The 55,709-nt window shown below is 66.9% G+C and carries 59 protein-coding genes and 1 pseudogene (1 of these 60 only partly in view); 25 read left to right on the plus strand and 35 right to left on the minus strand.

What is annotated here, in order from left to right; translation table 11 throughout:
• Positions 1-41: 41 nt before the first annotated feature.
• Entirely contained in the window at positions 42-716 is a 675-nt protein-coding gene (locus ACTJI1_RS08085; RefSeq protein ID WP_310128073.1) for a helix-turn-helix domain-containing protein, read from the minus strand.
• A complete protein-coding gene (locus tag ACTJI1_RS08090) occupies positions 713-2,212 on the minus strand; it encodes an APC family permease (protein WP_440742217.1) in 1,500 nt (499 codons plus the stop codon). Before ACTJI1_RS08090 ends, ACTJI1_RS08085 begins: the two co-directional genes overlap by 4 nt.
• Positions 2,213-2,407: 195 nt before the next feature.
• On the opposite strand from ACTJI1_RS08090, the gene ACTJI1_RS08095 reads away from it, so the two are divergent.
• Genes ACTJI1_RS08095 through ACTJI1_RS08105 form a run of 3 tightly spaced genes read left to right on the plus strand, consistent with a single transcriptional unit; the run spans position 2,408 to position 6,460 of the window.
• Positions 2,408-3,910: an APC family permease gene (locus ACTJI1_RS08095; RefSeq protein WP_310128071.1), complete on the plus strand. Its 1,503-nt coding sequence runs from the start codon at positions 2,408-2,410 to the stop codon at positions 3,908-3,910.
• Between the two features lie 13 nt (positions 3,911-3,923).
• On the plus strand, positions 3,924-5,936 hold the full coding sequence (locus ACTJI1_RS08100; protein ID WP_440742218.1) for a primary-amine oxidase: 2,013 nt from the start codon (positions 3,924-3,926) through the stop codon (positions 5,934-5,936).
• Complete coding sequence (locus ACTJI1_RS08105) at positions 5,933-6,460, plus strand: hypothetical protein (RefSeq protein WP_440742219.1); 528 nt, start codon at positions 5,933-5,935, stop codon at positions 6,458-6,460. The genes ACTJI1_RS08100 and ACTJI1_RS08105 overlap by 4 nt, the downstream gene beginning before the upstream one ends.
• A 171-nt stretch (positions 6,461-6,631) precedes the next feature.
• On the opposite strand, the gene ACTJI1_RS08110 is transcribed toward ACTJI1_RS08105, so the two are convergent.
• The 4 genes from ACTJI1_RS08110 to ACTJI1_RS08125 form a co-directional block, all read right to left on the minus strand.
• Entirely contained in the window at positions 6,632-7,663 is a 1,032-nt protein-coding gene (locus tag ACTJI1_RS08110) for an LCP family protein (RefSeq protein ID WP_310128068.1), read from the minus strand.
• Positions 7,664-7,890: 227 nt separating this feature from the next.
• On the minus strand, positions 7,891-8,793 hold the full coding sequence (locus ACTJI1_RS08115) for an NADP-dependent oxidoreductase (protein WP_440742220.1): 903 nt from the start codon (positions 8,791-8,793) through the stop codon (positions 7,891-7,893).
• On the minus strand, positions 8,793-9,260 hold the full coding sequence (locus ACTJI1_RS08120; protein ID WP_310128066.1) for a heme-degrading domain-containing protein: 468 nt from the start codon (positions 9,258-9,260) through the stop codon (positions 8,793-8,795). The genes ACTJI1_RS08115 and ACTJI1_RS08120 overlap by 1 nt, the downstream gene beginning before the upstream one ends.
• A gap of 101 nt (positions 9,261-9,361) precedes the next feature.
• The gene (locus tag ACTJI1_RS08125) at positions 9,362-10,129 is read right to left on the minus strand and encodes a DUF4386 domain-containing protein (RefSeq protein WP_310128065.1); all 768 of its coding nucleotides are present in this window, start codon (positions 10,127-10,129) and stop codon (positions 9,362-9,364) included.
• A gap of 176 nt (positions 10,130-10,305) precedes the next feature.
• Here ACTJI1_RS08125 and ACTJI1_RS08130 point away from each other — a divergent pair, with 176 nt between their 5' ends.
• The 3 genes from ACTJI1_RS08130 (at position 10,306) to ACTJI1_RS08140 (ending at position 11,480) form a co-directional block, all read left to right on the plus strand.
• Entirely contained in the window at positions 10,306-10,644 is a 339-nt protein-coding gene (locus tag ACTJI1_RS08130) for a histone-like nucleoid-structuring protein Lsr2 (RefSeq protein ID WP_440742221.1), read from the plus strand.
• A gap of 135 nt (positions 10,645-10,779) precedes the next feature.
• Positions 10,780-11,073 carry a hypothetical protein gene (locus ACTJI1_RS08135; RefSeq protein ID WP_440742222.1) on the plus strand — a complete coding sequence of 98 codons (294 nt, stop codon included), beginning with the start codon at positions 10,780-10,782 and terminating at the stop codon, positions 11,071-11,073.
• 113 nt (positions 11,074-11,186) lie between these two features.
• Positions 11,187-11,480: a hypothetical protein gene (locus tag ACTJI1_RS08140; protein WP_440742223.1), complete on the plus strand. Its 294-nt coding sequence runs from the start codon at positions 11,187-11,189 to the stop codon at positions 11,478-11,480.
• Between the two features lie 81 nt (positions 11,481-11,561).
• Here the strand turns inward: ACTJI1_RS08140 and ACTJI1_RS08145 are convergent, their stop codons facing one another.
• The 8 genes from ACTJI1_RS08145 to ACTJI1_RS08180 all read right to left on the minus strand — a co-directional run bounded on the left by ACTJI1_RS08145 (position 11,562) and on the right by ACTJI1_RS08180 (position 19,554).
• Positions 11,562-12,341 carry an alpha/beta fold hydrolase gene (locus ACTJI1_RS08145; RefSeq protein ID WP_440742224.1) on the minus strand — a complete coding sequence of 260 codons (780 nt, stop codon included), beginning with the start codon at positions 12,339-12,341 and terminating at the stop codon, positions 11,562-11,564.
• 101 nt (positions 12,342-12,442) lie between these two features.
• Positions 12,443-12,652, minus strand: coding sequence for a hypothetical protein (locus tag ACTJI1_RS08150; protein ID WP_440742225.1), 210 nt, complete (start codon positions 12,650-12,652; stop codon positions 12,443-12,445).
• A gap of 139 nt (positions 12,653-12,791) precedes the next feature.
• Positions 12,792-14,453, minus strand: a complete 1,662-nt coding sequence (qcrB, locus tag ACTJI1_RS08155) for a cytochrome bc1 complex cytochrome b subunit (protein WP_440742226.1) — start codon at positions 14,451-14,453, stop codon at positions 12,792-12,794.
• Positions 14,453-15,817, minus strand: coding sequence for an NAD(P)/FAD-dependent oxidoreductase (locus ACTJI1_RS08160; protein ID WP_440742227.1), 1,365 nt, complete (start codon positions 15,815-15,817; stop codon positions 14,453-14,455). Before ACTJI1_RS08160 ends, qcrB begins: the two co-directional genes overlap by 1 nt.
• Positions 15,818-15,898: 81 nt before the next feature.
• Positions 15,899-16,792, minus strand: coding sequence for an RNA polymerase sigma-70 factor (locus ACTJI1_RS08165; protein ID WP_440742228.1), 894 nt, complete (start codon positions 16,790-16,792; stop codon positions 15,899-15,901).
• A 9-nt stretch (positions 16,793-16,801) separates the two neighbouring features.
• Positions 16,802-17,563, minus strand: a complete 762-nt coding sequence (locus ACTJI1_RS08170) for an SDR family oxidoreductase (protein WP_440742229.1) — start codon at positions 17,561-17,563, stop codon at positions 16,802-16,804.
• A gap of 43 nt (positions 17,564-17,606) precedes the next feature.
• A complete protein-coding gene (locus tag ACTJI1_RS08175; protein ID WP_440742230.1) occupies positions 17,607-19,037 on the minus strand; it encodes an MFS transporter in 1,431 nt (476 codons plus the stop codon).
• A gap of 100 nt (positions 19,038-19,137) precedes the next feature.
• On the minus strand, positions 19,138-19,554 hold the full coding sequence (locus ACTJI1_RS08180; protein WP_440742231.1) for a hypothetical protein: 417 nt from the start codon (positions 19,552-19,554) through the stop codon (positions 19,138-19,140).
• Between the two features lie 148 nt (positions 19,555-19,702).
• On the opposite strand from ACTJI1_RS08180, the gene ACTJI1_RS08185 reads away from it, so the two are divergent.
• Positions 19,703-20,470, plus strand: a complete 768-nt coding sequence (locus tag ACTJI1_RS08185; protein WP_440742232.1) for an SDR family oxidoreductase — start codon at positions 19,703-19,705, stop codon at positions 20,468-20,470.
• A 9-nt stretch (positions 20,471-20,479) separates the two neighbouring features.
• Here the strand turns inward: ACTJI1_RS08185 and ACTJI1_RS08190 are convergent, their stop codons facing one another.
• Entirely contained in the window at positions 20,480-20,905 is a 426-nt protein-coding gene (locus ACTJI1_RS08190) for a hypothetical protein (protein WP_440742233.1), read from the minus strand.
• 187 nt (positions 20,906-21,092) lie between these two features.
• On the opposite strand from ACTJI1_RS08190, the gene ACTJI1_RS08195 reads away from it, so the two are divergent.
• Positions 21,093-21,866 (plus strand): aquaporin, encoded by a 774-nt coding sequence (locus ACTJI1_RS08195; protein WP_440742234.1) that lies wholly within the window; start codon positions 21,093-21,095, stop codon positions 21,864-21,866.
• 42 nt (positions 21,867-21,908) lie between these two features.
• On the opposite strand, the gene ACTJI1_RS08200 is transcribed toward ACTJI1_RS08195, so the two are convergent.
• Positions 21,909-22,178, minus strand: a complete 270-nt coding sequence (locus ACTJI1_RS08200; RefSeq protein WP_440742235.1) for a hypothetical protein — start codon at positions 22,176-22,178, stop codon at positions 21,909-21,911.
• Between the two features lie 164 nt (positions 22,179-22,342).
• Here ACTJI1_RS08200 and ACTJI1_RS08205 point away from each other — a divergent pair, with 164 nt between their 5' ends.
• The 3 genes from ACTJI1_RS08205 (at position 22,343) to ACTJI1_RS08215 (ending at position 24,857) form a co-directional block, all read left to right on the plus strand.
• Positions 22,343-23,149: a helix-turn-helix domain-containing protein gene (locus ACTJI1_RS08205; RefSeq protein ID WP_440742236.1), complete on the plus strand. Its 807-nt coding sequence runs from the start codon at positions 22,343-22,345 to the stop codon at positions 23,147-23,149.
• A 115-nt stretch (positions 23,150-23,264) separates the two neighbouring features.
• Positions 23,265-24,245, plus strand: a complete 981-nt coding sequence (locus tag ACTJI1_RS08210; RefSeq protein ID WP_440742237.1) for a GlxA family transcriptional regulator — start codon at positions 23,265-23,267, stop codon at positions 24,243-24,245.
• Positions 24,246-24,308: 63 nt separating this feature from the next.
• A complete protein-coding gene (locus tag ACTJI1_RS08215) occupies positions 24,309-24,857 on the plus strand; it encodes an MmyB family transcriptional regulator (protein WP_440742238.1) in 549 nt (182 codons plus the stop codon).
• On the opposite strand, the gene ACTJI1_RS08220 is transcribed toward ACTJI1_RS08215, so the two are convergent.
• From ACTJI1_RS08220 to ACTJI1_RS08230, 3 genes are all read right to left on the minus strand, one after another.
• A complete protein-coding gene (locus ACTJI1_RS08220; RefSeq protein ID WP_440742239.1) occupies positions 24,752-25,717 on the minus strand; it encodes a helix-turn-helix transcriptional regulator in 966 nt (321 codons plus the stop codon). The two genes, ACTJI1_RS08215 and ACTJI1_RS08220, sit on opposite strands and share 106 nt — an antisense overlap.
• Positions 25,718-25,814: 97 nt before the next feature.
• Positions 25,815-27,068: an MFS transporter gene (locus ACTJI1_RS08225; RefSeq protein WP_440742240.1), complete on the minus strand. Its 1,254-nt coding sequence runs from the start codon at positions 27,066-27,068 to the stop codon at positions 25,815-25,817.
• Positions 27,069-27,273: 205 nt separating this feature from the next.
• Positions 27,274-28,275 (minus strand): helix-turn-helix domain-containing protein, encoded by a 1,002-nt coding sequence (locus ACTJI1_RS08230; RefSeq protein ID WP_440742241.1) that lies wholly within the window; start codon positions 28,273-28,275, stop codon positions 27,274-27,276.
• Positions 28,276-28,539: 264 nt separating this feature from the next.
• Between ACTJI1_RS08230 and ACTJI1_RS08235 the strand changes: the two genes are divergently transcribed.
• Positions 28,540-29,082 carry an MmyB family transcriptional regulator gene (locus tag ACTJI1_RS08235; RefSeq protein ID WP_440742242.1) on the plus strand — a complete coding sequence of 181 codons (543 nt, stop codon included), beginning with the start codon at positions 28,540-28,542 and terminating at the stop codon, positions 29,080-29,082.
• Here ACTJI1_RS08235 and ACTJI1_RS08240 read toward each other — a convergent pair.
• A complete protein-coding gene (locus tag ACTJI1_RS08240; RefSeq protein WP_440742243.1) occupies positions 29,079-30,716 on the minus strand; it encodes an MFS transporter in 1,638 nt (545 codons plus the stop codon). The two genes, ACTJI1_RS08235 and ACTJI1_RS08240, sit on opposite strands and share 4 nt — an antisense overlap.
• 119 nt (positions 30,717-30,835) lie before the next feature.
• The gene (locus tag ACTJI1_RS08245) at positions 30,836-31,438 is read right to left on the minus strand and encodes a TetR/AcrR family transcriptional regulator (protein ID WP_440742244.1); all 603 of its coding nucleotides are present in this window, start codon (positions 31,436-31,438) and stop codon (positions 30,836-30,838) included.
• Between the two features lie 138 nt (positions 31,439-31,576).
• Here ACTJI1_RS08245 and ACTJI1_RS08250 point away from each other — a divergent pair, with 138 nt between their 5' ends.
• Positions 31,577-31,861, plus strand: a complete 285-nt coding sequence (locus tag ACTJI1_RS08250) for a hypothetical protein (RefSeq protein WP_440742245.1) — start codon at positions 31,577-31,579, stop codon at positions 31,859-31,861.
• Between the two features lie 20 nt (positions 31,862-31,881).
• Here ACTJI1_RS08250 and ACTJI1_RS08255 read toward each other — a convergent pair whose 3' ends face one another.
• On the minus strand, positions 31,882-33,024 hold the full coding sequence (locus ACTJI1_RS08255) for an FAD binding domain-containing protein (protein ID WP_440742246.1): 1,143 nt from the start codon (positions 33,022-33,024) through the stop codon (positions 31,882-31,884).
• A gap of 97 nt (positions 33,025-33,121) precedes the next feature.
• On the opposite strand from ACTJI1_RS08255, the gene ACTJI1_RS08260 reads away from it, so the two are divergent.
• The 3 genes and pseudogenes from ACTJI1_RS08260 to ACTJI1_RS08270 all read left to right on the plus strand — a co-directional run bounded on the left by ACTJI1_RS08260 (position 33,122) and on the right by ACTJI1_RS08270 (position 36,238).
• Entirely contained in the window at positions 33,122-34,180 is a 1,059-nt protein-coding gene (locus tag ACTJI1_RS08260; RefSeq protein ID WP_440742247.1) for a Dyp-type peroxidase, read from the plus strand.
• A 73-nt stretch (positions 34,181-34,253) separates the two neighbouring features.
• Positions 34,254-35,002, plus strand: a pseudogene (locus ACTJI1_RS08265) (family 1 encapsulin nanocompartment shell protein).
• An 18-nt stretch (positions 35,003-35,020) separates the two neighbouring features.
• Entirely contained in the window at positions 35,021-36,238 is a 1,218-nt protein-coding gene (locus ACTJI1_RS08270; RefSeq protein ID WP_440742248.1) for a cupin domain-containing protein, read from the plus strand.
• A gap of 62 nt (positions 36,239-36,300) precedes the next feature.
• On the opposite strand, the gene ACTJI1_RS08275 is transcribed toward ACTJI1_RS08270, so the two are convergent.
• The 3 genes from ACTJI1_RS08275 to ACTJI1_RS08285 form a co-directional block, all read right to left on the minus strand.
• A complete protein-coding gene (locus tag ACTJI1_RS08275) occupies positions 36,301-37,617 on the minus strand; it encodes an MFS transporter (protein WP_440742249.1) in 1,317 nt (438 codons plus the stop codon).
• 30 nt (positions 37,618-37,647) lie between these two features.
• Positions 37,648-38,340 (minus strand): VOC family protein, encoded by a 693-nt coding sequence (locus ACTJI1_RS08280; RefSeq protein ID WP_440742250.1) that lies wholly within the window; start codon positions 38,338-38,340, stop codon positions 37,648-37,650.
• Positions 38,341-38,510: 170 nt separating this feature from the next.
• Entirely contained in the window at positions 38,511-39,029 is a 519-nt protein-coding gene (locus tag ACTJI1_RS08285; RefSeq protein WP_440742251.1) for a MarR family winged helix-turn-helix transcriptional regulator, read from the minus strand.
• A gap of 263 nt (positions 39,030-39,292) precedes the next feature.
• Between ACTJI1_RS08285 and ACTJI1_RS08290 the strand changes: the two genes are divergently transcribed.
• Positions 39,293-40,129: an alpha/beta fold hydrolase gene (locus tag ACTJI1_RS08290; protein WP_440742252.1), complete on the plus strand. Its 837-nt coding sequence runs from the start codon at positions 39,293-39,295 to the stop codon at positions 40,127-40,129.
• Between the two features lie 129 nt (positions 40,130-40,258).
• Here the strand turns inward: ACTJI1_RS08290 and ACTJI1_RS08295 are convergent, their stop codons facing one another.
• Positions 40,259-41,233 (minus strand): NADP-dependent oxidoreductase, encoded by a 975-nt coding sequence (locus ACTJI1_RS08295; RefSeq protein ID WP_440742253.1) that lies wholly within the window; start codon positions 41,231-41,233, stop codon positions 40,259-40,261.
• 206 nt (positions 41,234-41,439) lie between these two features.
• Between ACTJI1_RS08295 and ACTJI1_RS08300 the strand changes: the two genes are divergently transcribed.
• The 6 genes from ACTJI1_RS08300 to ACTJI1_RS08325 all read left to right on the plus strand — a co-directional run bounded on the left by ACTJI1_RS08300 (position 41,440) and on the right by ACTJI1_RS08325 (position 45,796).
• The gene (locus tag ACTJI1_RS08300) at positions 41,440-42,045 is read left to right on the plus strand and encodes a hypothetical protein (protein WP_310128048.1); all 606 of its coding nucleotides are present in this window, start codon (positions 41,440-41,442) and stop codon (positions 42,043-42,045) included.
• A gap of 30 nt (positions 42,046-42,075) precedes the next feature.
• Positions 42,076-42,297 carry a hypothetical protein gene (locus ACTJI1_RS08305; protein ID WP_440742254.1) on the plus strand — a complete coding sequence of 74 codons (222 nt, stop codon included), beginning with the start codon at positions 42,076-42,078 and terminating at the stop codon, positions 42,295-42,297.
• Positions 42,298-42,512: 215 nt separating this feature from the next.
• Positions 42,513-42,782 carry a hypothetical protein gene (locus ACTJI1_RS08310; protein WP_440742255.1) on the plus strand — a complete coding sequence of 90 codons (270 nt, stop codon included), beginning with the start codon at positions 42,513-42,515 and terminating at the stop codon, positions 42,780-42,782.
• Positions 42,775-42,993, plus strand: coding sequence for a hypothetical protein (locus ACTJI1_RS08315; protein ID WP_440742256.1), 219 nt, complete (start codon positions 42,775-42,777; stop codon positions 42,991-42,993). The genes ACTJI1_RS08310 and ACTJI1_RS08315 overlap by 8 nt, the downstream gene beginning before the upstream one ends.
• Before the next feature lie 894 nt (positions 42,994-43,887).
• A complete protein-coding gene (locus tag ACTJI1_RS08320) occupies positions 43,888-44,889 on the plus strand; it encodes a hypothetical protein (RefSeq protein ID WP_440742257.1) in 1,002 nt (333 codons plus the stop codon).
• A gap of 724 nt (positions 44,890-45,613) precedes the next feature.
• On the plus strand, positions 45,614-45,796 hold the full coding sequence (locus tag ACTJI1_RS08325; RefSeq protein WP_440742258.1) for a tyrosine-type recombinase/integrase: 183 nt from the start codon (positions 45,614-45,616) through the stop codon (positions 45,794-45,796).
• A gap of 449 nt (positions 45,797-46,245) precedes the next feature.
• On the opposite strand, the gene ACTJI1_RS08330 is transcribed toward ACTJI1_RS08325, so the two are convergent.
• On the minus strand, positions 46,246-46,464 hold the full coding sequence (locus ACTJI1_RS08330; protein ID WP_440742259.1) for a helix-turn-helix domain-containing protein: 219 nt from the start codon (positions 46,462-46,464) through the stop codon (positions 46,246-46,248).
• Between the two features lie 245 nt (positions 46,465-46,709).
• On the opposite strand from ACTJI1_RS08330, the gene ACTJI1_RS08335 reads away from it, so the two are divergent.
• The gene (locus tag ACTJI1_RS08335; RefSeq protein ID WP_440742260.1) at positions 46,710-47,096 is read left to right on the plus strand and encodes a DUF2510 domain-containing protein; all 387 of its coding nucleotides are present in this window, start codon (positions 46,710-46,712) and stop codon (positions 47,094-47,096) included.
• A gap of 12 nt (positions 47,097-47,108) precedes the next feature.
• Here the strand turns inward: ACTJI1_RS08335 and ACTJI1_RS08340 are convergent, their stop codons facing one another.
• A complete protein-coding gene (locus tag ACTJI1_RS08340; protein ID WP_440742261.1) occupies positions 47,109-47,573 on the minus strand; it encodes a hypothetical protein in 465 nt (154 codons plus the stop codon).
• A gap of 90 nt (positions 47,574-47,663) precedes the next feature.
• Here ACTJI1_RS08340 and ACTJI1_RS08345 point away from each other — a divergent pair, with 90 nt between their 5' ends.
• Entirely contained in the window at positions 47,664-47,933 is a 270-nt protein-coding gene (locus ACTJI1_RS08345) for a hypothetical protein (RefSeq protein ID WP_440742262.1), read from the plus strand.
• 3 nt (positions 47,934-47,936) lie between these two features.
• On the opposite strand, the gene ACTJI1_RS08350 is transcribed toward ACTJI1_RS08345, so the two are convergent.
• The 7 genes from ACTJI1_RS08350 to ACTJI1_RS08380 form a co-directional block, all read right to left on the minus strand.
• On the minus strand, positions 47,937-48,185 hold the full coding sequence (locus ACTJI1_RS08350) for a hypothetical protein (RefSeq protein WP_440742263.1): 249 nt from the start codon (positions 48,183-48,185) through the stop codon (positions 47,937-47,939).
• Positions 48,186-48,853: 668 nt separating this feature from the next.
• Positions 48,854-49,933, minus strand: a complete 1,080-nt coding sequence (locus ACTJI1_RS08355; RefSeq protein WP_440742264.1) for a hypothetical protein — start codon at positions 49,931-49,933, stop codon at positions 48,854-48,856.
• 66 nt (positions 49,934-49,999) lie between these two features.
• Positions 50,000-51,076, minus strand: a complete 1,077-nt coding sequence (locus ACTJI1_RS08360; protein ID WP_440742265.1) for a right-handed parallel beta-helix repeat-containing protein — start codon at positions 51,074-51,076, stop codon at positions 50,000-50,002.
• Positions 51,073-52,029 (minus strand): hypothetical protein, encoded by a 957-nt coding sequence (locus ACTJI1_RS08365; protein WP_440742266.1) that lies wholly within the window; start codon positions 52,027-52,029, stop codon positions 51,073-51,075. The genes ACTJI1_RS08360 and ACTJI1_RS08365 overlap by 4 nt, the downstream gene beginning before the upstream one ends.
• A 47-nt stretch (positions 52,030-52,076) precedes the next feature.
• Complete coding sequence (locus ACTJI1_RS08370) at positions 52,077-54,674, minus strand: hypothetical protein (RefSeq protein WP_440742267.1); 2,598 nt, start codon at positions 54,672-54,674, stop codon at positions 52,077-52,079.
• Between the two features lie 298 nt (positions 54,675-54,972).
• Complete coding sequence (locus ACTJI1_RS08375; RefSeq protein WP_440742268.1) at positions 54,973-55,380, minus strand: DUF7426 family protein; 408 nt, start codon at positions 55,378-55,380, stop codon at positions 54,973-54,975.
• Positions 55,381-55,449: 69 nt separating this feature from the next.
• Positions 55,450-55,709, minus strand: partial view of a hypothetical protein gene (locus ACTJI1_RS08380; RefSeq protein WP_440742269.1) — the 3' portion only. It continues 67 nt past the right edge of the window; the window shows 260 of its 327 coding nt (coding positions 68-327); its start codon lies beyond the right edge, outside the window; the stop codon is at positions 55,450-55,452.

Here is a 55,709-nt window from a genome sequence, read left to right on the forward strand (position 1 = left end):
CGCCGGGGCCGCTCCCCTGCGCGCGGCCAGCGCCGCCTCGGTCAGGCGTGCTGCAGCAGCGGACCGAGCCGCACCGCGGTGTCCGCCACCAGCGAGACCAGTCCGTCCCGATCGGCGAGCCGCGCCGCGGGCAGTGCCAGGGCGAGACCCGCGATGAGGCGCTGATCGCCGCCGCGTACCGGGACGGCGAGGCACCCGAAGCCGGGCGTCAGTTCGCCCTCCTGGGTCGTGAACCGCGTCGGCGACGGCACCGTCCGGGCGGCCTCCTCCGCCAGCAGCAGCCGGCCGAGGGCGGAGACGCTGAGGTCGGAGGCGATCCGCCGCGGGTCGGAGAGCGGGAAGTCCGGGTCCACATCCACCGGAACGACGCGCCCGCCCCGGTACACCGCGAGGTGCACGCCGCCGCGGATGCGCGCGCGCAGGTCTGCGACCGCCTCGCGCGCCGTCGCGGCGGCATCCTGGGCCTGGGCGACGTCCGCGAGCTCGGCGACTTTGCGGCCGAGGGCGAACCCGCGCAGGTCGGGCATCCGCACCAGGTACTCGTCCTGCACCAGCAGATTCAGCAGCCGGTAGGCGGTCGCACGCGGGAGGCCCAGTCGCGCCGACAGCTGCTGGGCGGTCACCCCGGGGCCGGCCCGCGCGACCTCCTCCAGCACGGCGAGCGCACTGTGCACCGCGCCGGGCTGGCGGCCGCTCAGTTCGGGGATCGCGCTCATGGCGCCCCGCCGAGAACGTCCCCCGTCGTCGGCTCGTCGTAGAGCCCGATGCGGCGCAACGCCTCCGGGCGGTGGCGACGGCACACTCCCCAGAGCAGCCACGCGGTGGCGGCGACGACGGCCAGCAGCAGCACCGCGACCGCCCGGTCGCCGGACCCTTCGAGCCAGAGGTCGAGCCCGAGCGCGGTGAGGAGCCCCGCGGCCGCGATGGCCGCGGCCACGGCGGGGCCGATCGTCAGCTCCCCGATCCGGCGCAGGAAGAACGGCGCCGCGATGCAGACGAGCGCGTAGGCGGTCATGTAGCCCGCCGCCGCGCACACCACGATCACCCCCATCGCCTGCCAGGCGCCCATCCCCGCCGACACCAGCGCTGCCGGAAGCGCCACCTCGGCGGCGACGCCCACGGCGAGCGCCACGTACGGCGTGCGGAACCGCGGGTGGGTGCGCCCGAGGGCGCGGGGCGCGATGCCCTCCCGGCCGAGCGAGAACAGCACCCGCGCCAGAGCGGTGGTGGATGCCAGGGCACAGGCCAGGAACGAGCTGGCGAGCGCCGCATCCAGCAGCAGCCCGATCCACTCGACGCCCGCGCGCGCCGCGAGGTCGTTGACCGGGCTGTCGCTGCGCGCGAGGTCGCCGCCGAGCGCGTCGAACCCGGCGAGCTGCGTGTACGCGGAGAGCAGGTAGAGCACCCCGGCGGCGATCACGGTCCACCGGATGGTGCGTGGGATGGTCGCGAACGGCCGCCGGGACTCGACGCCGAGCGTCGCGGCGCTCTCGAACCCGACGAACGCCGTCACCGCCACCGTCGTCCCGGCTGCGAGCTGTGGGATGCCTACACCGCGCGGGAGGGCGACGTCCCAGAACGACGGCGCCGGCACCCGCACCAGCAGCACGACGATCAGCACCAGGATGCCCGCGATCGACAGCAGCTCGATGACCAGCGTGACACGGGTCGAGAGCCGGATGCCGCGCCACAGCACCAGCAGGCACAGCGCTCCGAACCCGGCCAGGAGGGCGAGCACGACCGCGCGCGAACCGGCCACCGCCGGCATGACGTGCGCCAGCAGCGTCTGCCCGTAGTAGGCGGCGCCCAGGAGGGCGAACATCGCCACGAATCCGTAGCCCACGATCATCGCGGCGCTCGTCGCGAACCCCGCTCGGACGCCGAGGCCCCGCGCCGCGAACGTGTACAGGGAGCCGGTCGCGGCCATCCGCCGCGTGAACTGGTTGACCGCATAGGCCACGAGGGCCATCAGGACGCCCGCCAGCAGGAAGGCCAGCAGCGTCCCCGACCCCACGCGTGCGGCCACGAGCACCGGGCAGGTCGCCGCCGCCGCGGAGGGGGCGACCGCGCCGACCGACTGCGCCAGCACATCCACGAACGACAGACTTCGGCGGTCGAGCCCCGCCATCGGCGAGCGCGCGGGGAGTCCGTCCACCGGCGTGGGATCGGCGATGGCGCGGCTCAGAGCCGTCACGGGGGGCTGTGCTGTCACGGTGTGCTCCTCGCTCGCGAGGCTACGTCGCACGTGTTGCGGCCGGGTTTCGTCGGCGTCACGACCGGATGACCGCCGAATGCGACAGCGCGTGTCCCATTCGGGCGGCGGTGACTCTTCACGGGGGCGGAACGGACGCGCAACACCGCGTCGTGAGACTGGCCGCACCCACTCCCTCTCCCCCTTGGAGGAACCATGACGGCTGCACAGGAGCCTCAGACCCTGCTCGGCGATCCGGTCGCGCTGCGCGGGCCGGGCGCCGCCCGCCAGCTCTCCGGACGGCTCGGCGTCGGATCGATCGTGTTCATGGTGGTCGCCGCGGCGGCCCCGCTCACGGTCATCGGCGGCGGCTTCCCCGTCGCCGTGCTGCTCGGCAACGGCGCCGGCGTGCCGAGCATGTTCGCGATCGGTGCGATCATCCTGCTGTTCTTCGCGGTCGGGCTCAGCGCGATGAGCCGCTTCATCCCGCGACCCGGCGCGTTCTTCACGTACGTCGGCTACGGGATGGGCCGCCCGCTCGGTCTGGCGGCCGCCTATCTCGCGCTCCTGACATACACGACCGTGCAGGTCGCGGTGTACGGCTACCTCGGCGCCACGCTCGAGTCGTCCGTGGTGGCGCTGCACGGCCCCGACATTCCCTGGTACGTCTACTCGCTGGCGATGATCGCCCTCGTCGGCGTGCTCGGCTACCGGCACATCGAGCTGAGCTCGCGCGTGCTGGGCGTGCTGCTGATCGCGGAGGTCGGCATCGTCATCGTGCTGAGCGTCGTGATCATCGGCACCGGCGGAGCGGAGGGACTGTCCCTCGCGCCGTTCGAGCCGAGCACGGTGCTCTCGGGCTCCCCCGGCATCGGGCTCATGTTCGCGCTGGCCGGGTTCATCGGCTTCGAGTCCACCGCGATCTTCCGCGACGAGGCCAAGGAGCCCGAGAAGACCATCCCCCGCGCCACCTACATCGCCGTGATCGCGATCGGCCTGTTCTACACGTTCGCCTCCTGGGCTCTGGTGATGGGATGGGGCCCCGCGAAGATCGTGGACGTGGTCGCCTCCGACACCGGCGGCTTCATCGTCAACACCGCGGTGCACTACCTCGGCACCGTCGGCGGAGTGATCGTCAACGTGCTGCTGATCACGAGCCTGTTCGCCTGCGTCCTCTCGTTCCACAACGTGGTGACCCGCTACCAGCACTCCATGTCGAACGCGTCGGTGTTCCCGGCCATGATCGGCCGCGTGCACGGGAAGCACTCGTCGCCCTACGTGTCGTCGCTGGTTCAGACCGTCACGGCCGCCGTGCTGATCGCCGCCTTCGCGCTGTTCCGGCTCGACCCGGTGCTGCAGGTGTTCACCTGGTTCAGCGGCATCGCCACGCTGGCGATCGTGGTGCTGATGGCGCTCACGTGCCTCGCCGTCATCATCTACTTCGCCCGGAAGAAGACCGGAGCAGGGCTCTGGCGCACCGTCATCGCCCCCGTGATCGGGCTGCTCGGCCTGGTGGGCGTGACGCTCATCATCGTCGACAACTTTCCGCTGCTGATCGGCGACGTGGATGCGAAGGGCACCCCCGTGCTCGGCCCCCTCTCGATCGCCTTCTTCGCGGCGATGCTCGCCTTCCCCGTGATCGGCGTCGTGCAGGCCCTCATCCTGCGTCGCACCCGGCGCGACGCCTACCAGAACATCATCGACACCATCAGCGCCTAGGAGATCTCGCACCATGACCACCGAACTGCCCATCACCCTGCCCCACGACGACACGGCCGCCCCCGGCCCGCTCTCCAGCCTCACCGCCGCGGAGATCGAGGCGGCGGCCCGCATCCTCCGCGACGCCGGCGCGGCCACCGACACGTCCCGCTTCGTGTACGTCGGCCTGCTCGAGCCGGACAAGGCGGATGTGCTGGCTGCGCTCGCCGGCGACGCACTCGTTCCGGACCGCGAGGCGCGCATCCTGCTGCTGGATGTCGCGACCGGCGCCAGCACCGACGCCGCCGTCTCCCTCACCCGCGGAGAGGTCATCGCGCTCGTCCCGATCGACGGGTCGCGCGGCCAGGTGCCCATCCTGGAGGAGGAGTTCGAGGCGATCGGCGGAATCCTCGCCGCCGAAGCCGACTGGCTGGCCGCGCTGGCCAAGCGCGGGCTGACCAGCGAGCAGGTCGTCTACGCGCCGCTCTCCCCCGGCTCGTACGACATCCCCGGCGAGGAGGGCCGCCGGATCATCCGCGTCTTCGCGTTCCGGATGGACCACGCCGACGACCACCCGTGGGCGCACCCCGTCGACGGACTGTGCGCCTACGTCGACATGATCGCCCGTCAGGCGACCCAGGTCGTGGATGCGTTCGAGCTGCCGGTCCCCGAGGAGCCGGGCAACTTCCACCTCGAGGCGGAGCGGCCCGCGCCGCTCGACACGCTCAAGCCGATCTCGATCACCCAGCCGGAGGGTCCCAGCTTCCAGGTGGACGGCGACCGGGTCACCTGGGCGAACTGGTCGCTCTCGCTCGGCTTCGACGCCCGCGAGGGCCTCATCCTGCGCACCCTGGGCTTCGCCGACCCCGACCAGGGCGGCGAGGTGCGCCCGGTGGTGTACCGCGCATCCATCGCCGAGATGGTGGTGCCGTACGCGGACCCGTCGCCGACGCGCTACTGGCAGAACTACTTCGACACCGGCGAGTACCTGTTCGGCCGCTTCGCCAACTCGCTGACGCTCGGCTGCGACTGCCTGGGCGAGATCCGCTACCTCGACGCCGTGGTGTCCGACGAGTTCGGCCGGCCGAAGACCATCGAGAACGCGATCTGCATCCACGAGGAGGACTACGGGACGCTGTGGAAGCACACCGACCTGTTCACCTCGGCCAACGAGGTGCGCCGCTCTCGGCGGCTGGTGATCTCGTTCTTCACCACCGTCGGCAACTACGACTACGGCTTCTACTGGTACCTGTACCTCGACGGCACGATCGAGTGCGAGGCGAAGCTGACCGGCATCCTGTTCACCTCCTCCTACGTGGAGGGGTCGGCGACGGCCAGCGAGGTCGCGCCGGGGCTCGGCGCCCCGTACCACCAGCACCTGTTCTCGGCGCGCCTCGACATGATGGTGGACGGCCTGGCGAACGCGGTCGACGAGGTGGATGCGGTGCGCCTGCCCGTGAGCGAGACGAACCCGTACGGCAACGCCTTCACGAAGCGGGCGACCCGCATCCTGAGCGAAGCGGAGGGCGCACGCTCGGCCGACGCCTCGGTCGGGCGCACCTGGCACATCGTCAACACCGAGAAGACGAACCGGCTCGGGAGGCCGACCGGCTACGTGCTGCACGCCGAGCAGAACCCGACGCTGATGGCGGACCCGTCGGCGTCGGTGACCGCCCGTGCGGCGTTCACGACCAAGCAGCTGTGGGTGACGCAGTACGCGAGCGACGAGCGGTACCCGGCGGGCGAGTTCGTCAACCAGAACCCGGGCGGCGACGGGCTCCCCGCGTACATGGCGGCCGACCGCTCGCTCGACGGCGCGGACATCGTGCTCTGGCACACCTTCGGCCCGACCCACTTCCCGCGGGTCGAGGACTGGCCGGTCATGCCCGTGGACTACGCGAAGTTCACGCTGAAGCCGTACGGCTTCTTCGGCCGGAACCCCGCCCTCAACGTGCCGGCGGAGGCACCCGCGCACTGCGCGCCCGGCCACCACGCGCACAGCGACCACTCGCACGGCGACCACGGCGACCACTCCCACCACGGATGATCGAGGCCCTTCACCTCGGCAGCATGCTCCCGGCCACGCTGGGAGCATGCTGCGTCGCCGGGACCGCCGACCGCCGCTCGCCGCTCACCTGGTTCGGGATGCTCGCCATGCTGGCCGCTATGGCGGACACCATGCTGCTCCCCCGCCCGCTCGTCCCTGCGATCGTCTGGGCGGCCCTCCTGCTCGCGACCGGCGTCGCAACAGCGCTGGCCCAGCGACTGCGTCCGCGTGCCGAGTCCGCGGAGCATCCCGCCCGGACGATGGCCGTGCACCGCGCCCTGCAGGCGATCCTGATGGCCGGCCTGATCGTCGCGGCCGGCGGACACCACGCGGCGACCGCCGTGGGCGACGCACACGCCGGCCACGGTGTGCCGGTCATCGCGGCCCTGGCGGCGGCGGCGCTCGCATTCGCGGTGGTCTCCGTCGCGGTCGCCGCGCGACGCCGGCTGCCGCTCCTCCCGCGTGCGGAGGCGGCGCTCGGCGGCGCGGCGGTCGCGCTGATGGCGGTACCCCTCCTCGGCTGACGCCGTCCGCCTCCCTCACGTCGGAGATCCGGGCCCGTCCGTCGGAGATCCGGCCCCGTACATCGGAGATCCGGCGCGATCCGCCACGGATCTCCCGCCACAGAGCGTTCCGTCGGAGATTCCGGAGGTGTTTTCCGACGGTAGTGCGCACCACCACGGCGGTTCGCCCGCTCAGCCCGTGAAGCCGCCCAGCGCATCCTTCGCCAGCGCCTCCCGCAGACGCTCGAGCGCCGCCGGGTCGACGTTCACGATCGACTGCCCGTCGGCCGACGTCCCTGTTCCGCCGGTCGGGAGGGTGAACGTGTGGATGCTCGACATGCCCGACAGCCGCATACTCGCTGCGAGGCCCAGCATCGTCTGGAGGCCGAAGCCCTGGTCGACCTTCACGTACGAACCGGCGGTGGCGGCGAACGACGTGAGCTTTCCGGGGTCGGTGAGCACGGAGAGGCTGAGCAGCTTCGACCCGAACGCGCGCATCAGCGCCTGCTGGTCCGCCACCCGCTGGTAGTCCGCGGTCGGGAACGCGTACCGCTCGCGGGCGTAGGCGAGAGCCTCGGCGCCGTCGAGGTGGTTCATCCCCTTCACGAACGTGTAGTGCGGGGACTTGACGGTGGTGAAGCCGACCGGGCTGTCCACATCCACACCGCCGAGGGCGTCCGTCATGTCCTTGAGGCCGGAGAAGTCGATGATGGCGACGTGGTCGATCCGCGTGCCGAGCAGCTGCTCGACCGTCTGCACGGCGAGCGGGGTTCCGCCCCAGGCGAGGGCCGCGTTGATCTTCGCGGTGCCGTTGCCCGGGATGGGGACCCACAGGTCGCGCATGATCGACATCACGTAGACGTTCCGGCGGTCGGCGTCGATGTGCACCAGCATCATCGTGTCGGCGCGCTGGTTCGTCACCCCCGCCGCCCCGGTCCCGGTGGGCGCGCCCCGCGAGTCCGACCCGATGAGGAGGACGTTCATCGCCCCCGTCTGCGTCGCGGCCGGCCGGGACGCATCGGCCGGGAACGCCCGCTGGATGTGCGAGACGTGCGAGTCGAACGAGCTCGCGACCGACCCGGCGTAGATCGCGCCACCACCGATCACGACGGCCACCGCGGTGGCGACGATCGCGACGACGGCGGCCAGGGCGACGAACCACCAGTGGTGGTGACGGCCGGACTTCTGTGGGCGGTGGTGATGATGAACGGCGAAGGAGACCACGGTCCTCGCCCCCCTCCGCGTCTGATCGGGGACGCATAGGCTGCAGAGTTAGATGCGATTTACTCACCTATCGGCAGAGTAGGACGGAACGGTCTAGGTGTCCTCATTTCTGAGGACATTCTCTGTACCCCAGTTCGAGGGTCGATCGATCGGTCGTCCCCGGGTCAGGGGATGCCCGGCAGCGCACACCCGACGGTGGACGCTGATTTCCGGGATGCCGCCGCGCCTTATGCGACCGTGAGGACGAGCTTCCCGCGCACGGCCCCCGACTCCCCCACCCGGTGGGCCTCCGCGACCTGGTCGAGCGGGAACGTCGCACCGACGGGGACGCGGAACCCGCGCTCCTCCGCAAGCCGCAGGGCCAGCGAGATCGCGTACTCCGCGCGGCCGGAGTCGCCCCGGCTGAACCGGACGCCGTAGCGCTGCGCGCCCGGGTGATCGGCGATCGTGACGACCCGATCCGCACCGCCCGTCAGCTCGATCAGCTCGCCCAGGACGCCGCTGCCCGCGACATCGAGAGCGCGGTCGACGCCGTCCGGAACGAGCGCCCGGACCCGGTCTACCATCCCCGCGCCATACGCGACGGGCTCGGCCCCCAGGCCGCGGAGGTAGTCGTGCGTCGCCAGACTCCCGGTGCCGATCACCCGCGCGCCGCGGTACACGGCGAACTGCACCGCCGCGCTGCCGATGCTGCCCGACGCCCCGTTGATGAGCACGGTGCTCCCGTCCGCGACGCCGAGCTGGTCCAGAGCCCGCGCGGCCGTCTCCACGACGGACGGAAGGGCAGCCGCCGTGACGAAATCCAGCGACGCGGGGATCCGCGCCCACGTCGACAGCACGGCGAACTCCGCCTGGGCGGCGCCCCCTCCCCCGATGCCGGCGACCGCGTCGCCCGACCGGACGCCCGTGACGCCGGCGCCGATCTCATCCACGACGCCCGCCGCCTCGTAGCCGATCGTCTGCGGAAGTTCCGGGTCCAGTTCGCCCCGGCGCTTCTTCCAGTCGCTGCCGTTCACCCCGGCAGCACGGACCCGGATGCGCACCTCCCCCGGCCCCGGATGCGGCTCCGGCAGGTCCACGATCTCCAGGACCTCGGGGCCGCCGAACCGGCTGAACTGCGCCGCCTTCATCAGTGCGACAGGGAGGCCAGGTACTCGCGGATCCCGTCGGTCACCAGCAGGTGGTCCTCCTCCGAGGTGAGGCCGGATGCCGTGACCGCGCCGACGACACCGGTGCCGGCGACCCGGATCGGGAACGACCCACCGGTGAGCGCGTAGTCGCGCGCATCCAGCCAGCCGAGCCCTTTCATGTCCACGTCCGCCAGCCGCAGTGCGACGAGGGCGCTGCTCGCCTCGAACCGGTGCACGACGGCGGCCTTCTTGCGGATCCAGTCCTGCTGGTCGACGGTCGTCCCCGGCAGCATGGCGCGGAACAGGACGTGCTCACCGCGCCGGATGTCCACGGCCACCCCGGAGCCCGCCGCGAGCGCCCGCTCGATGATGAGGCTCCCCAGACGCCAGGATGCGGCGAGATCGAACGACGGCAGCACCAGCTCCCGCTCCTGCTGCTCGAGAAACGGGATGGAGAGTTCGGTCATCGTCGTCCTTCGGTGGGGTGGCGAAGTCGGCGCGCGTCGCGTCACGCCGACACTAGCCGACCCGAGCCCTCGCGGGTGGACTTCACCCGCCGGCCTTCGACTCAGGCTGCTGCGGTCCGGGCGTCCTCGTCGAACGCGGCCGTCAGCGGCGTCGTCCTGAAGCCCCTGATGATCAGCCAGAGGCCGAGTGACAGTTCGAATACGGCCACGGGAAGCGCCGCGACGGCCGAGAGCGCGGACACCTGGGGGTAGGCGCCGAAGAAGACCGCGATGTCGGAGGCGAGCAGCAGCGGGGCGCCGATGAAAGCGACGATCGGGAAGATGCGCGGGACGATGGCGGACCGATACAGGAGGTAGCCCAGGAGCAGGTCGCAGGCGACCGGCATCAGGCTCTGGGACAGCAGGAAGGTCCAGTTGTAGTTGGCCAGGAGGCTGTGTCCCGTCGTGGTCAGCGCTGCGTTGGTGCCGGCGGCGCCGCCGAGGTCGTGCCGCAAGGTCGTCATCGTGAGCAGACTGACCACGCTCACGAAGGTGAGGCAGGTCTCCAGGAGCCGCGCGGCCACCAGGCCCAGGGCGGCGGTCTGACTGATTCGTCTGGTGAGCGGGTACAGCACGATCGCGGTGGCGATGCCGGCCAGGCCGACCACAACCTCGGAGAGCACACCCCACTGGAGTGCGGTGATGGTTCCCGCCCCCAGGATGAACGCGCCGACGTCGTTCTTGATCGGGGCATAGAGCGCGAGTGTCGGGATGGAGACGAACGTGATCACGTACAGGATGCCGACGGCAAGTGAGATCCGTCGGGAGGGACGCATCCGTGGTCGCTGAAGGGCTGCGCTCGCCGGAGGGATGGTGGTGTCTGTGGTCATGGTGTGCTCCCCGTATCGGCGGGGCCACGTCGACATGCACGACACTCGCTGTGCCCTCAGTATGCGCCGGGACCCCACGCGACTGTGTGCATGAACGGGAACCTCGATTAGGCGGGTGACGGGGTGCAACACGGTTCGCTACCCTCGGAGAGATCACCACAACATCGGAGGTCTCCGTGGCGCAGCAGGTCATTGTTCAGCTCGTCGACGACCTCGACGGCACCCCGATCGACGACAACAGCGGTGAGACCATCGTGTTCACCATCGACGGTGTGGAGCGTGAGATCGACCTGTCCGCCGAGCACGCCGCGCAGTTCCGCGAGGCCCTCGCCCCGTACATCACGGCCGGCCGCCGTCGGACGAAAGCTGCCGCCCCCGCGAGGGCCGGGAGGTCAGCGAAGCCGGACCTGCAGGCGATTCGCACCTGGGCGAATGCGAACGGGCACGAGGTCGCGTCGCGGGGCCGGGTTCCGGCCGCGGTGGTCGACGCGTACAACGCGGCGACAAAGAAGTAGGACGTGGCGCCCGAGCCGGCGCTGCCGAGCACGGCCCCGCGAGCAGAGTCCGACCGCCGGCCCAGGCAGAGAAGGTAAGGCCCGAACCTTCGCCGGTCTGCCGTCGAATCACCAGCGCGGGTGTAGTTTCTCGCTGTGTCGGAACCTGACCCCCAGCCCCCGAAGCGTTCCCTCACCATGCAACGAATCGCGCTCAACCGGGCCCGGGTGTTCGCCTTGACCGCCATCGTGGTCGGCGCGGTGATGACGCTGCTCGCCGCGCCGCTCGTCTTCTCGAACGGGAACGTCGTCATCCACGTCGGGCAGCTTGTTCTCGCCATCGCCGTTCTCGTGCTCGGGATACTGCGGCTGCGGAACGCGCGGAAGGAGCTGCGCGCGTTCGAGGAGGAGAACGGTCCCGGCGCCGGCGACCAGAAGCCGGTGCGCTGACGGCTGCCAGTTCGCACGCGCTCGACGGCTGCTCAGGTATCCCCATCCACCGAGCTGAAAGTCCCTTGTCGCGGCGAAGGCGAAGTCAAGAAGTTCGATGGTAGACAGGCCTGGTGATCTACGCCCTGATCCCGCTCGGCGGCTTCGCGGTCATCGCGGGATGCGCCTGGCTCTTCATCAGACGGAATCTCGAGCGCACGACCCACGCGAACGGCATCATCGTCGGCAAGCGCTTTGCGCCTTCGCACGGGAGCCTGGCGGCGAACGGGGCCCCGGGAGACGGGCAAGTCGTCGTCGTCCCGGATTCCTACATCTTCGAAGTCAACGACGACGGGAGGACCGGCACCGCTGTCGTCTCCAAGGAAGTATTCGACGTCTACGAGGTGGGCGACTACTTCGCCGGGTGACCGTGGGGAGGCGAGCCGACCGCTGACCAGAAGTCGCGACCAGCGGCGGCGTTGCTCACACCACTCGGGCTCCGCGAGGCATCAGGCTGCGACGCTCGAAGCTCGGCCCGAGGACACGGCATCGAGGATGACCTCCGCCACCGCCTCCGGCTGGGAGACGCTCAGAGCGTGCGAGCCGCCCGGTACCTCACGGACCACCCGAGCCTTCGCCCGCGCGGCCCCCGCGCGGTGCTCCGCGACGGGGATGTTCCGGTCCTGGTCGCTGAACACGCACCATGAGGAGATGCTCTTCCACGCCGGCGTCTCGGCAGACAGCGGTTCCGTGAGCGCCGCCTGAGTGACCGGGCGCTGCGTCGCCGCCATGAGTGCGGCCGTCTCCTCCGGCACGTCTGCGCAGAACTGATCGCGGAAGACGGAGGGCCGGATCACCAGCTCCACACTGCCGTCGCTGAGCGTGCGCGGCGAGAGGGCGTCGGCGAGGGTGCTCCCGGGGAACTCCGTCGAGAGGTCGAACGCCGTCTGACCGTGCTCGGGCACGAATGCGTTGACGTACACGAGCGCGCTCACGTTGTGGTTGCCTGCAGCGGCCTCGGAGATGACGAGCCCTCCGTAGGAGTGCCCCACCAGGACGACGGGTCGGCCGACCGCAGCGATGACGTCGCGAACGTACGCCGCATCGCCCGCGAGGCTGCGCAGTGGGTTGGCAGCGGCGATGCACTCGATACCGTTTCGGTTCAGGATTCCGATGACCCCGTTCCAGCTGGCGGACTCGGCGAACGCGCCGTGGACCAGCACGACGACGGGCTTCTGGTCCGTCGTGCTCTCGGTGTTCTCGGTGTTCTCGAGGATGGGTTCGTTCATGGTCGTGCTCCTTGATGGATGGTGTCCGAGGACGCGGTCGCGTCCTTCCCGCCAGCTATGACCGGAACCCCGCTCACGGTGTGACCAGCCGGCGCCGTCGCTCACCAGTGCCGAAGCTTGCCCGCGTCGGTGACGAGCCACACACCCTCCACCAGGCCACGTCGCCCCTCCACGACGACCACCGCGGTGGGCCGTCCATCGCGGGACGCCAGCAGGCCCGGCCGCCCGTTGACGGAACGGAGGTCGAGCCTCAGACCGGCCGGAGCGCCGAGTGCGACACGCAGCAGGGTGACGGCGGCGGTGATGCCCACGGCCGGACCCGGAGCGCCCTCGGCGCCCCCGGAATCGACGACGACTCGAACCTCAGGCCCGAGCAGCCGCGCGAGCTCCGCGATGTCGGATGCCAGGCACGCGTCGCGAAAGCCCTCGACAAGCGCCGCGTGCTCGGCCTCACGCCGCGTCGATCCGCGTCGCCGTGGCCCGATCCGCGCGCTCCGTCCCGCTCTGCCCGATCGCCTCATCCGTTCGTCCTCCACCGGGGTCGCCATCGTCCACGGGCTGCAGCCTGTCCTCGAAGAAGATGCGTGCGAGCGTGCCGCGCACCCTCTCCATGAGTCGCAGACGACCGGCCTCGTCCGGGCGCACATCGTCCGCTCGCACGGCCGTCGGGCCGGCCAGACGGTAGCGCTCGGCCGCACCGACATCCGCGTGGACCTCGACGTACTCGCCGCCGGGCAGCCGGACGATGCGCCCGGTCTCGTACCCGTGCACGAGGATCTCCCGGTCGCGCTTCTGCAGCGCGAGGCAGACCCGCCGCGTCACCAGGAAGGCGACGACCGGGCCGAGGACGACGATCGCCTGGTACAGCGCGACGACCGACTCGACGGTGACGTGGAAGTGCGTCGCGACCACGTCCGCGCTGCCCGCTCCCCACAGGGCGCCGTAGAAGACGAGGCCGGCGACGCCGAGCCCGGTGCGGGTCGGCTCATTCCTGGGGCGGTCGAGGATGCGATGGTCCAGCCGGTCGCCGGTCACCCACTCCTCGACGAACGGGTAGATGGCGACGGCGAGGAGGTACAGGCCGACGACGGCCAACGGGACGAGGATGGCGAGCGTCCAGGTGCGGCCGAGCCACACCACCTCCCACCCGGGCGGGACGAGGCGCAGCGCGCCGTCGAGGAACCCGGTGTACCAGTCGGGCTGGCTTCCCGCCGACGCGTCGCCGGGTGAGGACGGCCCGTACAGCCAGATCGGGCTGATGGTGACCGTCGCGGCGACCAGGAGCAGGCCGCCGGTGACGAGCGCGAACAGTCCGCCCGCTCGCACGGCAAGGTTCGGCCAGACCGGGACCCCGACGACGCGCTCTTCGGTGCGGCCGGGCCCGGCGAACTGCACCGGCCCGTTCACGTACGCACTCCGCGCACGGGCGGCGATCAGCACGACGAGCAGCACCGGAACGACGGCCACGTGGATGGGATACAGGTTCTCGATGATCCGCCCCGGGAACTCCCCGCCGAACAGCAACGCGGAGAGCCAGGTGCCGACGACCGGGATGCCGAGCACGATCCCTTCGACGATCCGCAGGCCCGTGCCCGAGAGCATGTCGTCGGGGAGGGCGTAGCCGCTCCACCCGCCGATGAGCGCGGTGATCAAGAGCCCGAAGAGAAGCACCCACGAGAGGCGGCGCGGGCGCCGGAACGCTCCGGTGAAGAAGGTGACGGCGAGCTGCAGGATGAGCGCCGCCGGGAGCAGCAGGGCCGCCCAGTGGTGCGCCTGCCGCACCAGCAGTCCGCCGGGGAGCTCGAACGTCACGGCCAGGGTCGACCGGAGCGCCTTCGACATCTCCGCGCCGGCGAGCGGGAGGTACGGCCCGTCGTAGGTGACGCGATCGCTGGAGGGCGTGTACACGAACATCAGGATGAACCCGGTCACGAACAGCACGACCACGCAGGCGAAGGCGACCACTCCAAACAGATTCGTCCAGTGCAGCGGCGCCCGGCGCATCCTGAGCTCCTCGCGCAGCCCCACGGCGCGGCGGCCGGCGGAGGTGTTCGACACGACCCGGGACAGGCGGGCGGTGACGGAGGGGTGGATCCTACGGTCGACAGGCATCAGAAGCTCCCGACTCTCTCGCGATCGGCCACCTCGCGGTCGGCAACCTCGCGGTCGCCCGTCTCGCCGGCGAAGGCGCGGCGCGGATGCTGCACCGAGAGCAGCGAGACGATGTCGCGGCCGAAGAACACGGCGCTCGCCCAGATGAGGAGCACCCGCACCTTGCGCTCCCAGGTCGGGATCGCGAGCACGTGGTAACCGCGGTGCATCACCCAGGCGAGGAAGCCGGTGATCACGATTCCGCGCCACTGGAAGATCCCCGTGCCGAGTCCGAGAGTCGCGACGACGCCCAGGCTGTGGTGCACGTAATCCTTCGGCTGCTCGCCGTGGAGCGTCGCAACGATGTTCTTCGCCAGCCGTTTCGCCTCTCGCACGGCGTGCTGGGCGTTCGGGACGGTGATGGCGCCCTCGATGGGCGAAGCGAGGTCGGGCACAGCGGCGTCGTCGCCTGCCGCCCAGGCGTCGGGCACGCCCGCCTCCGGCGTTCCCACCCGCAGGTCGGCGCGGACCATGACCGATCCGCGCGCGGTGACCGGCAGATCGGTGTGGTTGGCCACGACCGGGTTCGCGCCATTGCCGGCGGTCCACACGATGGTGTGCGCGTCGAACTCCTGACCGGTCGAGAGCACCAGGTGGCCGCCCTCGGCCGAGACGAGCTGCGCATCCAGGTGGATGTGCGCCCCGCGGCGCTCCAGTGCTCGCACCACCCAGCGTCCCGGCTCGTCGGTGACCTCCGGGAGGATGCGGTTGCGGGCCTCGATCAGGTGGAACGACAGGTCCGCGAACGTGAGCTCGGGGTACGACTTCAGCAGCGCGGTCGCGAGCGAGAGCGTCTCGCCGAAGCCCTCGACGCCCGAGAACCCGCCGCCGACGAACGCGACCGTGAGCAGACGGCTACGATCCGGTCCGGGTGGCAGCACGGCGGCGCGGTCGAAGGCGTCGAGCAGGCGGTCGCGGATGGCGACGGCCTCCTCGACGTGCTTCATCCCGATCGCGTTCTCGATGACGCCCGGGATGGGGAACGTGCGCGTCACGGCGCCCGCGGTGACGACGACGATGTCGTAGCCGAGCTCGAACGGCTCGCCGTCCTTCGGCCGCACCGTCACCGTCTTCGACGCGTGGTGGATGCGGGTGACGCTCGCGTGGATGAGCCGGGTCCGCTTCAGGTGGCTGCGCAGCGGGATGGCGGCGTGCCGGGCCTCGATCGACCCGGCCGCGACTTCGGGCAGGAACGGCTGGTACGTCATGTACGGCCGCGGATCGATCACCACGATCTCCGCCTCGTCGCGCCGGAGCTTCTTCTCCAGCTTCCATGCGGTGTAGAAACCGGCGTACCCGCCGCCGACCACGAGGATCCGGCGCATCACAGCCTCCCTGTCCCGGGACCGGCGCCACGCCGATCCTCTCAACAGCTATGACAAGACAGCAGGCTGTTCTGTGACAGGTCAGGCCGGTACGGGCAGGTGCTCCAGCTTCTCGGGGTTCAGCACCCACTGCAGCCGGCGGATGCCGTCCGCCGTCACATCGAGCGCGATGAACGCGACCACGGCACCGTCGCGAACCAGCTCCGCCGCCGGCCCGCCATTCGCCTCGACGACGTGAACGGTCCCATCCCAGAACCGCGTGTGGAACGCGTGCACGTACTTCGCGACCGTCTCCCGGGTGAACACGGGGATGCGCGACGCGCGGGCAAGGCCGCCGCCGTCGGAGTAGCTGACGATGTCCGCGGTGAAGATCCGCTCGAGCTCGGCGATGTCGCCCGACTTCGCCGCGTCGAGGAACGCCTCCAGCATCCGCCGCTGCTCCTGCCTGCCGGCCTCACGCACATGCCGCTGCTCGGCCAGATGCTTGCGCGCCCGGCTCACCAGCTGCCGCGCCGACGCCTCGGTGCCCTGGATGATCTCCGCGATCTGCCCGTACGGGTAGTCGAACGCCTCGCGGAGCACGTACGCGGCGCGCTCCGTCGGCGAGAGCGACTCCAGGAGCACGAGCACGGCGAACTCCAGCGCCTCGCCCCGCTCCGCGCCGAGCAGCGGGTCGGCGCTCGTGTCGACCGGTTCGGGCAGCCACGGACCGATGTAGGTCTCTCGCCGCACGTGCGCCGACTGCGCCTGGTTGATGGCGAGCCGCGTCGTCGTGGTCGCCAGGAACGCGGCCGGTTCCCGCACGACGCTGCGGTCGGTGCTCTGCCAGCGCTCCCAGGTGTCCTGGACGATGTCCTCGGCGTCGGCCACGGTGCCGAGCATCCGGTAGGCGATGCCGAACAGGCGCGGCCGGACCGCCGCGAACGTCTCCGCTGCGGCGGTCAGGTCGTCGGCGTGCGCTGTCTCCCCGGACATGGTCGAATGCTAGCGAGCACCCTCCAGCCAGCGGGAGTACGTCGTGCTCCCGAAGCGCTGGTCGGTGATCGCAGGGTCGTTCCCCGGAACCAGGGAGCGGTCGTCGACCGTTCCGCCGAAGTAGCCGGCGGCCGGGTCGGTCACGACCTCGCGGTGATCGTCCCGAGCGGTGAGGAGCCGCCGCGCGAGCTCGTCGAGGCGGAGCGGCTCGGGACCTGCCAGCTCGATCACGGCGTCGGCGGGTCGCGCCGTCGCCGCTTCGGCGAGCGCCGCCGACACGTCGGCCGCCGCGATCGGCTGCATGAGCACGTCCGACAGCACGGCCGTGTCGCCCTGCGTCGCGCCGTCCGTCAGCGCGCCGATGAACTCGAAGAACTGCGTCGCGCGCACGATCGTGAACGGGATGCCGCTCTCGCGCACGATCCGCTCCTGGGCGGTCTTCGCCCGCATGTAGCCGATGTCGGGCAGCCGGTCGGCGCCGACGATCGAGAGCACGACGTGATGCCGGACCCCCGCATCCTTCTCGGCTGCGACGAGGTTGCCCGTCGAGCGCTCGAAGAAGTCGAGCACCGGCCCGTCCTCGAACGACGGCGCGTTCGGGGTGTCGACCACCACGTCCGCGCCGCGCAGCACCTCCGCGAGCCCGACGCCGGTGACCGTGTCCACACCGGTGGACGGCGACGCCGCCACTGCGTCGTGCCCCTGCTCGCGCAGCGACTCCACCAGCGGCCGGCCGATCAGCCCCGTCCCTCCGACGACGACGATCCTCATGGTTTCTCCGTTCCGGCCCGTGGTCCGTCCACGGGCTCACCGGCTATGACCGGACAGCGTGCGCCGTTGTGACAACAGTCGCGGCAGGAGCGGCCGTCGCCTTCGGGTTCCGGATGCCGATGGCCGACACCACCGCGCCGATGAAGAGCGCGACCGCCGCCGCACCGGCCAGGTCGTGGAAGCTCCCCACGGCCGTCATAGCGCCTCCGGCCGATCCGGCCAGGGCGACCGCCACCAGGCCCGCGACACGGGAGACCGCGTTGTTCACCGCGGAGGCGATCCCCGAGCGGGCGGTGTCGACCGCGCCGAGGATGGTCGCGGTCAGCGGTGCCACCGTGATGGACATCCCGAGCCCGAACGCGGCGACCGCCGGCAGAACCTCGGTGACGTAGTCGGCGTTCTCGCCGATGCGCAGCATGAGCAGGAAACCGGCGCCCGCGATCAGAGGTCCGACAGTCATGAGCAGCCGGGGGCCCGCGCGTCCGCTGAGCCGGCCGAAGAAGGCCGACAGCGCGATCAGCAGGATGCTCGACGGCACCATCGCGAACCCGGCCAGCGTCGCCGAGTACCCGGCGCCCTGCTGCAGGAACAGCGCGAGCGCGAATGTGCCGACCGCCACCCCTCCGTAGATGAACGCCGTCGAGACGTTCCCGACCGAGAAGTCGCGAGCGCGGAAGATGCCCAGGGGCAGCATCGGCTGCCGCGTCCGCCGCTCCCACCACACGAACGCCACCAGTGCGACCAGTCCGAGCCCCGCGGCGCCGGCGATCAGCGGCGAGCCCCACCCGTACCGTGGATGCTCGATCAGCGCGAACACCGGAAGCCCCAGACCGACGACGCCCAGGCCCGCTCCGACCCAGTCGACACGCGCATCCGCCGGACGCCGGGGATCCGCCGGGAGCCCGCGCAGCAGGAGCAACGTGACCGCGATCGGAAGGAGGTTGATGCCGAACACCCACCGCCACGAGAGGGTGTCGACCAGGACGCCGCCGAGAACGGGTCCCGCGATGCTCGCCAGTGAGGTGATGGCGGTCCAGATGCCGATGGCGCGGCTCTGGGCGGCGCCGCTGAAGCTGCTGAAGATCAGGGCGAGCGAACTGGGGACGAGAAGCGCACCCGCGACTCCCTGCATCCCGCGGGCCACGATCAGGACGCCCGCGGTGGGTGCGAGAGCGCACAGGACCGATGCGACAGCGAAGCCGAGCAAGCCCCAGAACAGCACACGACGGCGGCCGAACAGGTCGGAGAGCGAGCCGGCGAGGAGGATCACCGACCCCAGCGTCAGCAGGTAGGCATCCACCACCCACTGCTGCGCGGCGAGGCCACCGCCGAGTTCGCGGCCGATCGCGGGCAGAGCGACGTTCACGACGCTCCCATCCAGGAAGGCGATGAAGGTCGCCAGCACCGAGATGGCGAGCACCGTCCGCTGCAGCGTCGTACTCGGCCGCTGCCGGGCGGTTGTGGGGTTTGGCATGACTTCTCCGTTGTGTCGAGGCTCGTCGGGTCACGGGCTATGACCGCGTAGCAGGGTCACTTGTGACCGCGGACGTGACCCACCTCCCCCAGCCGGGCGCTCACGCGTAGACGCTGTTCCAATGCCGCTGCTCGACCGGATCCAGGCGGACCCAGACCACCGAGACGAGACGCCCGGTGAAGTCCACGGCCACGGAGGCGATCGGCGCGCCGGCTCGACTGATGATCAGACCGGCCTGGTTGTTCACCGACTGCTCGGTGACCTGGATGCCGTGCTTGCGAGCGAATCCGTGCTCCAGCATCACGGCGGCGTCGGAGATCCCGTGGACCACGCGGACGCCCGAGGGGTCACCCCTTCCGGAGTCGACGACGACCGACACGTTCGGCGTCAGGAGGCTCCTCAACCGGTCCCGGTCCTTGGTCTCGGCGGCCACGTGCAACGCGCGCACCGCCCGGTAGTGAACCGGCCGGGCAAGCCATTCCCACGTCGACCACCAGCAGTGCGCGATCGCTGACATCCGAGTGCCTCCGTTCAGACCTGTCCGTCTGCCTACGCCAACTAGGACCACGCAGACGAGGAATCTGTGACTCGCTGTCACGAAATGGGCGGCGCCGCGGTCAGAGCTGGAGTACGGCAGTTCACACACCGCAGAAGGAGAGGACAGCATGTCCCACATCGTCGTCATCGGAGGCACGGGCCTGATCGGCTCCAAAGTGATTCGGAAACTGACCGAGCACGGTCACGGGGCGATCGCCGCCTCCCCGAACTCGGGAGTCGACACCATCACCGGCGAAGGTCTCGACGGGGTGCTCGCCGGCGCATCCACCGTGCTGGATGTGTCGAACTCGCCGTCGTTCGCGGACGACGACGTCATGGCGTTCTTCACCACGGCGACGACGAACATCATCGCCGCCGCGAAGAAGGCGAACGTCGAGCACTACGTCGCCCTCTCCGTCGTCGGCTCGGACCGCATGACGGACAGCGGCTACATGCGCGCGAAGATCGCGCAGGAGAAGCTCATCCGGGACAGCGGCATCCCGTTCTCCCTGGTGCACGCGACCCAGTTCTTCGAGTTCGTGACCAGCATCGCCGCTTCGGCGACGGTCGCGGACGAGGTCCACCTCTCCCCCGCCCTGATCCGCCCGATGGCTGCGGAAGACGTGGCGACGGCTGTCGCCCGCGTCACCGCCCACGAGCCGTTGAACGGGACGCGGGAGGTCGCCGGCCCCGAGGAGTTCGGCCTCGACGACCTCATCCGCACCGGACTGGCCTTCCGCGGCGACTCGCGCACCGTGGTCGCCGACCCCGACGCGCTCTACTTCGGGCAGCGACTGACGGAGGACATGCTCCTCCCCGGACCGGACGCCACGATCTTCGAGACCCGCTTCGAGGACTGGCTGCCCGACAACCCGCCGCCGGCGCCCCGGAGCTGAGGGCCGGCGTCAGCTCACGCCGCACGCTCCGTCCCGCGCCGGGGCGAGCTCGTCGATGATGCGGGCCAGGGCATCCGGCAGCTGCGCCACCGCCGCCTCCTTGTCGGCTCCGGCCAGCAGCTGGATCTGTTCGTCGAGCTGCCCCGCCACGCGGTCGGCGCGCGCGGCGGAGCTGGAATCGGCGCGAACCTCGGCCTTCAAGGAGTTCTCGATGCCGCTCATCCAGGCGGCCGCTCCGGCCGGGTCGCCATGGTCCACGCACCAGGAGCGCAGAGCCTCCAGGTTGGTGACGGCCGAGCGCAGGTTCAGGCAGCCGGTGGTGACGGCGGCTGTCGTTCCTCCGTTCGGCTCCCCGGTGCAGCCGGCGAGGCCGGCCGCGAGCAGAGTGGCCGCGACGATCGATACGACGCGTGCGGCGCGGGCGCGCTGATTCATGGTTCCCCCTGTCGACGGTGACATCCCCTGTGATCATAACGATGAACGCGCGGACGGGCTCGGACCGCGCGGCCGCGGTCCGCACGTCGCGGTCCGGACGCACGTCGACGCCTGTTTCGACGGACGTCGAAAGCTTCGGCGCTCAGCCTTGGGTACCTTCGCCTCAACCCCGACTGAGGAGAGCCAGATGACCGCGAACACCAGCATGGCGACTTCGGCATCGAAGCGGATCGCTGTGTCAAGCCGCCGTTACCTTTCGGAAGCCGCCGGCACCTTCCTCCTCGTCTTCGGAGTCGTCGGCACCGCCGTGCTGGATGCCGGGGACATGAAAGCCCACGGGTCGAACGTCGGGTTTCTCGGTGTGGCGCTCGCACTGGGCCTCAGTGTGCTGGTCGGAGCTTATGCCTTCGGTCCCGTGTCAGGCGGCCATTTCAACCCTGCTGTGACCGTCGGACTTGCACTGTCAGGACGCTTCCCCTGGACGCTTGTCGGCGGCTACATAGCGGCCCAGGTAGTTGGAGGGCTTCTCGCCTCGAGCGTGATCGTGGGGATTGCGGCCGGTGGTCCACCTGGATTCCTCGCCGAATCGCAAGACGCAGGCTTCGCCTCGACGGGGTGGGGGCCGTTGTCGCCTGGCGGGTACAGCTGGTGGGCAGCATTCCTCGTTGAAGTCGTGACCACGGCGATTCTGACCGCTGTCGTCATTGTCGTGACCGACAAGAGCCGGTATGCAGCGGTGGCTCCGCTCGCGATCGGGTTGACGCTGACGGTCGTCGCGCTCGTCGCCATCCCCGTGTCAAACGGGTCATTCAACCCTGCGCGCTCGATCGCTACAGCTGTTTACGGAGGACCCATCGCGTTGAGCGAACTGTGGCTCTCAATCGTCGCCCCCCTGCTCGGCTCCGCTGTGGTCGGCGTGTTCACCGCCGTGACGCTCCGGCGGCGGCGGCTGAGCACCTGAGAAGTCGCGACGTCGTCATCGCTCCAGTTGCCCAGATCCTGGTCATCCGAGCAGTCCTGCCGTTCCGAGCATGCGCCTGATCTTCAGCACATCCCGCTCGGGCAGCGGACCGGACCTCGGCTTGGCCAGTTCCAGCCGCTCATCGCCCATCCTCACCACCGCCACATTCCCTGCGTGTGAGAGCTCCACGTTCGCGAGACGCTTGAGCATAAGAATCACTGCATCCCAGTCAGCGTGGTGCGTGGTCGGGTGGTACCTGATGTGATCGAGGGCTTCTCGTTCGCTTTCCCTGAGATCCGCTGGTACGTGCATGGCGCCGCCTTTCCTCGTGAGCCGACCGTAGACGCACGATGCGGTCGGCGGTTACGACGACTGTCGAAGTCTGATGGTCCCTCCTGGCAGGCGGCATCGCGGCCGCCCCGAGGCGGGTGTAGTATTTCGAAATTGAAAGAGCTCCATCTGGAGGGGCCGGATCTGTGATTACCCGAGCATCGGTACTTGGCGACTATCTACGCGCACGGCGGGGGCTGGTGGCACCCGAGTCGATCGGACTCGCCGCAGATCCCGGACGAAAAGTATCGGGCTTGCGACGGAGCGAGGTCGCAATGGCGGCCGGAGTCAGCGAAAACTACTACCTCAGGCTTGAACAGGGACGCGACCAGCGCCCGTCGGAGCAGGTCCTCATGGCTCTCGCCCGAGCACTGCAGCTCGACCATTACGGGGTCGAGTACATGTTTCGCATCGCATACAGCGAATACCCGCCCACCCCGGCCTCCGAGCCCAACGAAAGCCTGACGGCACTTCTGGAACACTGGCGGCACACCGCCGCCTACATCACGGACGGAAATCACGACATCGTCGCCGCCAACGACATGGCGCTGCGAATCGGAAGAGGATTCCTCGATGTCGGACAGAACAACGTCGTCAGCTACTTCAGCGACCACATGCAGAAAATCGCAAAGGACTGGGAGGCGTCCGCTGCTCACATGACAGCAGCGCTTCGCTACCATAGCGATCCGCTCAGCCCCCGTCTGCAACAGATAGTGCGTGAGCTGTCGGCGCGAAGTCCCACTTTCGCGAGACTCTGGGCCCGCCATGACGCGTGGCCGCAAGCCGATGGTGTCACTCAGGCCTTGTTCGACGGCTTCGGCGTGGTGGATCTGCATTATCAGAACTTGGAGGTCCCCGGGCGGCCCGGACACGTGCTCCGAACGACCTTCGCTCCCCCCAACACCCCGGGCGCTGCCGTGCTCGCCTACCTGGCTGCCCAAAGCACCGGCTAGGTGGCCCTCGCGCGGCTACTTTGAAGGTTTTCGCCGCCGCATGTCGACAGCCGCGATCGAAAGCCGATGTAATGGAGTTCGTATTCCAGAACTCGGTTTCTCCGAGAGGAGCGCCATGTCACGAGCCGCCGAAGGCCCGACGTTGCGCGTGGGGATCCTCGTCTTCGATGGCGTGAAGATGCTCGATTTCATCGGCCCAGCTGAAGTGTTCCACGAAGCGTCCCAAGTCGCCGCCCGGTACGAAATCCTGTTCATCTCCACGACGGGCGAGGATGTGACCTCCTCGATGGGGCTGCGAATCGGTGTGCAGTCCGCTGTCGCGGACGTCCCGGAGCTGCACACCCTCATCATTCCGGGATCCGAGCGAGCACCCGAGGTGTTCACCGACGAACTTCTCGGTGCCGTTCGCACACTGGCGGATCGTTCCGCGAGAGTCGCATCGATCTGCACAGGCGCCTTTGCTCTGGCAGCAACGGGCCTCCTCGATGGCAGGACGACGACGACGCACTGGAAATTCGCGCCCACACTTCAAGCGACTTTCCCCCAGTTGACTGTCCAGAAGGACGCCATTTTCGTCCACGATGGGAAGTTCCACAGCTCCGCCGGCGTCGCGGCGGGAATCGATCTTGCGCTCGCCCTGCTCGAGCAGGACTACGGGTCGGACGTTGCCCGCAGCGTTGCCCAGCTGCTGCTGGTCTACATGAAGCGGTCCGGGTCTCAATCGCAGTTCTCCGCGTCGCTCAAAGTCAAGCCGATTCGCTCACCGATCGCTCGATCGGTGACCGAGCTCGTGCATGCGGACCCGACTCGACCGCATACGGTCCGCGACCTCGCCTCACACGTGAACGTGAGTCCGCGACATCTGACCCGAATCATGCGCGATGAACTCGATGCCACACCGACCGAGTACGTCGCCTCCATCCGACTCGATATCGCGGTGAGTCACCTCGAATCGGGTACGTCAGTGGCGGAAGCGGCATTGGCGACCGGGTACACATCCCCGGTCAGCTTCCGGCGTGCATTCGTGACGCGTTTCGGCATCACCCCTTCTCAGTATCAGCGTCGCTTCCACACCAGCAAGGCATCCACGGGATGACGGCTTCGAAGGTGTGAAAACCAGGGCCACGCAGAGGCGACCCCGGCCCCATAGATTCGAACCATGTTCGCCAGCGTAGGCACGCCCGACGGGACAGATCATCGAGAGCAGCTTCTCCCGTTCTGGGAAAGCGTTCCCGCCGTTCTCTACGATCGCCGCCTGACAGTGCTGGACTCCACCCCTCTGGCGCGGGCGCTGTCCCCGGCGTTCGAACCGGGGGTCAACCTCGCGCGATTCGCGTTCCTTTCGCCGGAGCGGCGCTCGGACCATCCCCGCTGGCACGCGATGTCGAGCGTCGTCGCGGACCTTCTGCGAGAATCCGTCGACCAGCATGACGATGACCGGGCATCGCAGAGGCTTCTCGGGGAACTGCTCGCCAAGTCGAGGGAGTTCTCGGAGACATGGGCTCATCCGGATCGATCCACCCAGACGTCCGGGCTCATCGAATTCGAGAGCACAGCGGTAGGACATTTGCGGGCGATGTTCGCCGTTCTGAGAGTCAGCGGCTACGAAGACAACTCGGTTCTCGTCTTCGCCCCGTCGGATGACCCGTCGCGCTTCGCACTCGACCGTCTGAGGTCATCTTCTCCCGGCACGTGCGCAGCGTGCTGAGACGGTTCCGGTAGGGCGGCCAGATAGGCGATGGCCTGAGCTGCGGCCGAACCGGGATCCCCGAAGAAGGTGGTGATGAACTGTCCGCCGCTTCGCGGGACCTCGAGCGTCTGGTAGCGGAAGTCCACCCATCCGAGAGGCGGGACGAACGACCGCTTCACCCCGGCGATGTGCGGTTTCGCGTCGTGCTCAGCCCACATCGTTCGGAAGAGCTGGTGCCGTGCCGACAGGGTTCCGACGATCTCCTGGAAATGCGGATCATCCGGATCGCCGTGATACCGCAGTGCCGCAGTCAGCTCACGAAGCGTCCCCTCCCACTCCGAAATCGTCTCGCGCTCCGTCGACGTCGCTGACGGCGTGCTGGCGAGGAATGCGGCATAGCTTTCGAAGCACGTGACAAGCAGGTTGGTACCCGGGACGAGCACACCCGATGCCATGCCTCTCACCAGGTGATTCGTCGCGAGGATGTTCTGGTTCGCATCGGTCACATACGCGGGCGTGTGACTCCACTGCGCAAGCAACAGCTCGACACCGCGACTGATGGCGCCATCGGTCGGAGCGCTGCGGATGAATGGCCGCGGCCGCGCCATACGCAGCAGATACCGAAAACTGTCGTCGTCCAGCAGGAGCGCTCGGGCGAGGGACGCCAGGACTTGTTCCGATGGCCGGCGGTCGCGGCCCTGCTCGATGCGGAGGTAGTAGTCAGGACTCATGCCGGCGAGTTCCGCGACCTCTTCGCGACGCAAGCCCGGCACGCGGCGCCCGGGAAGCGCTTCTATGCCGACCTGGTGCGGCTGAACCGACTCCCTTCGAGCCCGCAGGTATTCGCCGAGAGGGGTGGTGTTTCGCGCGACGCCCATCCGTTCGTCTCCTTGAGAGCTTCGGATCTGTTGACGCCTATTGTCAGCCAATCGGGCGGCAGTGCGTGAGTGCTGATTGGGACATGGAGGGCGACGATTAGGACATCTGATCGCTGTTTGCGCGCCGCGCCGTTTCGGTGCGACGAATCCGCGGTGCTCGCTGCCGCATGATGCCGGCAGCGACGGTCGTCGCGGCGAGGACGATGACGAGGAACACCAGCAGCACGACGGTCGCGGAGGCCACCGAGAGAGCGGCACCGACGAGAAGCGCTGGGATGGCGAGTCCCGCGTAAGCAATGAGGAAGATGAGCGCCAACGTTTCGCCCTTTCTCAAGGGGTCGGCGACGGACATGGCGGTGGACACGGCCCCCTTGAACAGGAGGCCCACCCCCAGACCGGCGACAGCGCCGCCTGCGATGAAGACAGCGAGCTGCGGGAGAAGTGCGCCGACCGCGACGAGCGGGAGGCCGACACTGCACGCGATGATCGCGAGACCGAACTGGGTGCGCACCGCCAACGGCGAGAGCAGAAGCTGTCCTGCGGCAGCTGCCGCGAATACCGCGAAGGAGGTCGCCCCGGCGATGAGGTGATCCCTCGTCATGAAGGTCGAGATGAGGAAGGTCGGTGCAAGCGACGTGAACAGGCCCAGGACTGCAAAGCCCGAGAACGCACCGAATGCTGCGACGAGGAACGGGGAACGGGCGCCCGCAGGGACGGACAACCTCTGAGGACGATACCGGGGTGCCTGATCCGGCACTTTCACGGTCTCGGGGACCAGAAGAAGCGCTACTGCCGATGCCAGCAGGACCACCAGGAAGACCAGGTGCGGGAGCTCCAGCGGGGCAGCCAAGAAAGTCGCGAAGAGGCCGCCGATCAGCGGCCCCAGGGACAGGCCGCCGAGATTTGCGGCTCCTGACACCGACGCCGCGATCACGGAGTTTTCCTCGGGACGAACCACGGAGCGCAACTCGCCGAGGTGCGCGGTTGCAGTCGCTGTGATGATGCCGATGCTCACACCGTTGATGAAGCGCGCGGCGATCAGCCCCGGGACGTCCGCCCACATCAGGAACAGCAGGGCGGAGACCGCCGAGATCAGTACCGCTACGACCAGGATGCGTCGCCGTCCAAGCCAATCACTGATGTGGCCGGCGAAGTAGAGGGAGACGATGACGCCGACCGCATACGCGGCGAATATCGCTGTGATCACGAACGTCGGGAAGCCGTCGCGCTGTTGGTACAAGGGGTACAGCGGTGTGGGAACAGTCGAATAGGCCATGACGATCAGGAATGTCGCGGCGACTAGCCAGAAACCGGCGCCGTGGCGAATTCGGGGGCGGTGTCTTCTCACCATGTCGACTCCTCGCGTGTTCTGTGTCTGAGCCACCCGCCACGCCATCTCGGCACGGGAGGCCGCATCGTGGAGTGCCTCGAGGCTGTCATCGGCTTGGCCGTGGAGCTGACGAAGGCCGAAGCGCGCGAGAACCGTGACGATGAGGTGGCACAGTATCCATGGCTTCCTCCGCAGGAATCGGTGGAGATGAGGAGGGTCCGGGAAATCAGATGCGGCCTGTGGCCTTCCAGTAGCGGAGGAGCTTCAGGCAGATATGGAGCGCGCTGCGGGTCATCCCCTCGTCAAGAGCAGCACGCACGCCGTCCGGGAGATTGTCCAGCCGGTAGTAGAGAGTGGTCCGGTGGATGTGAAGCTCCTCGCACGCATCTCGCACCCGCCCGCACGCATCGAGGAAGGTCTCGACGGTCTGCAGCTGGAGCTCGTTCGCGTGCTCCCACAGCTGAAGTGCCGCAGGGGAGAACATCCCGACGTGGGATTCGCCCGCATCGATCGAGTCGAGTAGGACCCACGCCCCGAGCTGGGAGATGTCGGCGACCCCGTCGAGGTGCGGAAGCCATGCCACGATCTCGGCCGCCCGCCGTGCCTGCTCGGCGGCGTTCAAGAGGTCTTCATCCCTCCGGTCCAGGTGAGCGGATCCGATCCCGCGAAGGGGGAGCCCGCGCGCTGCCGCCTCTCGCTTGATGATCGCGCTTGCCGTGTCGGCCCGCTCCCCGAAACGGTTGAGCGGAACCGCTCGCTCCACGAAGAAGAGGATGTTCTCGTGAGAGACGATGAACACGAGGTCGATCGTCTTGAGGGCCGTGATATGCCGGCCGAAAGCGAGCGTGTCGAGCACACCCGCCTTCGGGTCGAGGACGACCGCACGGAGAATGGTCGACTCTCCGCGTTCGATCCACCGCCGGGCGACAGCGTGTGTGAACGCGCGGCGGCGGACGGCCGCGTCCTCGGCCAGCAGCCGGGACATGACGGCATTGTGGGACAGGCCTTCGGGAGACCCCGCCTTCTCGGAGAGGATCTGGCGCGCAGCCCTCGCCGCGACATCGATGAATGAATACTGGGCGGATGTGAGCGGACACTCGTCATCCTCGGAGAGCCACAGCGTACCCAACTGTCCGCTGTCGTCGCGGATGGGAACCGCGAGCCGTCGGTGCAGCGAGTGAGAGCCGCTGGTGGCAACTGCAGTAGACGCGGTGTCGTCGATGATCACACTTCGTCCGAGGGTCTCAGCCAGCTCGTCGACGACATCCTGCAGGTTCATCGTGCACCTGTTCCTGAAGGGGTGTTCATAGTCACGATCATTGTGGATTGACGTCTCCAGTTGGCTGGCCCGCCCGCTCCCTCCCAACTGGGCACGACCCGCGCCCGCGCCCGGAATTCGGGCACTCCGGAGCCGCGCTCCGGGCGTCGATCGGGCGAAGGTGACCCTGGAGGCACCAGTTTCGCGAGACGCGCGTTCGCTATCGTTTCGGCCATGACTTCCGAAGAGCGCCCGGAGACTGTGCCCCGGGAGATTCGCGAGCTGATCGAGTCATGGCCCAGGATCCCGGCGTTCGTGCGGGATCGGTACCTGACCGTGCTCGTCGCCAACGATCTGGCGAGGGCCGTCTCGACGGCCTTCCGCGACGGGGTCAATCTCGCGCGATCGACCTTCCTCGAATCGGACGTTCTGCGATCCAACCCCGATCCGGACGTCATCGCCGAGCACGTGGCCGGAAACCTCCGGCAGTCCCTCAACCAGCACGAAGCCGACGACGGGTTCGAGAGGATCGTCGGCGAGTTGGAGGCGCGAAGCACGGCGTTCGCCGGAGCCTGGGCGCGCGATGACACGCCGGGCAGCGCTGACGCATTCACCTTCACACCCGACGTCGTCGGCCCGATGACGCTGGCGTACCAGCAGCTGAGCATCCCCGGCTCGTACGATCTGACGCTCGTCGTCTGGCGGCCGACCGACGACAGATCGCGAATGGCGCTCGCTCGGTTGGCCGAAATCGCCTCCGGAGCGGCCGAGGCCTAGCGATCGCGGCGGCCTGTGAGGCTCGGCCGCCAGAGGTGGTGGGTCTTTGACTGCGTGCCGATCAGATGCTGGACGGACGGCTGCGTCGTGCTGAATGCCCGCGCCGCCTCGACCACCTGGCGGTCGTACGCGGTCAGGCGATCAGCGTGCTGGTCCAGGTGCTCGCGCCAGGAGGCGACGGTGAACGCTTCCGTGATCGTGCCGGGGTCGTCGGCCTCGCGGTAGGTCTCCCAGGTGAGTGCGCCGGTGCGGCGCCGGCTCTCCTCGACGAGCCGCATGTGCTCGAGGAATTGCTGTCGTGCTGACTCGGGCACCGTGTAATGGACGAGGACAAGCACGGGCTCCCCATCGACGGAGGCTTCCGCGGACACAGGCGGTGCATCGGTGAGCGGCAGGGGAACCGTCTCCCGCCCGATCCCCGCAGGATCAGCGATCGGTGCGATCAGAATCGACAGAGCGACGAGGATCACGAGCGCGCCGGCGATCGCGAGAGTCGTCGGCACTCCGACGAGGTCGGCGGCGATTCCTGACAACCATGAGCCGAGCGCCGTCCCGCCGTAGAGCACCAGCTGGAAGATGGAGAGGCCGCGGGTCCGCACCCACGGCGGCAGGAATGCTTGTACTTCGGCGTTGATGGTGGCGATAACTCCCAGCCACGCGAAACCCGCCGGGGCCAGCAGCGCGACAGCTGCGGGCAGGTGACCAGCGAAGCCCAGCGCGGCGCAACTCGCTCCGTAGACGGCGACGGAGAGCAGGATCGTCCTCCCCGCCCCAACTCTTCGCCTGATCGCCGGGAGCAGGAACGCACCGACGACCGATCCGGCGCCGAGTGACCCGAGCAGGAGACCGTAGCCGCCGGCGGGGAGATGCAGGCGTGCGCTTGCGTCCAGTGGGAGCAGCGCCCACATGCCGGCGGCAGGGACGAGGAAGGCACCCAGTCGGAGATAGATCGAACGGATCACCGGGGAGTGCCGGACGTAGCGCAGTCCGGCACGGGTCGCATCCATGAAGGCCTCGGGTCGTCGGCTGGTCGGATGGTAGCTTCGCCAGCAGATCACCGTGATCACGAAGACCGCGAACGACGCAGCATTGACGAGGAACACCGCAGCGACCCCGGATGCGGCGACGAGGAGACCCCCGGCGGCCGGGCCGATCACCCGAGCGATGTTGACGCCGACAGACGACAGCGACGCCGCGCCCGGGATGTCTGCCGGCGGGACGATCTCCGGCACGATCGCCTGGTAGGCGGGGAGCTGCACGGCGGACCCGATGCCCAGCAGCAGTGTCAGCGTGAGCAGAATGGGCGGTGTCAGCGTGTTGTTCGCCGTCAGAATCGTCAGCACGACGACAACCGCGAGTTGACCCGTCTGAGCGGCGATGAGGAGCCGCCGTTTGTCGACGAACTCTCCCAGGACGCCCGCGGGGATCGCCAGGAGCAGCACCGGCAGGGATGCGGCGGTCTGCACCAGCGCCACCGTGGCCGCCGAGCTGTGCCCTTCGACCAACCACCACTGTGCGCCGACGGTCTGCATCCACGCGCCGATGTTGCTGGCGATTCCCGCCAGCCACAGCGCGCGAAAAGCGGGTACGCGGAGGGAAGACAGTGCGGTGGGGGCGGAAGTCGCGTCGGCCATGTCTCCCCTCGTCGTGCTCGCCGGTCTCGAATGCGGCGACATTACAGAGGAGGAGCGCCAGAGCGCTCGTCGATCCGTCGTGACGGATTGCGACGAATGTCGAGCGGTGCGCCCGCGAGTCAGGCGGCGGACAGGAGCGAGCTCATCCGGCTGGAGGTCCGCGCGATCGCGCGGAGCTTCTGGGTCGAGGCGCCGGCGCGGCTGAGTTGGATCAGCCCCTGAGACACGAGGACGATGTGAGCTCCGAGGTCCGCGCTCTCCTCCGCCGGGATCGCCAGCTCGCCCTCTGCGATGGCCTCGAGAACTCGCCTGTGCAGGATCGCCTCGAGCGACCGGATGGTCCGGCCGCCGATGTCGACGACTTCGGGATGCCGGGAACCGAGCTCGGTGATGCTGTTCAGCATGAGGCAGCCGCGACGATCGGGATGCGTCGTGCAGTCCTCGATGATGGCGTCGAGGTAATTGTTGACTGCGTCCTCGAAGGTGCCGGTGTGGGCTCCCACGACGGAATCCACGAGAGCTACCCGGCCGTCGCAGTAACGACCGAAGACCGCCAGGAAGAGGCCCAGCTTGCTTCCGTACGCAGCGTAGATGCTGCCATTGCCGATTCCCGACCGACGTCCGATGTCCTCGATGCGCGTTGAGGTGTACCCATTCGTCCAGAAGATCTCCTGGGCGCAGTCCAAGAGCTGTCCCTCGTCGAAGCTGCGTGGCCTGCCCATACCATCAACGCTAGTCGTTCACCAACATGAAGCAACAGGTCGAGCGTCCTCCTCCCCCAGGTTGCTACAACGCGAGAGTGCTCTCGGCAGAAATTCGCCGCTATGGTGACGACGTATCGGGCCGAAAGGGGACCACACATGACCGACGCGACCGACGACCACCTGTCCGAGCATCACCGGACCACCCTTGAGCAGATCGAACGTCACCCGACGTCGCACAACATCGAGTGGCACGATGTGCTGGCCCTGCTCGAAGAAGCCGGCGACGTTCGCGAAGAACACGATGGTAAGTTCATCGTGAAGCTGGGAGACGAGCGGCTGGTGTTGAGCCGCCCACGGCACAAGGACATCGATGAGCAGATGGTCGTCGACCTCCGACGGCTTCTCACCGGAGCCGGCTATCTGCCGACGTCGAAGGCCTGACTCCCCTTCGGGCGACTGAGTCATCGGATCTGCCGTGTCCGAGTCAGCGGAAGCGAGTCGCCCAGCCGCTGACCGTACTGTGCAATCGAACGGCCGACCGGGAGCCGCTGCAGCTGATATCTCTGCAGAGCATCCACCACCGGCAGGCGCTCGAGCAGCCCGGCGAGCGTCAGGGCGTCCCCGGCCGCCTTGGAAGCTCCCATTGCCGTGTGCGGTCGAACCACAACGGCAGCGTCGCCGAGAAGGGCGACACGATGCCGGACCATCTGGGACGGGACGAAGTCGACGATCGCTTGCAGAAACGGCCGAGGTTCGGCTTCGACCGCCGCGACGAACTCGGGAGGCAGTTCCGTGCGGGCGTCTCGGCGAAGTTGTTCGAGCAGGGGTTCGGGCAGGTCGCCGGGAGCCAGGGAGAGGCTACCGACCGGGCGACCGCTCGAGCGCATGAGGTCGGCGAGGTCATTGACGGACAGAGGCCGATACCAGACCCAGTTGTACCTGCGATCGCCCGGGGACACCTCGCCGGACGGTCCCGGCACGAGGTATCCGAGCATGTGCACGCCGGGCGCCGTGAAGAAGGCGAACCGTCCGAGGAGGATGTCGGCGGCCCTGCCCGTGAGCGCGTGCTCGGGGATCAGCCCGCGCCACGTCACATAGCCCACATAACGGTTGCCCCTCTCATCGGGCACGACCGCTTCGCGCGTCACGGAACCGAGGCCGTCGGCTCCGACGACGACGTCGAAGAACCGGCGCTCACCGTCGACCCTCTCCACTTCTGCGCTGACGTCGGTCGAGCGGACGGCGCGCACAGCGTGGTCGAGCAGATAGGAGCCGGCCGGGACGAGCTCGCGCAGCACGTCGTAGAGATGATCCCAGGACAGCTGCATCTGTGGTGTGGGGTCGCGGGAGAGGACCCGGCCGGCCCGGTCCAAGGTGATCCGCTCATGCGCGACGACTCCCACCCGCGTTTCGGAGGAACGCCCGACGCTTCGCAAGAAGGTGAGGAGTTCTTGCTGCGCCACGAGTCCGGCTCCCCGGCGAGCGAGTCCTTCCCGCGACCGTTCCATCAGCGTGACCTGGTGACCGTCCCGGGTCAGGAGCGCCGCGATGAACAAGCCACCGATCGACCCTCCGACCACACCCACATTGAGCTTCTCGACCATACGGGCGAGGCTAATTCGGAGCCTCCGGCCGCAATTCCTACATCAGAAGGAAATGGGCAGGCGGGTCGCCCACCTAAACTCCCCAGCGGGAGGGCAGATGGTCGGTCAGGCAGGGTCGGCGGGATACCGCCGGGTACCCATAGAAGCTCAGCAGGTGGATGCCCCGCTGACGCAGACGGCGGTGTTCCTCGTGGTGTGCGTTGACGAGGCGCCGAGTTCCCTCGCGACCGTGCGTTCGGTGCTCTCCGACCTCTCCGGGTTGATCGAGACGGTCGGCTTCCGCGATCTGGGAGCGAACCTCACGTGCACGGTCGGCGTCGGCGCCCGTCTCTGGAGCGAACTGACCGGGATGCCGTCGCCGCGGGAGCTTGTCCCGTTCCGCGAGATCCGTGGCGCACGTCACACGGCACCGGCTACGCCCGGTGACCTGCTCTTCCACATCCGCGCAGACCGGAGGGACCTCTGCTTCGAGTTCGAGCGGCAGCTCCTCGAGAACCTGGGCGACGGTGTGACGGTAGCGGACGAGACGGTGGGGTTCCGCTACTTCGATGTCCGGGATCTCCTCGGATTCGTCGACGGCGCCGCGAATCCCGTCGGACGACACCTGCCGGAATCGACCCTGGTCGGCGACGAAGACCCGGATTTCGCCGGCGGGAGCTACGTGGTGGTCCAGAAGTACACGCACCCGCTCTCGGCCTGGAGGTCGCTGACGACCGAACAGCAGGAGGCGATCATCGGTCGCACCAAAGCCGACAACATCGAGCTCGACGACGCACCCTCCGGACAGAAGTCGCACAAGACGCTCGCCACCATCGTCGACGCCGACGGAGGCGAGCACGACATCCTGCGGGACAACATGCCGTTCGGAAGCCCCGCTTCAGGCCAGTTCGGCACGTACTTCATCGGCTACTGCCGCAACCTGTGGGTCATCCAGAAAATGCTCGACCGGATGTTCATCGGTGACCCGCCGGGACTGCACGATCGCCTCCTGGACTTCTCCACGGCAGTGACGGGTAGCGCATTCTTCGTCCCGCCCGTAGACATGCTCGGTGAGCTCGACGCCCCGGCCGCGGCGGCGGCGGAATCGCAACCATCGAGAGCGGCCACCCCCGACACGACGGCGGACGGGTCGCTCGGTCTCGGCTCGCTCCGCTGAGCGCATTGGAAGGGAAGAACCCATGAATCATCTGTTTCGCGATCTGGCGCCGATCACCGACGACACCTGGGCGATGCTCGACGACGAGGCGCGCACGCGGCTGGCGCCGGCGCTCGGTGCCCGCAAGCTCGTCGATTTCGTCGGTCCGCTCGGGTGGGAGCATTCCGCCACATCCACGGGACGGGTCGGAGCCGTTGTGGACGCGCCGGGTCAGAACGCGATCGTCCGCGCCCGAGCAGTTCTCCCCCTGGCTGAGGTTCGTCTCGAGTTCTCCCTCAGCAGGGCGGAGCTGGACGCAGCCTCCCGCGGCGCAATCGACGTCGACCTGTCAGGACTGGACGAAGCCGCCGCGCAGCTCGCGACCATCGAGAACTCCGCCATCTTCAACGGCTGGGACGCACTCGGCTTCGCAGGCATCGTCCCCGCGACGCCGAATCCTCGTCTCAATCGACCGGACGACCCTCGCCGCTTCGCGGAGCAGGTCGCCGTGGCGGCCGCACAGCTCAAGCGCGCGGGAGTGGACGCCCCCTACGGCCTCGCAGTGGACACGGACACCTGGATCAATGTCGTCGCGGGCAGCGACCAAGGGGGAAGCCCCCTCCTGAAGCACCTCGAGACGCTCCTGGGGGTCCGGTGGTGTGGACACCGGGACTCGACGGGGCGGTCGTGGTCAGCCAGCGCGGCGGCGACTACGTGTTCGAGGCAGGACAGGACATCGCGATCGGGTACGCGCACCACGATGCGGACCTGGTCACCCTGTACCTCGAAGAGACCTTCAGCTTCCGGGTGGCGACACCCGAAGCTGCCGCAGTCGTGAGCTGACAGAGAGGGAACTCGGACATGGACAGCAGCGAGGGTGCACCCCACCACGAGACGCCGACGCTGGGTAACCCGGATCTTCCCCTCGAGGGCGAGATCAACACCGCCGATGACACTGCGGCGACAGTCATGGACGGGCCGCAGAACCGGGTCATCGAGAGCCAGTTCCCCAACCAGATCGACTCCCCGCCGACGGACATCAGCACCCAGCCGTTCTTCTGGTCCTCGTTCAACATCTCTCCCCGCCGAGTGCAGCGCGGCGGCTGGGCGCGCGAGATCACCAGCGCCGATTTCCATATCTCTGATGAGATCGCGGGCGTCAACATGTACCTGGAACCCGGCGGAATCCGGGAACTGCACTGGCACCAGACCGCCGAGTGGGCCGTGATGACCAAGGGCCGATGCCGCGTCACAACACTCAGCCGATCGGGTCTCCCGAGCGTCGAGGACGTCGAGGAAGGCGACCTCTGGTTCTTCCCCGCCGGCACACCGCACTCGCTGCAGGGCCTCGGCCCTGTCGGCGCGGAGTTCGTGCTCGCATTCGACGACGGCGCCCAGTCGGAGTCCAACACTCTGCTGCTCACGGACTGGTTCGCGCACACACCGCCGGACGTCCTCGCGAAGAACTTCGGCGTCGCTCAAGAAGTGTTCACGGACATCCCGCTGCACAACTTGTGGATCTTCCCCGGCGACGAACCAGGCGAGCTGGAACGGGACCAGGATGCGTCCGGCGTCACCTGGGGTGCGGCGGAGCCGATCATCTTCCGCCTGTCACGTTCGGAGCCCCTGCACCAGAACAGCGGCGGCAGCATCCAGATCGCCGACAGCACGAACTTCCCGCTTTCGAACACGGTCGCCGCCGCCTTGGTGACGGTCGAGCCGGGATCCATGCGTGAGTTGCATTGGCATCCCAACGCCGATGAGTGGCAGTACTACTTGCGCGGCTCCGCGCGAATGACCGTCTTCAACACAGGCCCGCACGCGAACACCACCGACTTCCGTCCGGGCGACGTCGGAGTCGTGAAGCGCAACTACGGCCACTACATCGAGAACACAGGGGACGACGTGCTGCAGTTCCTCGAGGTGTTCAAAGCCGACAAGTACGAAGAGGTCTCGCTCGCCAACTGGCTGGCACACGTTCCACCATCGCTGGTGTCAGCGCACCTGAACATCCCGGAGGAGGTGCTGGCGACGTTCCCCCGTGGCACCCAAGGCATCACTCCCCGACGAACGGCGTGAGCCGGATGCATCGACGGCCGGGCTCTTTCGAGCCCGGCCGTCGTCATGCGCGGCGATGACGGTCAGTCACGCCGCCGCTTCACTCCGAGCAGGTCCTTCGTCACCCGATAGGTCTCCGGCGCGATGAGGGCGACCACGGAGGACACGAGGGCGACCGCCGCGCAGAGGAGGATCGCCGGCCCCCAGTTCGCCCCGTTTGCGCCGAAGCCCTGGGCGATTGCCGGGGCGAAGCCTGAGAGCAGGATGCCGAGCATCAAGGCGACGGCCATACCGGTGTAGCGGCACGCGGCGGGGAACTGCTCGGGGTACCAGGTCGCGCCGACGGTGATCGGAATCGCGTAGAAGACACCGATTCCCAGAACCCCGAAGAGGTAGATCAGAGGGATGTTCCCCGCGTCGATCGCGACGAAAAGCAGGGCGATGCACAGGGTGGAGCCGATGGAGCCGATCACGAAGGGAGTCCGGCGCCCCCATCGGTCGGAGAGCCTGCCCGCGATCGGCGACATCACCATTGCAGCGAGGTTGCCGAAGGAGACGACTGCCAGCATCACGGCGCTCGGTATGCCGTGCTGCGAGCCGTAGGAAAGGGCGAAGACGTTGAAGATCGTGCCCACCACGTTGATCGTGCTCAGCAGCAGCACTCGCGCCGTCGTGCGCCAGTGGTCCTTCAGGAGGACGGCGATGGGCAGCCGCGCACGCTCTCCTTCGTCGCGCATGCTGATGAACGTCTCCGGCTCTTCGAGTTTGCGACGCAGAAGATAGGCGACGATCGTGAACACGCCGCTGGCGAGGAACGGGATTCTCCACCCCCAGCTGAAGAGGGCGCTCTCGGGGAGCAGCGCGATGGGGATGAAGACCAGGCTGCCGAGTGCGATCCCGAACTGCATCCCGCTCATGGTGAAGCTGGTGTAGTACGCACGGCGACCCTCGGGTGCGTGCTCGACGGTCAAAGATGTCGATCCCGGAGACTCGCCTCCGGCAGACAGCCCCTGCACGAGGCGCAGAAAGACCAGGAGGGCCGGGGCGGCCCAGCCGATGCTCTCATAGGTCGGCAGGAGCCCGATCAGAAAGGTCGCTACGCCCATCAGCGCGATGGTCAGGACGAGAGCACGACGCCGGCCGAAGCGATCGCCGATGTGGCCCCATAGGACGGCGCCGAACGGGCGTGCGACGTAGGCGACGCCGAAGGTGGCGACGGAGAGCAACGTGGCGGATGCTCCGGATTCGGGGAAGAACAGTCTTCCGAAGATGAGCGCAGAGGCTGAGCCGTAGATGAGGAAGTCGTAGTACTCGAGGGCGCTGCCGAAGAAGCCCGAGAGTGCGGCCCGACGGACTTTCGCGTGTGTTCCGGTGATCGGTGCATTGATGGTGGCGGACATGGTGTCTCCGTTGGGTCGAGGTGACGCAGTCTAGAGAGTGATGGGGGCGAGCCGAATGGTCTGCGGCCCGGCGGTGGAGTCGAAACCGACGGCGTAGAGTCCGTCAGCGCGACCATTGAAGGTGATGTCGATTCCCAGTTGCCCTGGATCGATGTCACCCAACCAGTCTCGGAGTGCTGCTTCGTCGCCCCCGAGTTCGAGCGAGTTGACGCCCAGGCCCTCCACCTCGCCGGTACCGGGCTGCGTGGGGAGCGTGCTGGAGTGGGTGTCGAGATCGGGGACATAGTAGATGTTCGGCTTGCCATGCAGCCAGGAGCCGAGGAAGTCGGGCGCGTGCGCCGCCTTGCCCCGTTTCTGCCGGGGGACCATCACCTCTTTCCCACCGGCGATCTCCGTGGAGACCTCCACTCCGCGGTGAGCCGCGAACGACTCGATCTCGGCGATGTCGTCGCTGCGCAGGCAGAGCCCGGCGAAGCAGGGCCCGGAAGCGGTCTGACGCTCGAGCTCGAGTGCGAGCGGTCTCCTCTCGGCGATCATCGAATGGTCGACGATGCTCTCGATCTCGAGGTAGGTGCTTCCACCGAGCGAGATGATCTTCTGGCCGAGCCCCAGGCCCGGGAAGTATCCGCCGTCAGCACTGCCGATGCCGGTCATCCTGCTGAGTTCGATCGTGGTGCGGTACAGATTGTCAGACCAGATGGCTATGTGGTCGAGTGCGATCACGCGCGCTCCTTCGGTAGAAGGGAAGCCGGAGGTCGGTGCGCTTGTCGCCGCGACGTGAGCGGCGGGCCTCATCGCCCATACCTTCGACTTATTACAAATTTGAAGATATGGCCGTGACGTTACCACGAGCGACGACATTTGTTTCAAATTTGTAAAAAACGCGTACGGCGCTATTCCTCGCTTGATGTGGGCGAACGAAGGCTCGCCGGGATGAGACCTCCGGTCTCTTCCCCGCGCAGATGAAGCTGCAGCGCGCCGAGGATGCGATGGGCGGCCTCCACCTGCTCGCGGGTGAGGGGCGCGATCACCGCTTCGACGATCATGTCGTTCTGATGCTGCGATACCTCGCGCAGCAACGCCCGGCCCTTCTCTGTGATCCGCGCGAGCACTCCCCGCTCGTCGCCCGGCGCGATAACCCGTTCGGCCAGCCCGGCCCTCTCCAGCTGCGCGAGTTGATACGTCTGGCCGCTGGGAGTGCTGACCACTTTGTTCGCCAACTCCGTCATGCGCAATTCCCCGCCCGCGTTGCGGAGACGGATGAGCACCTCGTACTGCACGTACTTCAGTCCGATGTGCTCGCGCGTGGCGCGATCCGCCCGCCGCTCGAGCAACTTGCCGACATCGATGAGCCGCTCGAACACGGCGAGCTCGACCGAATCGAGTAGCTCAGCCACCACGATCACCTCCACCTTCCGACCGCGCTAATGGTATCCATCGTCCGCGTTCCTCCGCGTCAGGCGGCGATCCGCGTGCACTCCGAGAGGGGGCGAGCGTCCGGCGACTCCTGGCACTCGGTCGATCCCAGACCCCGGCTACTGGTGAGTTCCTGGGCGAGGTGAGCGGACCCATCCGCCCTCCAACCTCTGGACAATCGTAGGACCGGTCGGTGGTGGGCCTGAGGTTATCGTGAACGCGCTTCCCTCATCATTCATCAGAAAACCGGAGGTTGACCATGCCGTTCATTACCACCGAAGATGGCGCAGAAATCTACTACAAGGACTGGGGCAGCCCGGACGCGCAGCCCATCATGTTCCACCACGGCTGGCCGCTCTCCGCCGATGACTGGGACGCCCAGATGCTTTACTTCCTCAGCAAGGGCTACCGTGTGATCGCGAGCGACCGGCGCGGCCACGGCCGATCCTCGCAGATCGGCACGGGGCACGACATGGATCACTACGCCAGCGACGCGTCCGCCGTTGTCGAGCACCTCGATCTGCGCAACGCCATCCACATCGGGCACTCGACGGGAGGCGGCCAGGTCGCGCGCTACGTCGCCCAGTACGGTGAGCCCCAGGGACGCGTCGCGAAGGCGGTGCTCGTCTCGTCCGTTCCGCCGCTGATGGTGCAGACCGAGGGCAACCCGGAAGGTACTCCGATCTCGGTGTTCGACGGTTTCCGGGATGCTCTGGCAGCCAACCGCGCGGAGTTCTACCAGGCCGTCGCTTCCGGCCCGTTCTACGGGTTCAACCGCTCAGGTGCCACCGTGTCCGAGCCCGTGATCGCCAACTGGTGGCGTCAGGGCATGATGGGCAGCGCGCTCGCCCACTATGAGGGCATCAAAGCCTTCTCGGAGACGGACCAGACCGCGGATCTTCAGGCCATCTCCGTTCCCGTGCTCGTCACACAGGGCGACGACGACCAGATCGTCCCCTACAAGGACGCATCACTGAAGCAGGCGGAACTCCTGCCGAACTCGACCCTGAAGATCTACGAGGGCTACCCGCACGGGATGCTGACCACCCACGCCGACGTCATCAACCCCGACCTCCTGGCCTTCATCCAGCAGTGACCAGCGCAACCTGAAGACCGAACGGCGCACACGGAATCTCCCCGTGTGCGCCGTTCCGTGTGCGCCTGGCATGCACGGGCCCCGTCCGCCACCACGGAGGCGACTTCGTCGGCCATCCCCAGGACGGGTTCAGTCCGATGCGCGGCTGCCCGGGACCAGGAGCACTTTGCCGTGCCGGCGCCCCGGAGTCCCGGCCGCCTCGAAGGCCTCCCGGCCGCGCTCGAGCGGGAACTGCATGGCGACGTCCACCGCCAGCCTGTGCTGAGACAGGAGATCGTCCAGCTCCGCAAGGCGCTCCGTGTTGGCCGACACGACGAAGAACACGGTGTCGACCCCGTAGTCGGAGGCCAGTTGCTCGTCCGGCGGGAACTGCAACGACACGAGCGTTCCTTGCGGGGCGGCCGCCGCGTACATCCATCGCGGGATCCGGTCGCCGACCGCGTCCACGACCACATCGAACCCGCTCAGGCCCTCGGGCTCCTCGCCTCGGGGCACGACGACGACCTCGTCGGCGCCCAGCGATCGCACGCGCTCCACGTCGTCGGCCGACGACATGGTGGCAGTCACGTGAGCGCGAGCCACGTGACCGATCTGGACGAGCATCGAGCCGACCGCCCCGGCCCCGCCACGGACCAGAAGCCGTTTCCCGGCCTCCAGGTTCACCTGGTCGTGGAGCGCCTCCCATGCGGTGAGCGCCGGGAGGACCGCGGCGGCGGCGATGGCGGCGTCGACGGAGGACGACCTGTGCCCGATCGACGAGGTGGGGAGGGCCACGAACTCCGCCGCGGCCCCGTTCCGGTTGAAGGGAACCAATCCGAACACGAGATCGCCCGCGGCGAAGTCCTTCACTCCCTCCCCCACCTCGGCGATGGTGCCGGCGAACTCGTGCGAGGGGATGATGGGCGTCCGGTCCACACCGTCCGACTCCCACGTCTCGGGCCAGGTCAGCTCGGGAGCCGTGATGGCTGCCGCTTCGACGCGGACGAGCACTTCTCCCCGCCCCGGCCGGGGGCGCGGAGCCTTCTCCACCACCAGCTTCTCGGGGCCACCGCGCTCGTGCGCCCGGAGTGCGGTCATCTGGCCCGTGTCGCCATCGATGTCCATCTCGATCACCTTTCCTCAGTCACCTGCGCCGTCGCTCGCGCAACAGGACGTATTACGAGGATGACTCGATCGCCCTCGCGCCACCACACTGAAACCGGACGCGGGCGCCCTCGGCCTTGTGCTCTTCTTCGGCCCCCCAGGACGGCGACAACAGTGAGCTCGCCCTGGTCGCCGAGGTAGACAGTATTGTCCGCTAGGGTTGCGGGGTGAAGCTCGCAACGCCGGCGGTCATCGGCCTCATCGCGCTCTCTCTTGCGGGCTGTACCGCGGCGGCGACGAGCGGGCCCACCCGATCAGCCGTCGCTCCCAGTCCGAGCATGCCCGCCGTCCCCTCGGCACCGGCAATTGTGGAAAAGCTGCCGTCCAGCTGCGACGCGCTCTACGCAGGTCTGACCGATTTCATGTCCGACAACGGTTCGCTGGTCCTCAACCCGGCGTGGAAATCCGGGCCAGGCGTGCCGAGGGCAGGGTTCGGCACCTATGACGCAGCTCTCGGGGGCATGCTGTCGAAGAGCCCTGGACTCATCTGCGACTGGGCACCGGCGACGGGTCCCAGCGACACGTTCCTGACCACGCAACTCCGCCACGTCGACGTTGCGACAGGGCAGGCAGCAACGGCCAGGATGCGAGCCATGGGCTGGTTCTGCGGCCAGGCGTATAGCGGTCAATGGTGCGTGACCAACGACGACAGCACCGGCCGGTCGATCGGCGAATCGCACTGGGTCGGCCAGGGGTACTGGATCGCCTCCAACTGGAACAACGCCGGACCGCGGACCTACACGCCCGAACTCCTGAAGAGACTGTTCGGATAAACCGAGCAGCGCGCGACTAGAGCCCGACCCGTGACCGACCCGAAGACGCCCCGCCCCGAGTTCTGGCGGAATCTCGCGTGGGGATTCGCGGGAGTCGCTGCTCTCAATCTTGTTGGCGGCATCGTGCTGGTCGTCTTCGGGCGCGCCAATGGCTGGATCAACGTTGTCCTCGGCCTCATCTGCGTTCACCAGACGATGATCTATTTTCGGCTGTGGAAGAAGGCTGGGCGCGAGGAGGGGCGTACGGAATGACGGCCAAGCGGAACTCGCCGTCGTTTATCGGCCTCGTGGTGTCGTGCTTCGCCTTCTCGGTGATTGTCGGGGTACTCGCGGTGACCCTCTCACTTCCGGCCCTGTGGATTCCCGCTGGGATTATCGCTGCCGCCGGCGTCGGAGGTGCAGTTGTCGTGGCCGTCCGCGCGAGGCGATCACAAGCCTCGTCCGCGAGGGACGAGTAGGTTCGACCCGTGACCGGTGCGCCGTCGAAAAAGCCGCGGTGGGTCCTGCCCGGGAGTCGCGGAGTGGCGATGTTCTTCGCCATCTTCTTTACCGTCTTCGCCGTGTTCGAGTGGTACGAAGTCGTGGCGCACGGCCGCTGGTGGGATTGGCTGCTCGCCTTCTGGTTCCTTATCCTCAGCGCCCTCGGCTGGGCGTCGCTGATCTGGGCGGTTCGGCATCCGACCTCCGCACCCGAGTCAACTCCGCCGACCAGAGCCGAGGAGCGCGACGATGGCTGACCGGAAACGGCCGTGGTGGCTGGCGTGGACGAACCCGCAGATCGCGTGGTTCTACGCGACGCTGTCCAGCATCCTCTTCGTGTTCTTCACGGCGGTCTGGCTGCCCGGCAAGAACTGGTTCGTCGCCGCTGTCTACGCGGTACTCATCGTGCTGTGCGGGTACAGCTGGTGGGGCGTCTGGTACCTCGCGAACCGGTGGGACCGGCGATGACCGGAACGGATGATTGGCCGCCGCCGCTGACCCGCGCCGGCCTCATCCGCAGGCTCACCATCCGGCGCTGGGTGGCCCAGCGCGCTCACTCCCCAAGCCCGGGGAGCCGTCCTCAGTAGTGCCGAGGACGGGGTATCGCTACAGCAACTCCCGCGAAGGTGCCTGTAGGTTCCGGGCCACTTGCGAAACGGCCCACTGCGTCGGGCTGCGCCCCACGCGCTACCCCAAACGCCGCTCCTCGCAGAGCGAGGATCAGCGCCCGGGGCCCCTCGCGCGCGGGGACCCCATTTAGTCAGCAGCGAGTTCTGAAAAGCCGGAAGGGCAAGTGGTCGCTGTGCGACCTCCGTGCCCTTCCGGCTTTTCAGAACGTCGGGCTGACAGGATTTGAACCTGCGAACTCACAGCCGCCCTCGCAGATCGACCAATACGGGAAGGGGCGGGGGAGCATTTCCATGGCGACAATGAAGGCGGTCATGGGGAACACGTTCCCGGCGCCCTCGGCGGCTTCGCTAGAGGGGCTATACCCCGAAATACATACATGTCGGGCGACGATGGCTCGTCAATAGGAGCCAGGTGCGCCGGGGGTGCTCGCGCGCGTGTGTGAGGGGGCGCCAACTTTCCCGGGGGTACCGGGTCACTGCCGGGAAGTTGGTTCTGCGCTCGCGTACTCCGCAATCGTGACTCCCTTCCCCGGCCTGCGAGTCTGCGCCGTGGATGCCAAGCGCCAGCATGGTGAGCGTGCGTCACTTCACGTCGCGTCACGATGAGGTGGTGTCTGCGTCTGGGTAGTGGAAGGGTGCTTTGCCCTCACGAGTAGTGGACACCGACCGTTCCGGCCCGCCCGGGTGACGGACACGTCCATTTCGTTCTGCTTAAGAACGAAGGGAGACCTCTGTGAAGAAGTCTCGTGTGTTGATGTCCGCGGCGACGCTGGCAGGTGTGTGCTTGGTTGGCGCAAGCCTGTCTGGTTTCGCCGTGGTTGATACTGACGCCACAAATGCTGAGGCGGCGGTTGCTGCGGTGGAGAACGTGGCACCGGATACTGTCTCGGATGTGGCGACGCCAAGTACGACCGACCCCGCCGATGCAGTGCACGTGGCTACACCCCAGGGCGGTTCCGTGCACGTTCCGAAGGTTGCTTCGAGCGGCGTCAAGGTGACCACGCTCGGCAACAAAGAGAACGTGACTATTGGCCTGCCGTTCGCCAGTAAGGCGAGCCACGCCACCGCATCGCAAGAGGCCGATGTGGTGGTCTACAACAACAACAATGGGTCGTCCACGGTCCCCGTTCCGCACATGGACGGCAGCGTGCAGATCAGCACCGTGATTTCCAACGCGAAGGCGCCCAAGCGTTATGATTACCCGATCCAGGTCCCCAAGGGGGCGTCACTAGTGCGCTCCGCGAAGGGGGTTGTCGCGGTAGCAACAGCCGATGGTGCACCGATCATGGTGTTCGGTGACGCATGGGCAAAGGACGCCAACGGCAACCCTGTGCCCACGCACTACGAAGTCAAGAAGAACACACTTACGCAGGTTGTGGAGTTTAGCGCCCAGACCGCTTTCCCTGTGGTTGCGGACCCACAAACGACCGGGGTGTACTCGTATAACTGTGTGAACCCGAACGGCAGCAGCTATTTCATGAGGCCGAACGAGAATCTTACGAACTGCAAGGGGAGCTACCTCCAGAAGTACATCAACGGCCGCATGGTTCAGTCGGTCGCCCTCGTCTACCGCGGCGGAGCCAGCGTAAAAGTCACCTGGAAAAGCGGATGTATCCTCGCCCTGGGCACGACCGCCGCCTCACTGGTGTTCAGCCCACCCACTGGCGGTCTCGCCTGGGTCGTGACTGGTGCAGTCGCTGCGGCGGGTATCTCGCAAGCTTGTAAAGGATTCTGATGGCAGCGCGGCCCCGACGCCTGGCGTACTTTGCCACCATGGCTCTCATCGTGGAAGCCGCATTGCTAGGTGCCTCGCTCCTCCCACAGGCGCCGGGAGGGGTGGCGCTGACGGTGGGAGCGCTTCTGTGCGCAACCTTTGATCGAGTATGGAGTCGCGTCAGGGGTCCCGTCTTCCCGTCACCGCTGACCGCCGCTGCTCGTGTATATCTTGCCATCGTGGTGGTCGTCTTGCTCTCCACGCTGATTGTGGTCGTGTTCGCCCCCGGGAGCGGCCTGCCGACGTGGGTGATGTCCGTAGTCACAATGCTGGCTCTCTTGGCCGGGAGCTGTGTCCCGGACAGGGGGCCCTCGTCGGAAAGTCCTCCCCCGATGGGCGAGGGCTAGACTCACCCGCCGACTGCGATTCGCCCACGCAGCACATGCCCCCTGGACACCTTGTCCGGGGGGCCCTGCTGTTGCTCGACGAGCGAACGCGCGCGAGCCGCTAAGCGCGTTCAGCGCCTGCTCGCAGAATTGAACTACGACCGAAAGGCGGTTCGCCGCCACCGCATCACCCCGGAGGGGCCGTCCGGCTGGAACAGATGAAGCCCGCCTACGCGTTGGCTCGGCATGGGTCGCCAGTGGGTTCGTGTTCACCACCGAGTTGGGTACCCCGCGCGACCCCCGCAACACCCTGCGGTCACTCAAGACGGCAGCACGTAAGGCCGGCCCTGCCCGACACGGTGGGCCTGCATACCCTGCGGCATTCGGCGGCCTCCACGATGCTCGCTGCCGGTGTGCCGTTGAAAGTCGTCTCCGACATCCTCGGACACTCGTCTGTGGCCATCACCGGTGACATCTACGGCCACGTCTCCCCCGAGGTCTCGGCCAGCGCCATGGACCAGCTGAGCGCGGCTCTCGGCTGAAAAGGTAGTGGGAATGGTAGTGGTGGCGCCCTAAGAGGCGCAGAAAGGGACGCCTTGGATTTCTCCAAAACGGCCCTTTACCAGCTCTTCTTCTCTGTCGGGCTGCGCCCCACGCGCTACCCCAGACGCCGCTCCTCGCAGAGCGAGGATCAGCGCCCGGGGACCCTCGCGCGCGGGGACCCCATTAGTCAGCAGCGAGCAACGAGAGAGCCGGTGGGCACGTGGTCGCTTCGCGACCTTCGTGCCCACCGGCTCTTTCGTTGCGTCGGGCTGACAGGATTTGAACCTGCGACCCCTTGACCCCCAGACATAGAACATGAGTGGAGCGTCTAAGAACGTCTGGCCTCAAAGGCGAAATACTGCGGATCATCCGCGGCGGATCGCGCTCCGAGCGGAGCGTCTTGGAGCGTCTACGTCCGTAGTGTGCACACAGGTTGGTGCACAGGCGCTCAGGTAATTCGCCGCCGTCCCCGAGAACGCGGCGACTGCTGCCACGGGTCAACCGGCCGGCTCAGGTGGTCGTCTACTTCGCTGATGCGGAACATCCACGCCTTGCCTACCTTCCGGCCTGGCACTGTGCCGGTCTGCGCCCACCTACGAATGGTGAACACGGACTTGCCTAGATGCGTTGCGAGCGCTTCGCAGTCCACCCACCGTTCACTCTCCATCAGCCCACGCCTCAAGCAGGATCCGCAGTAGCCGAGACGGGCCAATACCCAGAATGTGCGCGGCTGAGTGCACCTGCGCGACAGTCGTTCCGTTCGTCATAGCCACAGTGTTACGGCTCCCACCGGGGTCCGATAACGGGCCCTTATCCATGTGGAATAACAAGCATCCGTATGGACCGATTTGCCCCCCGAAGTGGGTGGGGGCACCGATGGCCGCAATCTGAGGATCGTTTTAAGATCGCGGCATGACGAACACAACGCCTCCCCCGCCGACCACACCCGCTGGGTGGTACGACGACGGCCAAGGGCGGTTGCGCTGGTGGGATGGCCAGTCATGGGCGGATGTGTACGCGCCGGTGGTCCAGCAGGTGATGGTGTCACAACCGCAAACGTCAATCAATGGCGTGAGCGTGACAGGGTTCGTGCTCGCATGCGTAGCGTTTCCGGCTGCCGCGGTGTCCGGGATGCTCGGGGCATTGCTCGCGCTCTTCGGTTTGATGATCTCAATCGGAGGATATGCGGACAAGAATCATCGAGGTCGCGGGTTCGCTGTCGCAGGAATGATCATTTCCGCCGCAGCGATCTGCCTCGGTGCCCTCATGATCTTCCGGTACTTCACCCTCGGTTCCTAACGCTCTGCTCAGTCACGCTAGGGGCGCGATATCCTCGGGCCCCGTGTAATCACCAATGCTGTACACCAACCACATCTGTCGCTCTGCGGACCAGACAAGCGTGATGACCGCGGCCGTCATGACGACCTGGTCGGACTGTGATTGGAAGGTTTGGTCGACGTTGCGGAGGATCGCAGCGTACGCGACGTCAGGTCGCCCCTCAGCTCGACTCGGCTTGTTTCCGAGGCCCCAGTTCTGAATTGATGCCAAGCCTGCGGCAGCTTCGGAGAAGTCGCCCCAACTGGCCGCCGTATAGGGATGAATCAGGTTAAGCAGTGCCACTTGATAGTGCTGGGGATCCGCCAAAGCCTGCAAGAACGTCGCCGCAGTCGCGAACGGGTCGGACCAGTCCGGCTCAGCGTCCGTTTGGAATCGCTCAGCGACCTCTTGGTCCGGCACGTCTCGCTTATCGAGGTTGTCCCAGTGCTCATTAGGCAAGCGGCCATCTCCTTCGTCAGACAGGTGCGGACCGCCCATCATTGCATACCGGTATGACCGGATCATTCGAACATATGTTCTAATTGGCTCGTGACGCGCCCGAAGCCAATTCGTTACGACAGAGACACATGGCTCGTCATGCGCGACCACCCCGTGCTCCCCAAAGCCGTCGTTCACCGCTTCACGGACAAGCGTGGCACCGACCAATACTTGGTCATCAGATGGGATCTCGACCCGGCCAAGCGCCGCCTCATGGCTGTCTGTGAATCGCTAGAGCGGGCTGACGAACTTGTGCGCTACGACAACAACAAGAAACCCGGGTATTGGGACGGCCCACCGAATCCGCACCCCGCCGGGTAGTCCTCACTCGCGCTCCGGCTGCTCGCCAATGCCCATCGTCTCAATGGTTGCGGCCTGGGTGCGGACGTAATCAATCGCGGCCGCTGGGGTCTTGAACTCCCTGATGAGCGCTGTGCTGTACTGCTCAAGCAGCATCAGTGCCAGGAGCTCGCCAGCGCCCTCGGAAGACGCAGCCCGGACGACATTATTAACACCGTTGCGATCGCCTTCCAGTCGCTTTATTGCGAGGTCGTAAACGGTTGTCTGCTCCACGGGGCGCGCCTTTCGCTAGGGATTCCAGTCATAGGCCATCGATCTGCGCGCCGGCAAGGGTGAGGGTCAACGCATTGCCGACATCAATAGCTGGCGTTCGGGTTCACCAGGGTTGACCCCCACCGACGGAAGAGAAGTTAGGCGTCTGAGGCGTTTTCCCGCAAGGCACTAACCGGACGTAACCGCGTAGGTGGCTGCGGCGCATTCGACGCCGGCCCACAGCACCCGGTGAGTGGCCGCCAACACCGTGATACTCACGTCGTCATACGCGCCGTTGACCGAGAACCGGAACACCAAGTTGGTGCCCGTCAGAGTGGGCGGTGCACGGAACGATGCAGCCGCTCCAGACTGCGTGAAAGTCACAGTAGGCCCACTCACCTGCGACCACACCGGAGTGCCGCCCACATCGCCGCCAGTGCCCAGCAAGGGCACCAGCGTGCCCGGCTCAACGGCCACCACGTCAGTGCCAGCGCTAACCAACGCCGCCGACCGAAGCTCAACCCGCGAGTGCTTCGCCCGCTGTGGTGCCGTGACCAGCTCGACCCGCGAGTGACGGCCGTTCTGCGGCGCTGTGTAGGCGGTCAGCTCAACGCGCGAGTGCCGTCCATGATTGCCCGGGCTGCCTGTGGTTGTCAGTTCTGCCCGAGAGTGACGCCCGTTCTGCGCCATCAGCCCAGGTAGTCCGTGATGCGGAGGGCCAGGTTCGAACGGTCAGTAATGTTCGGCGTCTCCGTGGCCGGGTCCGTCGTCCAGGAGTTGTCTACCCATGACGTTGTGAGATTCCACGTCCGCGATGAAATGACCGTGTTGGACGGGAGCTGCAACAACTCCACGAGCGTTTTCGTGGCGGGCGAAGACAGCGACATTTGATCACGAGTCTTGACCGTCACATCGCCCGACGACAGGAGAGCGAATCCGTAAACGATTGACCCGCCCGTGGGGTTGTCTCCGGACTGAATGTAGGTCGTGTCAGATTCGTCAGCCACTGCCGCGCTCAGCGAACCGGCACCGCCCTGGTTGGAGAACGTTCCACCGTTGGACACGACCGAGTTGGGGCGCACCGACGTGGCGGCGGTAGCCGGCCAACGCCCGATGTACCCGGTAGCGGCGTCATTCGTCTGCACCCCGTCGAAGCGGATCGGGGACGTGTACGCGCTGCTGTCGGTCTTGCCAAGGATGAACGTATCGATGGCCGCGGAACCCGTATTTGCGTTCGTCACAGCAGTCGAGTCAACAGCAGTGGAGTTGTCACCCAGGTAGTAAGCCGCGTTGTAGGTGGCGGCACCGGCGTTGATCGTGCAATACACCTCAATGCGGACCCACTGGTTCAGGGGGAACGCGCTGGCCGCCGTCCACACGCGGGTGGTAGTGCCGCGGGTATCGAGCATGGATAGCTTCGCCGCGCCACCGGAGATCGTGATGGTGGCGCGCATCACGGTGGTGCCGCCCGATGCCGCGTTGAAAAGGAACAGGTCCGCGGTTGGCGCGGTCGTGAGGTAGACGTACACGGATGCCGCGAACGCGGTGGAGCTGATGCCTGTCCATCGTGCGTTCACGGTCGAGGTGCCCGTGTTGGTCATGTTGATGCACTGGCTGCCCTGCGACGCGAACGCGTTGTCGAAGACAATCGTGGTGCCGGCCGGGATGACCACTGACGAGAACTGGGTGTTGCCCGACCCGCCAGCGTTGGAGGTGGTGAGGGTTGCACCGTTGGTGCCGCCCTCGAAGTTCTGATTGCGGTTCGTCAAAGCGAACGCCCCCTTAAACGAAAAACGCCCGTGATAACGGGCTGAGGTACCGAGGTTGAGAGTTGGTCAGTTGGTGACGACTTGCAGCACAGAGGAGGTGACTTCGACGCCGTTTTGGAAGATGTGGAAGTCAGACACGTTCTGCTTGTTGGGTGGCGAAGGATTGCCTGCAGGGAACGCGTACGTGTTGTGCCGCAGGATCTTGAAGGGGACGCCGCTGTTCATGCCGTCCCAAATCGGGTCATAGACGTTCACCACCGCAGAGGTGCCGTCCGTGTCCACGCACATCGGGTAGCGGTTGTTCGAAAAGGTGCAGTTGCGGAGCGTGATCGTCCCGGACACCTTTTCGAAGTTCGCCCCGTAGAGGTGGTTGCCCGAGAACGTGCACCGCTCATAGGTCGGGTCGGTCGTCAGGTAGTGGGTCACGCCTGCCCCATAACCCATGTTCTTAAAAGTGCTGTCCTGCACCAACGGGGAGGTGCAGTAGTTGTTACCCAGCCCCGATGCGCCGATGCCCTGACCATCCACCGTCACCCACCGGATTAGCGTGTTGACCGAGTGGTAGTTGTTCAGGGGGAACGTCTCACCCGGCGGGAAACCCGACGATCCCTGAAACCCGAGAATGGTCGAGTTCTCTACCGTCGCGTTGGTGGCGTAGTAGAGGATGAGACCGTTGTAGTTGGACCCCTGATTGGTCGACGCCAGCGTGCCGGAGAAGTAGGGCGTGGTCGCCTGAGAGCCGCCGCGGCCCAACCGCATGAGCGAGAAGTTGTTGGTGTCTCCGGTGACTAGGGCGTTGATCGTGGCCGCGTCGGTGGACGACCCCGGCACCATTGAGACGGTGCCGTTGTAGAACCCGATGACTTTGTTGTTGTAGATCCCATAGCCGGATTTGCCGTCACTGCCCCGACCCTGCGTGAACCCGTTGACCGTCTGCACGGTGCCCTCAAGGTCCACCACTGTGTCCGACGACAACCGGCCCAGCGCTTGCAGGAAGCTGTCACCCGACTGCGCGAACGTGGACAACTTCACGGTCGCCGGCGGCTGTGGCGGGGGTGCTGTGGTCTGCGTCTTCACCAACCCGCGGCGCATCAGTACACCATTCGACAGGGTGTAGCGAAGCGTCTGTTTCAGGCCGCTCACGCAGCCACCACATCCCGCATATCAACGTCCGCAAGCATGCCCGCCGTGCCGCTTGTGACAATGGCCGGCCCCGGATCCGGGCCGACCCACAGGAACACCAGATCACTACGGCCAGATGGGCGGGCAGGCCACGAACCCTGCCACCGAACAACAAACATCGTCCACGGGGCCGCACGCGAATAGTCGATGGCGGGCACCTGCGCGATAGGCACCTTGCCACCGATGTCCAGCGAGGCGACACCCAGCGCGGCACCAACAGCCGCATTCGGGACCGCGCCCACATCCGTTGCACCGAGGCTGACGTCTCCGCTGAGGTTCGGTAGCTCGCCATTGATCGACTGAACCGTGCCGCTTCCGCCACCACCACCCGTGCCGGCAGGAAGCACAAGGTTGAGCCGCTTCTGAGGGGCGCTACCCGTGATGCTCGCCGACGCAACCGTGCCCTGCGTGACAGTACCGATGGTCAGATCGGTGACCGGACCGGGATCGCCCTTCACAATCGCCGTTCCCGCCGCGGTGGGGACCGGCGCCGCCTTCGTCAGGTCAGTCCACGTGGTCGAGTCCGTCAGCGACGCGGCCGGCACCTTGATATCAAACTTCGACTGATCAATGACACCGCCCGAGTACGCGATGTTGTACTGCACCGAGTAGGTGAAATCGGTCGGGTTGATGTTCGAATCGTTGGTGGCGACCAACGTCACACCCGGCTGGTTGTTGAACGAGAGATACCCGGACGAGTCAATGGTTGCCGTGACCGGTTGCAGCTCCAACGTCAACGGATCCGGTGACCCGTTAGCGATCAGCACTTTCTTAACCGATGGCGTAAAAGTGATCGTGCCCGTTGGAACAACCGCATCGGGCAGTGCGTCGGCGTCTACGCCGTCTCCGATTCCTACAAGAAACCGCCCGACGACTTTGCCGTAACTGGGCGGTTGCAACGTGAATGTAGCCATCTAGTAGCCCTCTCTTGAGTTATGAAAATCCGCGGGTGCCGGGATCGTTAGATCACCAGTCCGCCGTTCATCTGCTGCGCCAGTTGGGCAAGCGTCCGTTCGGTCACAACCCCAGCCCGAACGTCGATGTACTGCGACAGGTCAATGCCGCCCTTCGACTGCACGGTGACCGCGACATTGACCGGCTGAGGCGCACCACCCCCGCCCGCCTGCCGGCTCATGTAGGCGGCCAGCTCGCGCGGGCCAGCGCCAGCGTTGACCATCTTGAGCAAGTTCCGGTTGCGGTCTGCCTGACCGAATCGGTTGGAAATGACTTCCTCAGAAGGGGCCAACATGGCGTGCACTGAGTCGATCCCCGACGACCCCACGCCCGGCACCGTTAGGCCGGTGGCCGCGTGGATGGTGCCGCCGTCACGGTAAGTACCCATCCGGCCACTGCCCGACTGAGAACCGTTGAGGTCAGAGAGCGTGGAACGCGTCTCAATCGTGTTGACCCGGATCGTGATCGACCGCTCAACCGCGTCATATGCCGCCTTCACGGCTGCGGCAGCGGCCGCCGCCGCAGCCGCCCCTGAGGTGTTGAACGCTGTATCAACGTTCTTCGGCACCAACCCGTACTGATCGGCCATTTTGTTCGCCTGATCGGTGTTGATACCCATCTGCACGGCCGCGTTGATGAACTGGTCGCGCGCGGACTGCATCTGCTGGGAGAGTTCCCCGGTACTCGTGCCGGCCTGCTGATTCGCCGCCACCAACGCGATACCCGACTGCGCGATATCGTCCAGCGCCTTACGGTTATCGCGGCCCTTCTGGGTCGTCTCGTCAAGCGTGGCACCGTTGTCTTTGATGGCCTGAGTTGCGTCAGCGATCGACTGGTGGAAGGCAATGGCTGCCGCGGACGCATTGAGCTGATCCGATCCCAGATTCTTGAGGGTGTCGTTGAGCTTGGTCATGGCATCCTGCGTCTTTTTCGCGGAGGTGCTCGCGTCGTCCAAGCCCTGCGCGTTATCCCGAGCCGCCGCCGCTGCCTCTTTGGACGCCTGCTGCTGTGCGTGGACAGCCGCGGTCGCTGCCGGGAACAGCGTGGCCATGTCGGACGACGAATGCCCGGCAAGTTTCATCTGCTCTTGAAGCTGCTTGTACGCGCGCGCCGCATCCTCCGGGGTGGCAGACGCAATCGCCTGATCAAGCGACTTCACGTTGTCGTACAGCGGACGGACAGTCGTACCCGCAATGTCGGCATTCTTGGCAAAGTCATTCCAGAAGCCACCAACCGACTGCAGGGTGCGCCCCAGGTTGTTGATGTTGATGTTGCCCTTGCGGACAGCCTCCGACCATCCGTCGCTGCTGGTCGTCAATCCCTGCCATTGCTTGATGCCAGAAGCGATAGACGCTGTGCCCTGCAAAATCGCCGCATCCGCCGCGAGCACACCCTGAATGATCGACGCGAACGCCGCCTTTCCACTGGTGCCGGCCTTTTGCAGCGACCCGCTCACACCGTCGACCGTTGCGCTGATGGCAGACCATGTGCGGAACGCGGCAACCACTGCGAAAGCGCCGGCCGCGAGGGCAGGAAGCAACGGTGCGGGGATGAAGTTCAGTGCGTCCGATACGGCCTTGATCGCGCCCAGCATGGGTCCGCCCCACACGGAGAACCCCTCAGCGACGTGCAACGCCAGGGTCGCCAGAGAACCGAGTGTTGCCGCCACCTGCGGAAACACCTGAGTCGTGTAGGTGGTGAACCGCTCAAGGCCGCCGTTCGAGGTCCACGCGGCGAACCCGGATGCGAGTTGTTCGACATAGCCAGCGCCCTGCACGAACAGCGGGTTGAGAACCTGCAACGCGTTGATGACGCCCTGCAACAGAGTCGTCCCGATTCGGCCGGCGTAGCCCGCGAACACCCCAACTTGATTGTTGAGAGTTGGGAGGGCGGTGCTGATTATCGACACCGCGATGCCCAACGACGAGAGCATGCGGTTGGCCGCAGTGCTGCCCAGGCTGTCCAGCGAACTCTTGAGCTGATCCAGACCGCGCTGGTAGGCGACACCGGCAACGGTGCTGTCTTTGATCGCCTTGACGATGCCGTAAATGGCCAGCACGCCAGCGCCGCCCATTGCCCCAAGCGCACCGCCGACACCCACCGCATAGCCGGCGAGCGGTGCCAGCAAAGGGATAAGGGCGGCAATTGCGGCGGCCATGAGCTGCCACCGCTGAATGCCGTTCCCGTTGGCGCTGTTCAGCCGTTCGGTTGCCGATGCCGCCTTATCGGTTTCCGCAGCCTCCTGAGCCTGAGCAGCGGCAAGCTTACGGGTAGCCGCCTCATGCGCCAGCTCCGCACGCTGCGCAGCCAGATGGGCGGCCATTAACCGCGACTGAGACGCGCCACCCTTGGTCTGCACCTCGTCAAGACGCTGATACGCCAGCTTGAGCGATGCGGTTGAAAGGTCGAGTTTCTTCTGCGCCGCGTCCACCGCAGCAAGCTTGGCGATGGCCTCATCAACCTTCGCCTCAACCCTGACAGTCGGACTGGCGGCACCAAGCTTCCGCGCAGCCGCATCCGCCGCCGAAAGCTTTTCCATCCAGTCGGATGCGTCAAGTTTCAGCTCGCCGCGGATACTGCCGGCAGAAATCGGCCCTTCGCTCACAGTGCGTCCAATTCGTCAGTTTCGTTGTCAGTCGGTGGGTCGGGTTCGTCTCTCGGGGTGAGCGCGCGGTATAGGCGTGTGTCCGCGGCTAGCAGTCCGCTGATTCGGACAAGGAACCATCGCCACGTCTTGCCCTGCCGGATCTCGGGGGCGCTGAGGTCCACCTGGTATTCCGACTGGAAGTCCGATTCGAGCAACGGCCAGTGCCCGAGAATTCGAGACATCGGGATAGGTGCCGATGGGTCGTGCTGCCCTAACAGGGCGGGAGGAACGTCCTCGTAGTACTCGTAGAGGCCCGTTACAGGGTCTTTGTCGCCGCGGCCGTACGCGTCGATGGCTTCGACGCCTTCCGCCGGCTCGCCCGATTCGGCTTCGGCATCAGAGCTTCGATCGCTTTTGGGTCGCCACCGGTCTTCCAGATGATTTCGGCTGCTGCGCGACCGCTGTTGTACTCGGTCCAAGCGGTGAGACATGCCCGATAGATCGCGTCGGATGGCACCTTGTCGGCAAGCATTTCCGCGTATACGTCCCCGAGGACCATCTGATAGAACTCGGGGTCTGTCAGCTTGGGTGCGTCTTCCGCGCCCTCCGCCAGGGCGTTGAGCCGCAATCCCGTCTCGAAGCTCATCGGCGGGATCACGTACTTCTTCCCGCGGATCGGCAGTTCGAGCGGGTCCAGAAAATCGGTGTAGTCGGGCAGAGACATCGGGATTCCTTCTTTAAACAGCACAGCCGCCCTGTAGAGGCGGCTCTGGGTAGGTGGTGCGACTATTCGCTAAAGGTCGCGCAAATCGGAAGCGACGGACTGCAACGCGGCTTCAGCGCGCTGCATCAACGGCAGTTCAAGGTAGAGAGCGTTGCCGGTGTTGTGATGCCACGACAGCTCATAGTGCTGGCGGGCCGCATAAGGACCGGGAATGAAAATCTCTGCGCCGTCGTCAATGGGCCGTACTTCCTCAGACCCGACAAGGTGGCCTGTCTCAACGGGCGTTTGACGGGCAACCTCAGGGCGCACCGCGCCCTCCATCGCCTTCA

This window comes from Leifsonia sp. 22587, from assembly GCF_052044215.1.
Taxonomy (GTDB): Bacteria; Actinomycetota; Actinomycetes; order Actinomycetales; family Microbacteriaceae; genus Leifsonia; species Leifsonia shinshuensis_C.

Excerpts from the sequence above, each read along its gene's own strand:
- ACTJI1_RS08085 (WP_310128073.1), bottom strand. The coding sequence starts at position 716 with ATGAGCGCGATCCCCGAACTGAGCGGCCGCCAGCCCGGCGCGGTGCAC.
- ACTJI1_RS08095 (WP_310128071.1), top strand. The coding sequence starts at position 2,408 with ATGACGGCTGCACAGGAGCCTCAGACCCTGCTCGGCGATCCGGTCGCG.
- ACTJI1_RS08100 (WP_440742218.1), top strand. The coding sequence starts at position 3,924 with ATGACCACCGAACTGCCCATCACCCTGCCCCACGACGACACGGCCGCC.
- ACTJI1_RS08105 (WP_440742219.1), top strand. The coding sequence starts at position 5,933 with ATGATCGAGGCCCTTCACCTCGGCAGCATGCTCCCGGCCACGCTGGGA.
- ACTJI1_RS08115 (WP_440742220.1), bottom strand. The coding sequence starts at position 8,793 with ATGAAGGCGGCGCAGTTCAGCCGGTTCGGCGGCCCCGAGGTCCTGGAG.
- ACTJI1_RS08120 (WP_310128066.1), bottom strand. The coding sequence starts at position 9,260 with ATGACCGAACTCTCCATCCCGTTTCTCGAGCAGCAGGAGCGGGAGCTG.
- ACTJI1_RS08125 (WP_310128065.1), bottom strand. The coding sequence starts at position 10,129 with ATGACCACAGACACCACCATCCCTCCGGCGAGCGCAGCCCTTCAGCGA.
- ACTJI1_RS08145 (WP_440742224.1), bottom strand. The coding sequence starts at position 12,341 with ATGAACGAACCCATCCTCGAGAACACCGAGAACACCGAGAGCACGACG.
- qcrB (WP_440742226.1), bottom strand. The coding sequence starts at position 14,453 with ATGCCTGTCGACCGTAGGATCCACCCCTCCGTCACCGCCCGCCTGTCC.
- ACTJI1_RS08160 (WP_440742227.1), bottom strand. The coding sequence starts at position 15,817 with ATGCGCCGGATCCTCGTGGTCGGCGGCGGGTACGCCGGTTTCTACACC.
- ACTJI1_RS08165 (WP_440742228.1), bottom strand. The coding sequence starts at position 16,792 with ATGTCCGGGGAGACAGCGCACGCCGACGACCTGACCGCCGCAGCGGAG.
- ACTJI1_RS08170 (WP_440742229.1), bottom strand. The coding sequence starts at position 17,563 with ATGAGGATCGTCGTCGTCGGAGGGACGGGGCTGATCGGCCGGCCGCTG.
- ACTJI1_RS08175 (WP_440742230.1), bottom strand. The coding sequence starts at position 19,037 with ATGCCAAACCCCACAACCGCCCGGCAGCGGCCGAGTACGACGCTGCAG.
- ACTJI1_RS08180 (WP_440742231.1), bottom strand. The coding sequence starts at position 19,554 with ATGTCAGCGATCGCGCACTGCTGGTGGTCGACGTGGGAATGGCTTGCC.
- ACTJI1_RS08185 (WP_440742232.1), top strand. The coding sequence starts at position 19,703 with ATGTCCCACATCGTCGTCATCGGAGGCACGGGCCTGATCGGCTCCAAA.
- ACTJI1_RS08190 (WP_440742233.1), bottom strand. The coding sequence starts at position 20,905 with ATGAATCAGCGCGCCCGCGCCGCACGCGTCGTATCGATCGTCGCGGCC.
- ACTJI1_RS08195 (WP_440742234.1), top strand. The coding sequence starts at position 21,093 with ATGACCGCGAACACCAGCATGGCGACTTCGGCATCGAAGCGGATCGCT.
- ACTJI1_RS08200 (WP_440742235.1), bottom strand. The coding sequence starts at position 22,178 with ATGCACGTACCAGCGGATCTCAGGGAAAGCGAACGAGAAGCCCTCGAT.
- ACTJI1_RS08210 (WP_440742237.1), top strand. The coding sequence starts at position 23,265 with ATGTCACGAGCCGCCGAAGGCCCGACGTTGCGCGTGGGGATCCTCGTC.
- ACTJI1_RS08215 (WP_440742238.1), top strand. The coding sequence starts at position 24,309 with ATGTTCGCCAGCGTAGGCACGCCCGACGGGACAGATCATCGAGAGCAG.
- ACTJI1_RS08220 (WP_440742239.1), bottom strand. The coding sequence starts at position 25,717 with ATGGGCGTCGCGCGAAACACCACCCCTCTCGGCGAATACCTGCGGGCT.
- ACTJI1_RS08225 (WP_440742240.1), bottom strand. The coding sequence starts at position 27,068 with ATGGTGAGAAGACACCGCCCCCGAATTCGCCACGGCGCCGGTTTCTGG.
- ACTJI1_RS08235 (WP_440742242.1), top strand. The coding sequence starts at position 28,540 with ATGACTTCCGAAGAGCGCCCGGAGACTGTGCCCCGGGAGATTCGCGAG.
- ACTJI1_RS08240 (WP_440742243.1), bottom strand. The coding sequence starts at position 30,716 with ATGGCCGACGCGACTTCCGCCCCCACCGCACTGTCTTCCCTCCGCGTA.
- ACTJI1_RS08245 (WP_440742244.1), bottom strand. The coding sequence starts at position 31,438 with ATGGGCAGGCCACGCAGCTTCGACGAGGGACAGCTCTTGGACTGCGCC.
- ACTJI1_RS08250 (WP_440742245.1), top strand. The coding sequence starts at position 31,577 with ATGACCGACGCGACCGACGACCACCTGTCCGAGCATCACCGGACCACC.
- ACTJI1_RS08255 (WP_440742246.1), bottom strand. The coding sequence starts at position 33,024 with ATGGTCGAGAAGCTCAATGTGGGTGTGGTCGGAGGGTCGATCGGTGGC.
- ACTJI1_RS08260 (WP_440742247.1), top strand. The coding sequence starts at position 33,122 with ATGGTCGGTCAGGCAGGGTCGGCGGGATACCGCCGGGTACCCATAGAA.
- ACTJI1_RS08270 (WP_440742248.1), top strand. The coding sequence starts at position 35,021 with ATGGACAGCAGCGAGGGTGCACCCCACCACGAGACGCCGACGCTGGGT.
- ACTJI1_RS08275 (WP_440742249.1), bottom strand. The coding sequence starts at position 37,617 with ATGTCCGCCACCATCAATGCACCGATCACCGGAACACACGCGAAAGTC.
- ACTJI1_RS08290 (WP_440742252.1), top strand. The coding sequence starts at position 39,293 with ATGCCGTTCATTACCACCGAAGATGGCGCAGAAATCTACTACAAGGAC.
- ACTJI1_RS08295 (WP_440742253.1), bottom strand. The coding sequence starts at position 41,233 with ATGGACATCGATGGCGACACGGGCCAGATGACCGCACTCCGGGCGCAC.
- ACTJI1_RS08315 (WP_440742256.1), top strand. The coding sequence starts at position 42,775 with ATGGCTGACCGGAAACGGCCGTGGTGGCTGGCGTGGACGAACCCGCAG.
- ACTJI1_RS08330 (WP_440742259.1), bottom strand. The coding sequence starts at position 46,464 with ATGGAGAGTGAACGGTGGGTGGACTGCGAAGCGCTCGCAACGCATCTA.
- ACTJI1_RS08335 (WP_440742260.1), top strand. The coding sequence starts at position 46,710 with ATGACGAACACAACGCCTCCCCCGCCGACCACACCCGCTGGGTGGTAC.
- ACTJI1_RS08365 (WP_440742266.1), bottom strand. The coding sequence starts at position 52,029 with ATGGCTACATTCACGTTGCAACCGCCCAGTTACGGCAAAGTCGTCGGG.
- ACTJI1_RS08375 (WP_440742268.1), bottom strand. The coding sequence starts at position 55,380 with ATGTCTCTGCCCGACTACACCGATTTTCTGGACCCGCTCGAACTGCCG.